Annotated in this window: 42 protein-coding genes, 1 tRNA gene and 1 rRNA gene (1 of these 44 cut by a window edge); 24 read left to right on the forward strand and 20 right to left on the reverse strand. The window is 61.7% G+C overall.

Annotated features, from left to right (window positions below):
• From K6M89_RS12575 to K6M89_RS12595, 5 genes are all read right to left on the reverse strand, one after another.
• A protein-coding gene (locus tag K6M89_RS12575; protein ID WP_222139655.1) for a sn-glycerol-3-phosphate import ATP-binding protein UgpC crosses the window boundary here: on the reverse strand, positions 1-792 show its 5' portion. It extends 318 nt beyond the left edge of the window; 792 of the gene's 1,110 nt are visible here — the first part of the coding sequence; the start codon lies at positions 790-792; its stop codon lies off the left edge, out of view.
• A 12-nt stretch (positions 793-804) separates the two neighbouring features.
• On the reverse strand, positions 805-1,719 hold the full coding sequence (locus tag K6M89_RS12580; RefSeq protein ID WP_222139656.1) for an ABC transporter permease subunit: 915 nt from the start codon (positions 1,717-1,719) through the stop codon (positions 805-807).
• A 10-nt stretch (positions 1,720-1,729) separates the two neighbouring features.
• A complete protein-coding gene (locus K6M89_RS12585) occupies positions 1,730-2,614 on the reverse strand; it encodes a carbohydrate ABC transporter permease (protein ID WP_077994876.1) in 885 nt (294 codons plus the stop codon).
• Positions 2,615-2,742: 128 nt separating this feature from the next.
• Complete coding sequence (locus tag K6M89_RS12590) at positions 2,743-4,098, reverse strand: extracellular solute-binding protein (RefSeq protein ID WP_222139657.1); 1,356 nt, start codon at positions 4,096-4,098, stop codon at positions 2,743-2,745.
• Positions 4,099-4,463: 365 nt separating this feature from the next.
• Positions 4,464-5,669 (reverse strand): ROK family transcriptional regulator, encoded by a 1,206-nt coding sequence (locus tag K6M89_RS12595; RefSeq protein ID WP_222139658.1) that lies wholly within the window; start codon positions 5,667-5,669, stop codon positions 4,464-4,466.
• Positions 5,670-5,897: 228 nt separating this feature from the next.
• On the opposite strand from K6M89_RS12595, the gene K6M89_RS12600 reads away from it, so the two are divergent.
• The 20 genes from K6M89_RS12600 (at position 5,898) to nuoG (ending at position 26,538) form a co-directional block, all read left to right on the forward strand.
• Positions 5,898-7,136 carry an extracellular solute-binding protein gene (locus tag K6M89_RS12600; RefSeq protein WP_222139659.1) on the forward strand — a complete coding sequence of 413 codons (1,239 nt, stop codon included), beginning with the start codon at positions 5,898-5,900 and terminating at the stop codon, positions 7,134-7,136.
• Positions 7,137-7,211: 75 nt separating this feature from the next.
• Positions 7,212-8,096: a carbohydrate ABC transporter permease gene (locus K6M89_RS12605; RefSeq protein ID WP_222139660.1), complete on the forward strand. Its 885-nt coding sequence runs from the start codon at positions 7,212-7,214 to the stop codon at positions 8,094-8,096.
• Positions 8,096-8,941: a carbohydrate ABC transporter permease gene (locus tag K6M89_RS12610; protein WP_097582049.1), complete on the forward strand. Its 846-nt coding sequence runs from the start codon at positions 8,096-8,098 to the stop codon at positions 8,939-8,941. Before K6M89_RS12605 ends, K6M89_RS12610 begins: the two co-directional genes overlap by 1 nt.
• Positions 8,938-9,960, forward strand: coding sequence for an SIS domain-containing protein (locus K6M89_RS12615; protein WP_222139661.1), 1,023 nt, complete (start codon positions 8,938-8,940; stop codon positions 9,958-9,960). The genes K6M89_RS12610 and K6M89_RS12615 overlap by 4 nt, the downstream gene beginning before the upstream one ends.
• Positions 9,961-10,890 carry a PfkB family carbohydrate kinase gene (locus K6M89_RS12620; protein ID WP_222139662.1) on the forward strand — a complete coding sequence of 310 codons (930 nt, stop codon included), beginning with the start codon at positions 9,961-9,963 and terminating at the stop codon, positions 10,888-10,890.
• Complete coding sequence (locus K6M89_RS12625) at positions 10,887-11,963, forward strand: ABC transporter ATP-binding protein (protein ID WP_222139663.1); 1,077 nt, start codon at positions 10,887-10,889, stop codon at positions 11,961-11,963. The genes K6M89_RS12620 and K6M89_RS12625 overlap by 4 nt, the downstream gene beginning before the upstream one ends.
• Before the next feature lie 233 nt (positions 11,964-12,196).
• Positions 12,197-12,697 (forward strand): NADH-quinone oxidoreductase subunit J, encoded by a 501-nt coding sequence (locus tag K6M89_RS12630; protein WP_097582057.1) that lies wholly within the window; start codon positions 12,197-12,199, stop codon positions 12,695-12,697.
• On the forward strand, positions 12,697-12,999 hold the full coding sequence (nuoK, locus tag K6M89_RS12635) for an NADH-quinone oxidoreductase subunit NuoK (RefSeq protein ID WP_222139664.1): 303 nt from the start codon (positions 12,697-12,699) through the stop codon (positions 12,997-12,999). Before K6M89_RS12630 ends, nuoK begins: the two co-directional genes overlap by 1 nt.
• A 4-nt stretch (positions 13,000-13,003) precedes the next feature.
• On the forward strand, positions 13,004-14,467 hold the full coding sequence (locus tag K6M89_RS12640; RefSeq protein ID WP_097582061.1) for a monovalent cation/H+ antiporter subunit D family protein: 1,464 nt from the start codon (positions 13,004-13,006) through the stop codon (positions 14,465-14,467).
• Entirely contained in the window at positions 14,464-14,718 is a 255-nt protein-coding gene (locus tag K6M89_RS12645) for a hypothetical protein (RefSeq protein WP_222139665.1), read from the forward strand. The genes K6M89_RS12640 and K6M89_RS12645 overlap by 4 nt, the downstream gene beginning before the upstream one ends.
• Positions 14,711-16,468: a Na(+)/H(+) antiporter subunit D gene (locus tag K6M89_RS12650; protein ID WP_222139666.1), complete on the forward strand. Its 1,758-nt coding sequence runs from the start codon at positions 14,711-14,713 to the stop codon at positions 16,466-16,468. The genes K6M89_RS12645 and K6M89_RS12650 overlap by 8 nt, the downstream gene beginning before the upstream one ends.
• Positions 16,469-16,476: 8 nt before the next feature.
• Positions 16,477-17,952 (forward strand): NADH-quinone oxidoreductase subunit M, encoded by a 1,476-nt coding sequence (locus K6M89_RS12655; RefSeq protein ID WP_222139667.1) that lies wholly within the window; start codon positions 16,477-16,479, stop codon positions 17,950-17,952.
• Positions 17,949-19,388 carry an NADH-quinone oxidoreductase subunit N gene (locus tag K6M89_RS12660; RefSeq protein ID WP_222139668.1) on the forward strand — a complete coding sequence of 480 codons (1,440 nt, stop codon included), beginning with the start codon at positions 17,949-17,951 and terminating at the stop codon, positions 19,386-19,388. Before K6M89_RS12655 ends, K6M89_RS12660 begins: the two co-directional genes overlap by 4 nt.
• 105 nt (positions 19,389-19,493) lie before the next feature.
• Positions 19,494-19,859 (forward strand): NADH-quinone oxidoreductase subunit A, encoded by a 366-nt coding sequence (locus K6M89_RS12665; protein ID WP_097582071.1) that lies wholly within the window; start codon positions 19,494-19,496, stop codon positions 19,857-19,859.
• Positions 19,847-20,350, forward strand: a complete 504-nt coding sequence (locus K6M89_RS12670) for a NuoB/complex I 20 kDa subunit family protein (RefSeq protein WP_003582024.1) — start codon at positions 19,847-19,849, stop codon at positions 20,348-20,350. Before K6M89_RS12665 ends, K6M89_RS12670 begins: the two co-directional genes overlap by 13 nt.
• Positions 20,347-20,883 carry an NADH-quinone oxidoreductase subunit C gene (locus K6M89_RS12675; RefSeq protein ID WP_222139669.1) on the forward strand — a complete coding sequence of 179 codons (537 nt, stop codon included), beginning with the start codon at positions 20,347-20,349 and terminating at the stop codon, positions 20,881-20,883. Before K6M89_RS12670 ends, K6M89_RS12675 begins: the two co-directional genes overlap by 4 nt.
• Positions 20,884-20,911: 28 nt before the next feature.
• The gene (gene nuoD / locus K6M89_RS12680) at positions 20,912-22,126 is read left to right on the forward strand and encodes an NADH dehydrogenase (quinone) subunit D (protein WP_097582073.1); all 1,215 of its coding nucleotides are present in this window, start codon (positions 20,912-20,914) and stop codon (positions 22,124-22,126) included.
• Positions 22,127-22,143: 17 nt separating this feature from the next.
• Positions 22,144-22,656: an NADH-quinone oxidoreductase subunit NuoE gene (nuoE, locus tag K6M89_RS12685; protein ID WP_222139670.1), complete on the forward strand. Its 513-nt coding sequence runs from the start codon at positions 22,144-22,146 to the stop codon at positions 22,654-22,656.
• Positions 22,657-22,660: 4 nt separating this feature from the next.
• Entirely contained in the window at positions 22,661-23,926 is a 1,266-nt protein-coding gene (nuoF, locus tag K6M89_RS12690; protein ID WP_222139671.1) for an NADH-quinone oxidoreductase subunit NuoF, read from the forward strand.
• A 32-nt stretch (positions 23,927-23,958) separates the two neighbouring features.
• Positions 23,959-26,538 (forward strand): NADH-quinone oxidoreductase subunit NuoG, encoded by a 2,580-nt coding sequence (gene nuoG / locus K6M89_RS12695; protein WP_222139672.1) that lies wholly within the window; start codon positions 23,959-23,961, stop codon positions 26,536-26,538.
• A 72-nt stretch (positions 26,539-26,610) separates the two neighbouring features.
• Here the strand turns inward: nuoG and K6M89_RS12700 are convergent, their stop codons facing one another.
• The 8 genes from K6M89_RS12700 to K6M89_RS12735 all read right to left on the reverse strand — a co-directional run bounded on the left by K6M89_RS12700 (position 26,611) and on the right by K6M89_RS12735 (position 33,669).
• On the reverse strand, positions 26,611-27,051 hold the full coding sequence (locus K6M89_RS12700; protein ID WP_097582079.1) for a CBS domain-containing protein: 441 nt from the start codon (positions 27,049-27,051) through the stop codon (positions 26,611-26,613).
• Between the two features lie 45 nt (positions 27,052-27,096).
• Positions 27,097-27,663, reverse strand: coding sequence for an NADH-quinone oxidoreductase subunit I (locus K6M89_RS12705; protein WP_183920069.1), 567 nt, complete (start codon positions 27,661-27,663; stop codon positions 27,097-27,099).
• A 10-nt stretch (positions 27,664-27,673) separates the two neighbouring features.
• Positions 27,674-28,675 carry an NADH-quinone oxidoreductase subunit NuoH gene (gene nuoH / locus K6M89_RS12710; RefSeq protein ID WP_097582082.1) on the reverse strand — a complete coding sequence of 334 codons (1,002 nt, stop codon included), beginning with the start codon at positions 28,673-28,675 and terminating at the stop codon, positions 27,674-27,676.
• 288 nt (positions 28,676-28,963) lie between these two features.
• A complete protein-coding gene (locus K6M89_RS12715; protein ID WP_222139673.1) occupies positions 28,964-30,022 on the reverse strand; it encodes a maleylacetate reductase in 1,059 nt (352 codons plus the stop codon).
• Between the two features lies 1 nt (position 30,023).
• On the reverse strand, positions 30,024-30,908 hold the full coding sequence (locus tag K6M89_RS12720) for an intradiol ring-cleavage dioxygenase (protein WP_222139674.1): 885 nt from the start codon (positions 30,906-30,908) through the stop codon (positions 30,024-30,026).
• Positions 30,909-30,919: 11 nt separating this feature from the next.
• Positions 30,920-31,894, reverse strand: coding sequence for a gamma-resorcylate decarboxylase (gene tsdA / locus K6M89_RS12725; RefSeq protein WP_222139675.1), 975 nt, complete (start codon positions 31,892-31,894; stop codon positions 30,920-30,922).
• 20 nt (positions 31,895-31,914) lie between these two features.
• Positions 31,915-33,093, reverse strand: a complete 1,179-nt coding sequence (locus K6M89_RS12730; protein WP_222139698.1) for a flavin-dependent monooxygenase — start codon at positions 33,091-33,093, stop codon at positions 31,915-31,917.
• Between the two features lie 72 nt (positions 33,094-33,165).
• Positions 33,166-33,669 (reverse strand): flavin reductase family protein, encoded by a 504-nt coding sequence (locus K6M89_RS12735; protein WP_222139676.1) that lies wholly within the window; start codon positions 33,667-33,669, stop codon positions 33,166-33,168.
• Positions 33,670-33,992: 323 nt separating this feature from the next.
• Here K6M89_RS12735 and K6M89_RS12740 point away from each other — a divergent pair, with 323 nt between their 5' ends.
• Both K6M89_RS12740 and K6M89_RS12745 read left to right on the forward strand, forming a co-directional pair.
• A complete protein-coding gene (locus K6M89_RS12740; protein WP_222139677.1) occupies positions 33,993-35,291 on the forward strand; it encodes an MFS transporter in 1,299 nt (432 codons plus the stop codon).
• 132 nt (positions 35,292-35,423) lie between these two features.
• The gene (locus tag K6M89_RS12745; protein ID WP_097582091.1) at positions 35,424-35,861 is read left to right on the forward strand and encodes a MarR family winged helix-turn-helix transcriptional regulator; all 438 of its coding nucleotides are present in this window, start codon (positions 35,424-35,426) and stop codon (positions 35,859-35,861) included.
• Between the two features lie 21 nt (positions 35,862-35,882).
• Here the strand turns inward: K6M89_RS12745 and K6M89_RS12750 are convergent, their stop codons facing one another.
• The 5 genes from K6M89_RS12750 to K6M89_RS12770 all read right to left on the reverse strand — a co-directional run bounded on the left by K6M89_RS12750 (position 35,883) and on the right by K6M89_RS12770 (position 42,053).
• A complete protein-coding gene (locus K6M89_RS12750; RefSeq protein ID WP_222139678.1) occupies positions 35,883-36,668 on the reverse strand; it encodes a maleylpyruvate isomerase N-terminal domain-containing protein in 786 nt (261 codons plus the stop codon).
• Positions 36,665-37,768 carry a cupin domain-containing protein gene (locus tag K6M89_RS12755; RefSeq protein WP_246642415.1) on the reverse strand — a complete coding sequence of 368 codons (1,104 nt, stop codon included), beginning with the start codon at positions 37,766-37,768 and terminating at the stop codon, positions 36,665-36,667. Before K6M89_RS12755 ends, K6M89_RS12750 begins: the two co-directional genes overlap by 4 nt.
• A gap of 23 nt (positions 37,769-37,791) precedes the next feature.
• Positions 37,792-38,439, reverse strand: a complete 648-nt coding sequence (gene maiA / locus K6M89_RS12760; protein WP_222139679.1) for a maleylacetoacetate isomerase — start codon at positions 38,437-38,439, stop codon at positions 37,792-37,794.
• Between the two features lie 2 nt (positions 38,440-38,441).
• Positions 38,442-39,137 carry a fumarylacetoacetate hydrolase family protein gene (locus K6M89_RS12765; RefSeq protein ID WP_222139680.1) on the reverse strand — a complete coding sequence of 232 codons (696 nt, stop codon included), beginning with the start codon at positions 39,135-39,137 and terminating at the stop codon, positions 38,442-38,444.
• A 162-nt stretch (positions 39,138-39,299) separates the two neighbouring features.
• Positions 39,300-42,053: a benzoate-CoA ligase family protein gene (locus K6M89_RS12770; RefSeq protein ID WP_222139681.1), complete on the reverse strand. Its 2,754-nt coding sequence runs from the start codon at positions 42,051-42,053 to the stop codon at positions 39,300-39,302.
• A gap of 101 nt (positions 42,054-42,154) precedes the next feature.
• On the opposite strand from K6M89_RS12770, the gene K6M89_RS12775 reads away from it, so the two are divergent.
• Complete coding sequence (locus K6M89_RS12775) at positions 42,155-42,550, forward strand: acyl-CoA thioesterase (protein ID WP_239791347.1); 396 nt, start codon at positions 42,155-42,157, stop codon at positions 42,548-42,550.
• Complete coding sequence (locus K6M89_RS12780) at positions 42,543-43,343, forward strand: IclR family transcriptional regulator (protein WP_097582104.1); 801 nt, start codon at positions 42,543-42,545, stop codon at positions 43,341-43,343. The genes K6M89_RS12775 and K6M89_RS12780 overlap by 8 nt, the downstream gene beginning before the upstream one ends.
• A 299-nt stretch (positions 43,344-43,642) precedes the next feature.
• Here K6M89_RS12780 and K6M89_RS12785 read toward each other — a convergent pair.
• Both K6M89_RS12785 and rrf read right to left on the reverse strand, forming a co-directional pair.
• Positions 43,643-43,719: transfer RNA gene (locus tag K6M89_RS12785), tRNA-Met, on the reverse strand.
• A 94-nt stretch (positions 43,720-43,813) separates the two neighbouring features.
• Positions 43,814-43,928 (reverse strand): 5S ribosomal RNA (gene rrf, locus K6M89_RS12790).
• Between the last annotated feature and the right edge of the window lie 177 nt (positions 43,929-44,105).

Consider the following 44,105-nt stretch of genomic DNA (forward strand, 5'->3'; position numbering starts at 1 on the left):
GCGCGGCAGCGCGATCTTGCGGCTCTGATCGTAGATGAATATCCCCTCGTCGTTGATCGTGCCTTCGAGCAGGTTCATCGCCGGCGTGCCGACGAAACCGGCGACGAAGCGTGAGACCGGATGATGATAGACCTCTTCCGGCGTGCCGACCTGCTCAACCCTGCCGCCATTCATCACCACCAGCCGGTCGGCCAGCGTCATCGCCTCCGTCTGGTCATGCGTGACGAAGATCGAGGTGGCGCCGAGGCGGCGGTGCAGGCGGCGGATTTCGGCGCGCATGGCGATGCGCAGCTTGGCGTCGAGGTTCGACAGCGGCTCGTCGAAGAGGAACACTTTCGGCTCGCGGATCATCGCGCGGCCCATGGCGACGCGCTGGCGCTGGCCGCCGGAAAGAGCGGCCGGGCGGCGATCGAGGAAGGGTTCGAGGCTGAGCGCCTTGGCGACTTCGGTAATGCGTCGCTGACGCTCCGCCTTCGCCACGCCAGCCACCTTCAAGGCATAACCGATATTCTCGGCAACGGTCATATGCGGATAGAGCGCATAGTTCTGGAACACCATCGCGCAGCCGCGCTCGCGCGGCTCCAGCTGGTTGACGACGCGGCCGTCAATGGCGATTTCGCCACCGCTGATTTCCTCGAGGCCGGCGATCATGCGTAAGAGCGTGGACTTGCCGCAGCCCGACGGGCCGAGGATGACGACGAATTCACCGGATTTAATCTCCAGATCGACGCCGTGAACCACGGGATGTTTGCCGTAGCTCTTCTTCACATCACGGATTGAGATCGGTGCCACAGGACTGTTCCTTCACTTCTCGGTGGAGATAAGGCCGCGCACGAACCAGCGCTGCATCAGGATGACGAGCACCAGCGGTGGCGACATGATGATCAGAGTACCCGCCATGGCGACGTTCCAGTCAGGCAGGCCGAATTCGGACGGGATCAGTGTTTTGAGCTGCGTCACTGCAATGCCGAAATTCGGATCGGTGGTGATCAGCAGCGGCCAGAGATATTGGTTCCAGGCCCAGACGAACATGATCGTGAACAGTGCGATCATGTTTGGCCGCGACAGCGGAACCAGAATGTCCCAGAAGAACCGGACCGGGCCCGATCCGTCCATCTTCGAGGCCTCGGCTAGTTCGTCCGGAACCGTCAGGTAGAACTGCCGGTAAAGGAAGGTGCCGGTCGCGGTTGCAACCAGCGGCAGAACCAGGCCGGGATAGGAATTCAGCAGACCCCATTCGAGCTTGATCTGGATGCCGGTGATCTGGGCCACGAGCCAGCTGATGCCGGTGACATCGAGGATCGTCTGGAAAGGCTGCAGTGCGTTGGCCGCAATCGAATAGGTCGGAACGATGCGGACTTCGAGCGGCAGCATCAGCGTGATGAAGATGATCCAGAAAATCACATAGCGGCCGCGGAAGCGGAAATAGACGATCGAGAAGCCTGCCATGGCGGACAGGATGACCTTGCCGGCAGCGACCGACGTCGCGAAGATGATGCTGTGCAGCAGCTTGTTGCCGAGATCGGCGCGCACCCAGGCCTCCCGGGCATTTTCCCAGAAATGCGAACCCGGCGTCAGCGGCAGCGGCACACGATTGACCGTCTCCAGATCGAGCGTCGATGCGATGATGACGATGGCGAAAGGCAGGAGCGCGATGACCATGCCGAGCGCCAGAAGCGTATAGCAGATGAAGTTGAATATCGGCGTGCGTTCGATCATGTCCGCGACCTCACTTGTAGTGCACGCGCCGCTCGATGAAGCGGAACTGGAAGATGGTGAGCATGACGACGAGCAGCATCAGGATGATCGATTGCGCCGCAGCGCCCGAATAATCGAGGCCCCGGAAGCCGTCGAAATAGATCTTGTAGACCATGAGCTCCGTCGCCCGGGCCGGGCCGCCCTGCGTCATGACGTCGACGATGCCGAAGGAATCCTGGAAGCTTTCGGTGATGTTGATGACAAGCAGGAAGAACAATGTCGGCGTCAGCAGCGGCAGCTGGAGGTCCCACATGCGGCGCAGCGGTCCTGAGCCATCCATGGCCGCGGCCTCGATCAGCGAGCGGGGAATGCCCTGCAGAGCCGAGAGGAAGAAGATGAAGTTATAGCCGATATATTTCCAGGAGAAGGCGACGATGACGGCGATCATCGCGTCCTTGCCGTCGAGCGCGGGATTCCAGAGGCCGGGCCAGACATGGTTGATGACCGAGAGAAGGCCGGCCTCCGGCGCCAGGATGAAGCGGAAGGCCAGCCCGAGAGCGGGCGCGGCGATCGCGTAGGGCCAGATGAAAACCGACCGGTAGATTTTGTGGCCGCGCAGTTCACGGTCCGTCAAAAGCGCCAGGATGAGCGCCAGCCCCATGGCGATGATCGTCGAGCTGAAGCCGAAAACCATGCTGCGGGTGATCGATTCCCAATAGATCGGATCGCTGAGCAGCAGTTTGAAATTGTCGAAGCCGACCCAGGCATTGCCGCCGCCCCATGGCTGCTCGAGCGTGAAAGCCCAATAAAGCGCCTGCGCGCTTGGCCAATAGAAGAAGACGAAGATCAGCAACAGCATCGGGAATGCGAAGAGGAGGCCGATCGTCGTCGAGGAGAAGGTGACGCGCTTTTCCATGGGTGGTCGTTTTCGCCCTGGTTTGACTTCAGGCGCGGGCGGCAGCGCGCATCCGCGACTGGTTGGGAGAACTTACAAAGACGCACCCGGCACGCGCAAGGCGGGCCGGGTGCGGCTCAATCAGGCGATCAGGGGAGCTGAACGTTCTTGTAGGTCTGCTGGAAGCGGCGCAGGAGCTGGTTGCCGCGATCGGCAGCAGAGTCGAGCGAGGCCTGGACGTCGGCATTGTTGACGAAGATCGCCTGCAGGCCGTTGGCGATCTCGGTGCGGACCTGCAGCAGGCCGCCGAGACGGATGCCCTTCGCGGCTGCGTCGCCAGCCGGGGAAGCGGTCAGGCTCTGAATGGCGAGTTCACGGCCGGCGTAAGGCGCCTTGTCGTAGAAGCCCTGCTTCTTCAGATACTCGAAGCCGGAGTTGCGAACCGGGATGTAGCCGGTAACGGTCGACCAGGTCAGAGCTTCTTCCGGCTTGGCGATGAAGTTGAAGAAGGCAGCGGCAGCCTTGTACTCGGCGTCCGAATGGCCCTTCAGAACCCAGAGCGAAGCGCCGCCGACATAGGAGCTGTGACGGGTTGCATCACCGTAGGTCGGAAGCATGGCAACGCCCCAGTTCATGCCCTGCTTGGCGGTGCGGCCGATATTGCCGTGGTCGCCGACCGAAGTCAGGATGACCTGGCAATCGCCGGCAGCGAAGGCTTCGACGAAGGTCTGGCCGACGGCCTTGTTCTTGATGACGGCGAGCTTGTTGTCGTACCAGGACTTGAGGTCCTTGATGTAGCTGACGAGAAGCGGGTTCTTGTTGAAGACCAGCTCGGCGTCGAGGCCTTCGAAGCCGTTCTTCTTTGTGGCGATCGGCTCACCGTTGACGGCTTCGAACTGTTCGACGTACTGCCAGACTTCGTTGCTGGAGATGTCGAAGGCGAGCGGGCAGGCATAGCCGGCGTCCTTCAGAGCCTTGAAGTCCTCACCGGCTTCCTTCCAGGTCGCCGGAGCGTGATCCTTGCCGATCTTGGCGAAGGCGTCCTTGTTCCAGTAGAGCAGAGCGGTCGAGGAGTTGAAGGGGAAGGAATACATCTCGCCCTTCGACGTGGCGTAGTAGCCGGATATACCCGAGAAGTAATCGTTCCAGTCGACGGTGTAGCCCATGTCGGCCATCAGCTTGTTTGCCGGGTAGTAGGCGCCGGAGAGCATGATGTCGAGCGTGCCGGCGTCGGAAACCTGGGCGATGGTCGGCTGCTTGCCGGCGCGGAAGGCGGCAATAGTGTTCTGCAGGGAAGCGTCGTAGCTGCCCTGGCTGGTGCAGACGACTTCGTAGTCGGCCTGCGACTGGTTGAAGCGATCGCACTGTTCCTGGACACGCTTTGCGATGTCACCGGAATTGCCGAACCAGAAGTCAATCTTGGTCTTTTCGGCGGCGGCTGCGGGGCCAGCAAGAAACGCTGTAGCGAGAAGGGCGCCAACGGCGCCGAGAAGCTTGGCTTGCATGAGAACCTCGAACGTAAAAGGGACGCGCACTTTCAGCGCACGCCCTATTAGCTGGTTCAATTTGCCGCGGCCAATGAATATTACATGACATGAAATAAAGCGAAATCCAGTCGTCACAAAATCGTCACACGGTTGTTGTTCGCCGATGCCGGATAAATATTTAGAGACTATTTAGCGGTATGCTAAATATATTGAGAGTGGTACGCATCTATATTCGAACAAACACAATTCCGCTGGAGACGTAATATTTATCTATACTGTAGTCAGGAGCCCGTAATTCAGCTGCCGCGGCGCGAGGAAACTTATAAAAATGTCCCGCTTTTCCCCATTGCACTGCTGTGCAACGCCCGGTTTCAGCCTCGAAATTAGCGGGAATCCTTCAAAATTGCAGCAAAATGCGGATCGAACGCCCGGCTGATCGGTCCAGCGGCAGCCCCGAGCGCCACAGACCAGGGATCTGCCATGCCGGGCTGCAGGCGCGGCAGGGTGCGGCCGCGTCGTTCGGCGATCGATGGGAGCAACGGGCCGATCGCCACAATCAGCCTGTTCACCAGCCCTTCCGGCGCGCTGCCGCAGAGGATTACCGTCTGCGGATCGAAGATCGTTTCGATCAGATGGATGCTCCAACGCAGATCCGCTGCCGCCGCCTCGATCCAGGCTTCCATGCTCGGGTCGCCCCTCAAGGCGAGGCCGTCGATGCGCGCGTGGAGATCGGGATCGGCGGGGTCGGCCGACAGATGCTGATAGAGCGAGGCGAGAGAGGCGCGGTGTTCGAGCGGCGTCGATTTGCCGTCGGCAAAGAGCAGCGCCATGCCGATCTCGCCGGCATTGCCGTTGCTGCCGCGGTAGAGCTCGCCGTTTAAAATGAGGCCGGCGCCGATGCCGTAACCGACAAAGAGGCAAACGGCATGGTCGAGGCCGTGGGCGGCTCCCACCATGCGCTCGGCAGTCGCAGCCGCGGCCGCATCGTTCTGCAGGCCGACATCGAGCCCGGTGCCTGCGGTCAGAGTTTCCAGCAGCGGAAACTTCTGCCAGGCCCCCATCATCCACGGATCGTCGCCGCTGCCGGCGACACCGAAGGGTCCGGGCATGGCGGCGCCGAGGCCGACCAGCCGCTTTTCCGATTGCTGGACGATCCCGGCAAGTTCTGCACGCACGCCGGCAACGAGATCGAGGATGACCTTCGTCCCTTCCGAAGGGCCTCCGGCCGGGAGGCCGGCTTCATCGCGCACGAGAACGTTGCCGACGAGATCGACGGCAACCGCCCGCGTCACATGCCGGTCGATCTGCAGGCCGATCGCGAAGGCGCCCTCGGGAACAAGCCGATAAGGCGTCGAGGGCTGGCCCCTGCCCTTCCGCACCGCCTCCTGCGAACTGACGAGACCGTCGCGCTCGAGCTCCTCGATGATATTGGACACTGTCTGCTTGGTCAGCCGCGTCGCTCGCGCCAGATCGGCGCGCGAGAGCGCACCGTTGATCCTCAAGGCATCGATCATCACACGCCTGTTATGCGCGCTGGTGCCTTCGTGATTGGTGCCGCTCTTGGCCCGGATCGGCCTGACGTCATTCATGTGCAATTGCCTCTTGACTCCAATAGAATGTTGGCGAAGTAATAAGTCAAGACATTTGACTTAATAAGGGGCCGTAGAGTTCCAGGGAACGCAGGAGCCCGCACAGGGCATCCGACGATGCTCCGAGATAACGGACCGGCACGGTTTTATGTCACGCGTGCCTTCTCGAAACCGATGGCGGAAAAACCGCCCTCGGCCATGCGTAAATGTCAAAAACTGGAGGCTGCAATGCTGAAATCCTTGAACAAGACGCTTTTGGGTGCGGCCTTGATCGGCGCATCCCTTGCCCCGCAGGCTTTCGCCGAAACGACGCTGAACGCGCTATTCATGGCGCAGGCCGCTTACAGCGAGGCCGATGTGCGCGCCATGACCGACGCCTTCGCCAAGGCGAACCCCGACATCAAGGTCAATCTCGAATTCGTTCCCTATGAGGGACTGCACGACAAGACGGTGTTGGCACAGGGTTCCGGTGGCGGTTACGACGTCGTCCTCTTCGACGTCATCTGGCCGGCTGAATACGCCAGCAACAAGGTGCTGGTCGACGTCTCCTCCCGCATCACCGACGAAATGAAGAAGGGCGTGCTGCCAGGCGCCTGGACCACCGTGCAGTATGACGGCAAATATTACGGCATGCCATGGATCCTCGACACCAAATACCTGTTCTACAACAAGGAGATCCTGGAAAAGGCCGGCATCAAGGCGCCGCCGAAGACCTGGGACGAACTGGCCGAGCAGGCAAAGGCGATCAAGGATAAGGGCCTGCTTGCCACCCCAATCGCCTGGAGCTGGTCGCAGGCCGAAGCCGCAATCTGCGATTATACCACGCTGGTCAGCGCCTATGGCGGCGATTTCCTGAAGGACGGCAAACCTGCCTTCCAGAGCGGCGGCGGCCTTGACGCCCTGAAATATATGGTGGCCAGCTATACGTCAGGCCTGACCAATCCGAACTCCAAGGAGTTCCTGGAAGAGGACGTCCGCAAGGTCTTCCAAAACGGCGATGCGGCCTTCGCGCTCAACTGGACTTATATGTACAACATGGCCAACGACCCGAAGGACAGCAAGGTCGCGGGCAAGGTCGGCGTCGTGCCGGCGCCGGGCGTCGCCGGCAAGAGCGAGGCTTCGGCCGTCAACGGCTCGATGGGCCTCGGCATCACCTCCGCCAGCAAACATCCCGACGAAGCCTGGAAATACATCACCTTCATGACCTCGCAGGCGACACAAAACGCCTACGCCAAGCTCAGCCTGCCGATCTGGGCCTCGTCCTATGAGGATGCGGCCGTCACCAAAGGCCAGGAAGAGCTGATTTCCGCTGCAAAAATCGGCCTCGCCGCCATGTATCCGCGCCCGACGACGCCGAAATATCAGGAGCTGTCGACCGCGCTGCAGCAGGCGATCCAGGAGTCGCTGCTCGGCCAAGCCACGCCTGAGGACGCGCTGAAGTCGGCCGCCGAAAACAGCGGCCTTTGAGCCCGGCATAAACCCCCGGGCGGCGCCTGCCGTCGCCCGGCCTCTAAAGCTTAAGAATGAAGAAGGGTCGCCTTGATGTCGGGCACATGGCTGACAACCCGCGCGTGGCTTTTGATGCTGCCGCTTCTCGTGGTCATGATCTCAGTCATCGGCTGGCCGCTGGTCGATACCGTCGGCCTCTCCTTCACCGATGCCAAGCTCGTCGGCACCGGAGGCAATTTCGTCGGCATCGACAATTATGTGAAGATGCTCTCCGGCTCGAATTTCCAGCGCACGCTCGTCACCACAGCCTGGTTCGCGATCGTCTCGGTCTCCGCCGAAATGGTGATCGGCGTGCTTGCAGCACTCCTGCTGAACCAGCAGTTCCGCGGCCGCACCGCGCTGCGCGCCCTGATGATCCTGCCCTGGGCGCTGCCGACCGTGGTCAACGCCACGCTCTGGCGGCTGATCTACAATCCGGAATACGGTGCGCTCAACGCTGCGCTGACGCAGCTCGGCGTGCTCGATGCCTATCGCTCCTGGCTTGGCGAGCCCGGCACGGCGCTCGCCTCCCTCATCGTCGCCGACTGCTGGAAGAATTTTCCGCTGGTGGCGCTGATCGCGCTTGCCGCACTCCAGGCCGTGCCGCGCGATATCACAGCCGCCTCCCTCGTTGACGGCGCCGGCCCCTTCGCCCGCTTCCGCTTCGTCATCCTGCCCTATCTCGCCGGCCCGCTGATGGTGGCGCTCGTGCTGCGCACAATTGAAGCCTTCAAGGTATTCGACATCATCTGGGTCATGACCCGCGGCGGCCCGGCCAACAGCACCCGCACGCTGTCGATCCTCGTCTACCAGGAAGCCTTCTCCTTCCAGCGGGCGGGCTCAGGCGCGTCGCTGGCCTTGATCGTCACACTGCTGGTGACCCTGCTCGCCGTCGGCTACGCCGCCCTGGTGCGCAAGACCGCGGGGAGTGCCGCCTGATGGAACGTCAAAGCCCGCTCTTTTCCGCTTTCATTCATCTTTGCGCGCTGCTGCTTGCCGCCGTCATCCTGGCGCCGATCCTCTGGCTCTTCATCATGAGCATCTCGCCGGCCGCCGACCTCGCGGCAAAGCCGCTGCGCTGGTGGCCGCAGGCGGCGGATTTCTCGCGATACCAGCTCTTGCTGTCGACGCTGGAAAACAGCGCCGGCGCCGCCTTCACCTCTTCGCTGCGCAACAGCATCGAGGTGGCCGGCATGGCGACCATCGCCGCCATCGCGCTTGCCATACCGGCCGGCTGGGCGGTGTCGCGCACGCCTTCGGTCGGCTGGTCGCTGTCGATGGTAATCGCCACCTACATGCTGCCGCCGGTGGCGCTCGCCGTGCCGCTCTATATGGGTCTCTCCCATCTCGGCATGCTGAACAACGTCTTCGGCCTCGCCTTGGTCTATCTGACGATCCTTGCGCCCTTCACCACCTGGCTGATGAAATCGGGCTTCGATTCCATCCCGCGCGAGATCGAATCCGCCGCGATGATCGACGGTGCCGGCCTGTTCCAGACGCTGAGGATCATCACGCTGCCGCTCGCCGCCCCCGTGGTCGCGACATCGAGCCTCTTCGCATTCCTGCTGGCCTGGGATGAATTCTTCTATGCGCTGCTCTTCACCTCGGACCAGCGCGCCAAGACGCTGACCGTCGCGATTGCTGATCTCGCCGGCGGGCGCGTTTCCGATTACGGACTGATCGCCACGGCAGGCGTGCTCGCCGCCCTGCCCCCGGTGCTGATCGGCCTCGTCATGCAACGCGCCCTGATTTCAGGGCTCACCAGCGGCGGCGTCAAGGGATGAACATGACAACAGAAAGAAACCGGCCCGCCGGACTTGCGGCGATCGACCGCGAAATGGCGCGCCAGCACGCCGATGCAATTGCCTCTTATGAAGCCGCCGCACCGATGGCGGCAAGAGCGGCCGCCTCGCTGAAGAAGACCGGCCGGCTGCTTTTGATCGGCATGGGCGGCTCGCATGCGGTCAACCGCGCTGTCGAGCCGCTCTACCGTGCGCTTGGCATCGATGCCGTCGCTTTGCCGCTCTCCGAACAGCTCGGCCAGCCGCTGCCGATCGCCGGCAGGACAATCGTCGTCACCTCGCAATCCGGCGAAAGCGCCGAAGTCTTGCGCTGGTTCGACGAGACCGGCGGCACGGAGGAAACTTTCGGCCTGACGCTCGAAGCCAGCTCCTTCCTTGCCAGAACCGCCCCGTCGCTGGTCGGCAGCGGCGGCACAGAGCTTGCCTTTGCCGCCACCCGCAGTCTGACAGTGACCTTCGCCCTGCATCTCGCGATCTTGGCCGCCCTCGGCGAAGATCCCGCGGCAGCACTTGCCGTCCTTAAAGCGCCCGAAGATCACGACATCTCAGCGGCCCTTTCCGCCCTCCAAAACGTCGTGACCGTCGTTACCTCAGGCCGCCGCCTGCAAGGTGTCGCCGAGGCTTTGGCCCTTGGGCTAACGGAGCTTTCGCGCCGCCCCTGCTTCTCGCTCGAAGGCGGCCAGCTGCGCCATGGCCCAATGGAAATGCTGGGGCCAGAAATCGGCGTCGTGCTGTTCCGCGGCCTCGACGAGACGGCCGGCCTCGTCACCGCCATGGCGGTGTCCGCCGTCGAGACCGGCGCGCCTGTCATCCTGTTCGACGCCTCGAGCGAAGCCCCCGTCAAAGGGGCGGTGACGATCGGTTTTGCGCCGGCGACGGGCCTTGCCGCGATCTTCGCGATGCTGCCGGTCGCCCAGCGGCTGATGATCGCTTTTGCAGAAACCCGCGTGGAGAATGCCGGAACGCCGGTCCGTTCCACCAAGATTACCCGGAGTGAATGAATGCGGCCGCTTGCAGTCATCGGCAACGTCAATGTCGATCTCATCCTCGGACCAGCCGCCCCCTGGCCGAAGGCCGGCACGGAAATCATCGTCGATCACGACGAGCTCCGCGTCGGCGGCTCCGCTGGCAACACCGCACTCGCCTGGCAGGCGCTCGGCATCGAATTCGAGATCGCCGCCAATATCGGCAGCGACCAGTTCGGCCGCTGGCTTGCCGAGGCCTTCGGCCGGCGTTCCGAGAAGTGGCCCGTGCGCCCTGAGAAGACCACGCTCTCCGTCGGCATCACCCATCCGGACGGCGAGCGCACTTTCTTCACGACGACCGGCCACCTGCCGCGCTTCAGCCTCGCCGACGTCTTCGCCGTCATCGACGGCGAAAGGCTGCGCGGCGGTTACGCGCTTCTCTGCGGCGGCTTTCTGACCGACGACCTGGCGAGCGAATATGACGCTTTCTTCGACTGGGCCGACAGCCACGATATCACTGTCGCACTCGATACCGGCTGGCCGCTCGACAGCTGGACCGAAGAAAACTGCGCGGCCGCCCGCGCCTGGCTTTCGCGCAGCGGCATTGCACTGCTGAACGAGGTCGAGACGACGACCCTTGCCGGCATCGCCGATCCGATCGAAGCCGCCCGTGAGATCAGGTCGCATATGCCGGAGGGCGCGATCGTCGTCGTCAAGCGCGGCCCGGACGGCGCCATCGCCATCGGGCCGGACGGCTTGCCGGCGTCGGCGCCTGCACCCGTCGTCAAGGTCATCGATACGATCGGCGCCGGCGATGTCTTCAACGCCGGCTTCCTGGCAGCATTGGCAGATGGCAAGCCGCTGGCTTCCTGCCTGGCGGCGGGGACGCAGATTGCTTCGCGCGCCATTTCCACCCTTCCCCGCAGCTATGGCGAGCCATCGTCTCCTGAGGAGCCCGTGTCATGAGCGCGCTCGACATTGAAAACATCCGCAAGACCTATGGCGAGGTCGAGACGCTGAAAGGCATCGACATCTCGCTGGAAAGCGGCGAGTTCCTCGTGCTCCTCGGCTCCTCTGGCTGCGGCAAGTCCACGCTGCTCAACATCATTGCCGGCCTTGCCGAGGCAACGAGCGGCGACGTCAGGATCGGCGGGCGTTCGGTGCTTGGCGTGCACCCGAAGGACCGCGACATCGCCATGGTCTTTCAATCCTATGCGCTCTATCCCAATCTGACGGTGCACCGGAACATCGGCTTCGGCTTGGAAATGCGCAAGGTCCCGGCCGGCGAGCGCGACAAGGCCGTGCGCGATGCCGCCAAACTCCTGCAGATCGAAAACCTCCTCGACCGCAAGCCGAGCCAGCTCTCCGGCGGCCAGCGTCAGCGTGTGGCGATCGGCCGGGCGCTGGTGCGCAAGCCCGAGGTCTTCCTGTTCGACGAACCGCTCTCCAATCTCGACGCCAAGCTGCGCATGGAGATGCGCACCGAGATCAAGCGGCTGCATCAGATGCTGAAGACCACGGTCGTCTATGTCACCCATGACCAGATCGAGGCGATGACGCTGGCAAGCCGCATTGCCGTCATGCGCGACGGCCGCATCGAACAGCTGGGCACGCCTGAGGAAATCTACAATCATCCGGCAACGCTCTATGTCGCCACCTTCGTCGGCGCGCCGCCGATGAATCTGTTGAAAGCGACGATACGTGATGGCCGCCTGGCGCTTTCAGGTTCCGACATGAGCTTGCCCCTGCCCAGCCGTTTTCGCGATGCGACCGGCGATGGCCGCGACGTCATCCTCGGCATCCGTCCCGAAGCGCTTCGCACGGCCGGCGACGGCCCGTCGATCGAGGCAACCCTGGAGATCGCGGAGCTGACCGGCCCGGAACTCGTTGTCACCGCCCTTGCCGGAAATCAGCGACTGATGGCCTGCCTGCCGCCGCGCACGCCGATCCGTAACAGCGAAACGCTCACCCTTTCCTTAGACGAGGAGGCGATGCATCTCTTCGATCCGCAAACCGGTCTCAGCTGTCTTCGCGGATAAAGGACGACGCGTCCTTCCTCGAGAAGATGAGGTCTGCCAGCGATTTGCTTTGATGTGTTTTGGAATCAAGATGCCCGCACATTGGGCTGGCCTGTTTCGCTCCGCCGATGACAATAAACTTGTGAAAAATCCGATACTAGGGCACAATTTGCGAACGCATCTGAAGTTGCGGCGTAATCTCAAAACCGGCCGTCTCGCGCCGAGTGACAGTTCGCGCCGGAGGGTCGGCGTCGATGGATCAGGGGTTCTTTCTTCTGTTCGCTGCGGTGTCCGTGATCACCGCCCTGACGGTGGTCCTGGCGCGGAATCCGGTTCACAGCGCATTGGCGTTGATGGCGTGTTTCCTCAATATCTCGGCCATCTTCGTCTTGCTCGAGGCGCCGTTCCTCGCGGTCATCCAGATCTTTGTCTATGTCGGCGCGATCATGGTCCTGTTCCTGTTCGTGATCATGATGATCGATGTGCGCGAAGCGGTGTTGCAGCGGTTCTTGCCGGGCGGCAACCTGTCGGCTCTGGTGCTGGTCGTCCTGCTTGGGGTCGAGATGCTCGTGCTGGTGCTCTGGAGTGACCGCTTTTCGGTCATCGAACCTGTCGCCATGCGCGGCGGCGATCAGATCAGGCAGCTCAGCACGACACTTTTCGCCGACTATCTCCTGCCGTTTGAAATCGCCTCAGTGATCCTTTTGGCGGCCCTGGTCGGCGCCATCGTGCTGGCGCGGAAGGAGCAGGAGTGATGGTTCCGCTCTGGTGGTATATTGTGCTTGGAGTGGTCCTGTTCGTGATCGGAGCAGCGGGCGTACTGATCAGGCGCAATATTCTGGTGGTGCTCATGTCGCTGGAGCTTTTGCTCAACTCGGTCAACATCAACTTCATCGCTTTCGGGCATTACTACGACGATTTCCGCGGGCAGATCTTCGCGATCTTCGTCATCGCAATCACTGCGGCGGAGGTTGCCGTCGCCCTCGGTATCCTGGTCGCCCTCGTGAGGAACAAGTCCACCCTCAAGGTCGACGACGTGACCATAATGAAAGGATAGCGGTTTGGACCCGGTGATATCGATCCGGCCGCTGCTTGCCGTTGCCGTCGCAGGTCTGGCGGCTCTTGCGATTCTCCTTCTGAACAACCGCGAGAAACTCCGCGATGTCGTCTCGCCGTTGGCCGCGATCGCCATGTTCGCGATTGTCGCCTCGATGGCACCCACCGTGCTGGCGGGCGGGACGATCGATTTGCGCCTGTTCGAGATCCTGCCGGGGATTGACTTCGCTTTCCGGGTCGATGCGCTCGGCATGGTGTTTGCCACCGTCTCGTCGCTGCTGTGGATCGTGGCTGCGATCTATTCCATCGGCTACATGCGGCACTTGAACGAGCACGCGCAGACCCGGTTCTTCGCCTGCTTCGCCAGTAGTCTGGCCGCCGCCGCCGGGGGTGCCTTCGCCGCCAATCTGTTTACACTGGTGATCTTCTACGAGGTGCTCAGTCTCGTTACCTATCCCCTCGTCTACCACCACGAGGACGAGCAAGGATGGACGGGCAGCCGCAAGTACCTCGTCTATCTGATGGGCGCGTCGAAAAGCGTGCTGCTCGCCGCGCTGGCGCTGACCTACCACATTGCGGGGTCGCTCGACTTTGTAACGGGCGGGCTGCTGGCGGGAGCTGATGCCTCCCCGCTGCTGCTGACGGTCGTTTATTTCTGCTATCTCTTTGGCTTCGCCAAAGCCGCGGTGATGCCGATGCACGCCTGGCTGCCTGCCGCGATGGTGGCTCCGACACCGGTCAGCGCGCTCCTGCATGCGGTGGCCGTGGTCAAGATGGGCGTGTTCTGCGTGCTGCGAGTGGTCTTCCATGTCTTCGGCGTCGAGCTGGTGGGGAAGCTGGGCCTCGGTATCGCCACGGCCTATCTGGTTTCGTTCACGATCCTCATGGCGTCGGTCTACGCCCTCACGCGGGACGACCTGAAGGCGAGGCTCGCCTATTCGACCGTCAGCCAACTCTCCTACATCGTGCTGGGCGCGGTTCTGTTATCGCCGGTCGCGATGGTCGGCGGGATCGTTCACATCGCGGCGCATGCGTTCTCCAAGATCACGCTCTTTTTCTGCGCCGGTTCAATCTATTGCGCATCTGGCAAGCGCAACATCAGCGATATGGCTGGGATCGGCCGCAGGCTGCCCTGGACGATGGGGGCGTTCTTCGTCGGTTCGCTCGGCATGATCGGGGTGCCGCTGACCGCGGGCTTCGTCAGCAAGTGGTATCTGGCACGGGGTTCGGTGGAGGCGGGGGAAATCCCATTCCTGATCGTGCTCCTCATAAGTTCGGTCCTGAACGCCGCCTATTTCCTGCCAATCAGCTATCTCGCCTTTTTCGGGACTGAGGCACAGGAGAGCTCCGCGACGGTTCGGGAAATTCCGATGGTCACGATCCCGCTGGTCGCGACCGCCATCCTGTCGGTGCTGATGGGCATCTTCCCCGGCTATTTCCTCACTTTGGCGAACGGAGTGGTCAGATGATTAAGCGCGTGGTCGATTTCTTTGGTGCCGAACTATATGCGCAGCAGCGGCGCCGGCTGTTCTATCTGGCGCTCGTTCTTATCGTCATCGCCGACTTTGTCGTTCCCCGCGAACACGCCGAATACCTGTGGGACCGCCTGCCGGGCTGGTCGGCCGCCTACGGCTTCGGATCCTGCGTGCTGCTCATCTTCGTTTCCAAGTTTCTCGGCCATCGGGCTGGGCTGATGCGGCGCGAGGACAACTATGACTGACTTCATCCATCCGGCCCTGCTCTTCATTCTCGGCGCTCTGCCGATCCCATTCCTCAGAGGATCGATCCGCAAGGCTTATCTGCTGCTGATCCCGGCATTGGCGATCCTCGCCGTGGTTACGATGCAGCCGGGCAACTACGGCGCGGCGTCGTTCCTCGGGCAGCAAATCCAGATCGCGAAGGTCGACAAACTGAGCAGCGTCTTCGCCACGGTTTTCACCATCATGGCCCTGATCGGAACGGTCTACGCGCTGCACTTGCATCGCCCCGGCCAGCACGTCGCTGCGTTCGTCTACGTCGGGAGCGCGCTCGGCGTGGTATTCGCCGGCGACTACCTGACGCTGTACCTGTTCTGGGAAGGCATGGCGTTTGCCTCTGCCTATCTGGTCTTCGCACAGGGCGGCCGGCAGGCGATCAGCGCCGGGTTCCGATATCTCATGGTCCATATCACTGGCGGCGTCGTGCTGCTTGGCGGCATCATTGTCTACGGGCTTTCAACAGGCTCGCTGCTCTTCGGTCCGATCGGGGGGATGGGCGCCGGCGCCTACCTGATCCTTGCCGGGTTCCTTCTGAACGCCGCGGTACCGCCGCTCAACGCCTGGCTGACCGACGCTTACCCTGAGGCAACCGTCACCGGGGCGGTATTCATGAGCGCCTTCACCACCAAGACCGCCGTTTATGTGCTGGCGCGCGCGTTTCCGGGAACCGAGCTTCTCGTCTGGCTCGGCACCGCGATGGCGCTTTACGGCGTCATCTACGCAGTACTGGAGAACGACTGCCGGCGCCTGTTGGCCTATCACATCGTCAGCCAGGTGGGTTATATGGTGGCAGGCGTCGGTATCGGCACCGAGATGGCTGTCAACGGCGCCACCAGCCATGCCTTCGCGCATATCCTCTACAAGGCGCTCCTGTTCATGGGTGCCGGGGCGGTGATCTACGTCACCGGCCGTCGCAAGCTTACCGAGCTTGGCGGGCTTTACAAGACCATGCCGCTGACAGTGGCGCTTTACATGGTCGGCGCCTTCGCGATCTCGGCATTTCCCTTCTTCTCGGGCTTCGTCAGCAAATCGATGGTGATCGCCGCCGCCGCACAGGATCATCGGGCGCTGGTGATGCTGGCGCTGACAATGGCATCGTCGGGGACCTTCCTGCACACGGGTTTGAAGCTGCCGTATTACATGTTTTTCGGCACCGACCGGAAACTGGAGGCGCGGGAGCCGCCGCGCAACATGCTGGTCGCGATGGGAATGGCGGCGGTGCTTTGCATTGCGATCGGAGTGTTTCCGCAGCCGCTTTATGCGCTTCTGCCCTATCCGGTCGACTTCGAACCTTACACCGGCCTCCATGTCACGGAGAGCCTCGGCGTGCTGATGTTCACTGCCTTCGGGTTCGTGCTGTTCCTGCGGGCGCTCGACCCAGCAAACACCATCAGCATCGACACCGACTGGTTCTATCGCAAGGGCGGGCGGGTCTTCATGTGGCTCGCCGAACGACCGCTGGCGCGCTACGAGAAGGCGGTGAGCGACGTGTCAGAAACCGCGGCGCTGCCCCTGCTGTATGGGGCGGCACGGGCGGGACTGCGGATCGATCTCACCGTGGTAGACGCTGTCGTGAACGGCGTTGCCCGCTCGATCCTGCGCGGCGGCGGGCGGCTCCGGCGACTCCAGACCGGCGTCGTGACCCATTACGTACTGGCGATGATCGTCGGTGTGATCGCGGCCACCGCCATCTTCGCCGTGGCGTGGCGGTAGGGGGTCCCATGGGGTTACCGCTACTCAGCCTCATCGTGTTCACACCCGCCGCCGGGGCAGCGGTTCTGATGTTTCTGCGCAGCGACGCTGCGGTGCGGTGGATGGCGCTGGGTGTCACCGTCCTCGACCTCGCTCTCTGCATCGCTATGTTGGTCGGTTTTGACACCACGACCCACGCGATGCAATTCACCGAGACGCGCCCCTGGGTTCCTGCGCTCGGGATCACCTATGCGCTTGGCATCGACGGAATCAGTGCGCTCTTCGTTTTCTTGACCGCGCTGCTGGGCTCGACCTGCGTGCTCGCCTCGTGGGTCGCGATCGACCGCAAGGTGAAGGAATTCATGGTCAGTCTGCTGGCCATGGAGGCACTGATGCTGGGGGTTTTCTGCGCACTCGACCTGTTCTTGTTTTACGTCTTCTGGGAGGCGATGCTGATCCCGATGTACCTGATCATCGGCGTCTGGGGCGGCGACGGCCGGGTCTATGCGGCTTTCAAGTTCTTCCTTTACACGCTGGCAGGCAGCGTCCTGTTCCTCGTCGGCGTCATCGTGCTCTATTTCAACGGCGGCGAGACCTTCGACATTCTCGCTCTGACAGCACAGGATTTGCCGTTCCGGGTCCAGTCGTGGCTGTTCTTCGCTTTCCTGGTCGCCTTCGCGGTCAAGGTGCCGATGGTCCCGGTCCACACCTGGCTGCCGGACGCCCATGTGCAGGCGCCGACAGCGGGCAGCATCATCCTCGCCGGAGTGCTGCTGAAGATGGGCGCCTACGGCTTCCTGCGATTCTCGCTGCCGATGCTGCCGGAGGCGTCAGTGTATTATTCGACCCTGATGCTTTCGCTTTCGGCACTTGCGATCGTCTATGGCGGGTTGCTTGCGCTGGCGCAGGACGACCTCAAGAAGCTGGTGGCCTATTCCAGCATCAGCCATATGGGCTTCGTGACGATGGGGATTTTCGCGCTGAACCTCCGCGGGCTCGAGGGCGGTATCCTGCAAATGTTCAATCATGGCGTGACGACGGGCGCGTTGTTCCTGTTCGTCGGCCTGATCTACGAGCGGACCCACACCCGCAGCATCGCCGATTATGGCGGGCTGATGAAGACAGCACCCGTTTATACCGCGTTTCTTGCCTTGTTCATCCTGTCGTCGATGGCGCTGCCGGGAACGAATTCGTTCGTGGGCGAGTTGCTCGTGCTGTCCGGCGGGTTTGCAGCCAACCTGGCCGTCGGCGCGGCCGCGGTTCTGGGCGCATTGCTGGGCGCGGCCTATCTGCTTGGCATGTATGGGAAGGTCGCGCTTGGTCCGGTGAGCGCCAGCGCCCGGTTCAAGAGACGTGACGTAAACGCCCGCGAGATCGCTGCGATCCTGCCGCTGACCGTCTTCGTGCTCTGGGTCGGGCTCTATCCAAAACCTTTTCTCAACATCATCGATGCCTCGGCGAAACATCTGCTGGCGCAGGTGCACGGTGAGGAGAGCGGCCAATGACCGCCGCTGCGCTTCTCCAGTCGGTCCTTGCGAGCCTGCCCGAGATCGTGGTGATCACGGGGGCCTGCATCCTGCTGATCCTGGGACAGTTTGTACAAAAGAGACAGGAACATTTCCTTGTCTGGGCTTCCGTTGCCATCGTGCTGATTGCCGCCTTAGCGACACTCATGCTGGCGGGCGAGGTGCGGCCGGCCTACACGGGCATGTTCGTCGCCGACCGCTTCGCGGTCTTCTTCAAGTTCGTGTTCTATTTAGCCACCGTTCTGACATTCCTCCTCTCGCGAAAATATGCCGATATCGAAGGGATCGGCAGCAGCGAATATTATGTCCTGCTGCTCTTTGCGCTTTCGGGAATGATGATCATGGCGTCGGCCACCGATCTCATGTCGATCTATGTGGGCCTCGAACTGATGGTGCTCTGTACCTATGTGCTGACCGGTTTCCTGCGGCGAGAGCGGCGGTCGAACGAAGCGGCGCTGAAATATGTGATCCTTGGCGCGGTCTCGACCGGGATTTTCCTTTACGGCGTTTCGCTGGTCTACGGGCTGACCGGCACCACGCAACTGGACGCGATGGCTGCAGCGGTGACCGGAGATCCGCTCGATCCCGGATTGCTGCTAGCGGTAGTCTTCATTGTCGCGGGGCTGGTCTTCAAGGTCGGCGCGGTGCCGTTCCATATGTGGGTTCCGGACGTCTACGAAGGCGCGCCGACGACGATCACCGCCTTCATGTCGGTCGGCCCCAAGGCGGCAGGGTTCGCGGTCATCCTGCGGGTGTTCCTCAACCCTTTGGTCGCAGCCTCGGACGTCTGGATCATCGTCGCCGTCATTGCGGTGGTGACGATGGCGCTCGGCAGCTTCGTGGCGCTGGTCCAGGATAATTTCAAGCGCCTCCTGGCCTATTCCAGCATCGCCCATGCCGGCTTCGCCATTTTCGGCGTGGCCGCTGGCGGCGCCGATGGGATCGCCAGCGTGATGCTCTATCTGCTGATCTACGCCTTCATGAATCTCGGCATTTTCGGCACCGTCATCATGATGCGGAACGGCGATTTCTCGGGGGAGGTCATCGACGACTATGCGGGTTTCGCCAAGTCACATCCCGGGCTGGCGCTTCTGATGCTGCTCTATCTCTTCTCGCTGGCCGGCATTCCGCCGACGGCCGGGTTCTTCGCCAAGTTTTACGTGCTGGTCGCCCTCGTCGAGCGTGGTTTCGTCATGCTGGCGGTTATCGCAGTACTGCTCAGCGCCGTCGCCGCCTATTTTTACATCCGCATCGTAATGGTGATCTACATGCGCGAGCCGAAGAGGGCGTTCGCCCCGGCGCTGACGCCTCTGGTGGGCGCGACACTCGCCGTCACCGCTGCCGGCACCATCGGCATCGGCCTATTTCCGTCGTGGTTTCTAAAGCTTGCCCAAGATTCGGTCTTTGGCGGGTGAGCGATTGGATTTGCAATGATCACACCGACGGAATAGACTTGAGGGCAGAGGAAGGATTGCCTAAGTCGCGCCGCGGCGTGGTCGATGGGCGACCGGTGCAGTGATATGACTGCAATGGAATTTTTGCCGGTTCTTTTCATGGTCGCCGGAGTCGTTCTGGTGGCGGGGGTGACGTTGTTCGTCTCCTCGCTGCTGCGCCCATCCAATCCTTATCCCGCCAAGAACATGCCCTATGAATGCGGCATGGACGCAGCGGGCGAGGCGGCGGCGGGCCGCTTCAGGGTGCCGTTCTTTATCCTCGCGATCCTGCTGGTCGTTTTCGATGTCGAAGCGATGTTCCTCTTTCCCTGGGCCGTCGTCCTGAAAGAGATCGGGCTGGTCGGCTATATCGAAATGTTCGTCTTCATATTGCTGCTTCTCGTGGGCTTCGCCTACGCCTGGCTGAAAGGAGCGCTGGAATGGGAGGCGTAAACAACGCGATCCGCGACAGCGTGCTGTTCACTACGGCCGACAGCATCATCAGTTGGAGCCGGAGATCGGCGCTGTGGCCGGAGACCTTCGGCATTGCCTGCTGCGCCATCGAGATGATCTCCGCCGGTTGCGCCCGCTACGATCTCGACCGGTTCGGCGTCGTCTTCCGCCCTTCGCCGAGACAATCCGACGTCATGATCATCGCCGGCACCGTGACCCGGAAATTCGCGCCCGTCGTGCGGCGGCTCTATGACCAGATGCCGGAACCGCGCTGGGTGATCGCCATGGGCACCTGCGCTATTTCGGGTGGGGTCTACAACACCTACGCCGTGGTGCAGGGATCGGAAACCTTCGTGCCCGTCGATGTGCATGTGCCTGGCTGTCCGCCCCGGCCTGAGGCGCTGATGCACGGCTTCCTCCTGCTTCAAGAAAAGATCAAGAGGTCGCGGGCACTCGCCGGCACACCTCTGGATAGGGTTATAGCGTCATGAGTGCGGAGCCGTCCCTCAATCGCGCTACGATCATGGAGCGCTTCGGAGAAACAATCGAGGACCTTGGCACTGCGCACGGTATCGACGCCTTTGCCGTTCCGCCCGAGAGGATCATCGAGTTCTGCCGGTTCCTGAAAGAGCATCCGGCGCTGCAATTCAATTTCCTCTCGGACGTTTGCGGAGTCGATCATTATCCCGAAACGCCGCGGTTCGAGGCGGTCTACCATCTCTATTCGCTGCCCAACAGGTGGCGGGTCCGCATCAAATGCCGCCTTGGCGATCCTCCTGAAGTGCCTTCCGTCACGGGAGTCTGGCGCACCGCCAACTGGCATGAGCGTGAGGCCTGGGACATGTATGGCATTCGGTTCACGGGACATCCCGATCTGCGCCGGATCTATATGTGGGAAGGCTTCGAGGGCTTTCCCCAGCGCAAGGATTTCCCCTTAAGGGGCTATAAGGACAAATTGAACCCCTTCGGTGCCGAAGGTCCGCCGCCAACGCAGCCCGACCTTGCCACCAGGAACATTCCGTAAGGAGGCCGTTCTACGCCGGAACGTTGAGATGACTGAAGTCACCGAGCTCAGCAGGCCTGAGGGCGAAGCGCTCAATACCAGGGAAGTGCTTCTCAACCTCGGTCCGCAGCACCCCAGCACCCATGGGGTTCTTCGGCTCGTCCTCGAACTGGACGGCGAGTTCGTCGAGCGCGTCGATCCGCATATCGGCTACCTCCATCGCGGCACCGAAAAACTGGCGGAGAGCTTCACCTATACCCAGATTTTCCCGCTGACGGACCGGCTCGACTATCTCTGCCCGCCCTCGAACAACCTCGCCTTCGCGCTGGCGGTGGAGAAACTCCTCGGCATAGAAGCACCGATTCGGGCGCAATATATCCGCGTGATGATGGCCGAGCTGGCGCGGATCTCCGGTCACCTCCTGATCACGGGCGCGCTGCCGATGGATCTCGGCGCCATGACCGCGCTGCTTTACGTTATGCGCGAACGTGAAATGATCATGGACCTCCTGGAAATGATTACCGGTGCGCGCATGCACACCTCCTTCTGCCGGGTCGGCGGGGTGCGCGAGGACCTGCCTGACGGATTCTTCCCCAAGATCCGGGAGTTCTGCGACATCTTTCCGAACCGGATCCGCGACTATGAGCGACTGCTCGAAGATAACCGGGTTTTTCTCAATCGCACCAAGGGGATCGGCGTGATCTCCGCCGAGGATGGTGTCGATCTCGGCCTCAGCGGCCCGAACCTGCGTGCTTCCGGTGTCGACTGGGACATCCGGCGCGATGAGCCCTACGAGATCTACGACCGGCTCGATTTCAACGTCATCACCCGTGACGAGGGCGATTGCTATGCACGCTGGCGATGCCGTGTCGACGAGATGCGCGAAAGCATGAGGATCATCGAACAATGCATCGACCAGATGCCTGAGGGGCCGTTCCAGATCGATATGCCGACAATCGCCTTCCCGCTGGACAAGGAACGGGTGCACTGCTCGATGGAGGCGCTGATCCAGCATTTCGACCTGTCGGCCTACGGCTTCAAGGTGCCGAAGGGCGAGGTCTATTCGGCGATCGAGGCGCCAAAAGGCGAGCTTGGCTTTTACATCATTAGTGACGGGTCGCCAAAACCGTTCCGCATGAAGGTGCGGGCACCCTCGTTCGTCAATCTTCAGGCCCTCTTCGGGGTCACCAACGCCCGCTATCTGGCGGACATGATCGCCGTGCTCGGCAGCCTCGACCCCGTAATGGCGGAGGTGGACAAGTAGCAGAGGATTTGGACGTGATGACCATGCGCGAAAAGATCGAAGAGGCGGCGGCGCGGTATCCCGACCAGCGCTCGGCGATCATGCCCGCGCTTCGGATCGCGCAGAGGGAGCATGGCCATCTGCCTGGTCCGGTGCTGGAGGAGGTCGCCAATATTCTCGGAGTCGAGCGGATCTGGATCTACGAGCTGGCGACCTTCTACACGCTCTTCCATACCGAACCGGTGGGCATGTTCCACCTGCAGCTTTGCGACAACGTCTCCTGCATGCTGTGCAGATCCGAGGACCTGCTCAGGCATCTGGAGGAGGTCCTCGGGATCAAAAAGGGTGAAACCACCCCGGACCTGCTGTTCACGCTTTCGACCGTCGAATGCCTCGGCGCCTGCGAGATGGCTCCAGTGATGCAGGTCGGCGACGACTATCACGGCGACCTCGACATCGCGCGAATCGACGCGCTTCTCGACAGGTTGCGAACGGAGGCGGGGCAAGCGACTGGTGCCGATCTCGCCTCAGCAGCACCGCCGGGGGAATAGCGTCATGTTCGAACCGATCCTCCTCAAGAATGTCGATGTTCGGGATGGCCATCTGCTCTCCACCTTCGAGGCTGGCGGAGGCTACCAGGCTCTGGCCAAGGTGCTGCGCGAAAACACGCCTGACGAGGTTATCGACCTCGTCAAACGGTCCAACCTGCGCGGTCGCGGCGGTGCCGGATTCCCGACGGGCATGAAATGGGGTTTCGTGCCGAAGCAGACCGGCAAGCCGACATATCTGTGCTGCAACGCCGATGAGGGCGAGCCGGGCACGTTCAAGGACCGGATCATCATGGAGCGCGACCCGCATCAACTGATCGAGGGGTTGGCGGTAAGTGCATACGCGATTGGGGCCGAAACCGCCTATGTCTACATTCGCGGAGAATATGTGACGGCGATCCGTCGTCTGGAGCAGGCGATCGCCGAGGCCCACGCAAAGGGTTATCTCGGAAAGCGGATTCTGGGCTCGGATTTCAATTTCGCCGTACACATCCACTGCGGCGCCGGCGCCTATATCTGCGGCGAAGAGACTGCGATGCTCGAGTCGCTCGAGGGCAAACGGGCGCAGCCGCGATTGAAGCCGCCATTTCCGGCCGTGGCTGGGCTCTACGCCAGCCCGACAGTGATCAACAATGTCGAGACGCTCGCTTGCGTGCCGCATATCGTTATGCGGGGGTCGGACTGGTTTCGGGGCATCGGCCCGGACAAGAGCCCCGGCCCGAAGCTCTACTGCCTCAGCGGGCAGGTGCGCAAACCTGGCCTCTATGAGTTGCCGATGGGCATACCGCTGCGCGAACTGGTCGAGAACCACGCCGGCGGCGTGCTGCCGGGACGCAGAATCAAGGCGGTGATCCCGGGCGGGGTCTCAGCGCCGGTCATACCGGAGCACGGACTGGAGGTCGGGATGGATTTCGACTCGCTGGCTGCCGCCGGCTCGATGCTCGGTTCGGCTGGCGTTATCGTGATCGACGACTCGACCTGCATGGTCAAGGTCGCGACCCGGATCATCGAATTCTTCCATCATGAGTCCTGCGGCAAGTGCACGCCATGCCGGGAAGGATTGAACTGGGTCGTGAAGGTTCTGCGCCGGGTCGAGGCCGGCGAAGGTGCTGCCGGCGATCTGGAGCAGCTGGAGATGCTCTGCAAGGGCATTTTCGGCAATACGTTTTGTGCTTTGGGTGACGGGGCGGCGATGGGGTTGCGGGCGGCACTCGCGCACTTTCGCGCTGAGTTCGTTGCCCATATCGAGGAGCACAGGTGCCCCTTTCACTGAAGGCCTGCACCGCGACAGGACTGCGAGGAAGTATGGTTAGCATTACGATCGATGGACAAACGCTGGAAGTTGAGGCTGGCTCGACAGTGCTGCAGGCCGCCCGGCGTTTGGGCATCGATATCCCAACCTTCTGCTATCTGAAGCGTCTGCCGCCGCTGGCCTCCTGCCGCATGTGCCTGGTGGAGATCGAGGGGCAGCGGCGGCTGCAGCCGTCCTGCGCCACCGCCGTCACCGAGGCTATGGTGGTGCGGGCGAACACAGCTCTGATCGAGGAAACGCGCGCTTCCATGCTCGATATGCTGCTCGCCAACCACCCCCTCGACTGTCCGATCTGCGACAAGGGCGGCGAATGCGAGCTTCAGAACATGGTGATGGCCTACGGGCCTCGCAGAAGCGAGTTTCACGATCCCAAACGTGTATTCCATTCCGAGGACATCCGTCTTAGCCCGGTCATCATCATGAACGTCAACCGCTGCATCCAGTGCCAGCGCTGTGTCCGGATGTGTGAGGAGGTCGTCGGCGCGGTCGCCCTGGGTACCGTCGAAAAAGGCATGGATACCGCCGTCACCGGCTTCGAGGGCAGTCTCGCAAGCTGCGACCAGTGCGGCAATTGCGTCGAGGTCTGCCCGGTCGGCGCTCTGATGAGCTTTCCCTATCGCTACAAGGCGCGGCCCTGGGATCTGGTCGAGACCGATACGGTCTGCCCGCATTGTGGCACCGGTTGTCAGTTGACGGTGGGCACGCGCAAGGGCGAGTTCATGCGGGTACGCTCGAAGTGGGACGAGGGGCTTAACCGCGAAGTGCTCTGCGTACGAGGACGCTTCGGCCTCGATTTCGTCGAGAGCCGGGACCGGATCAAGAGGCCGATGATCCGTCGTGATGGCACCCTGGTTCCCGTTTCCTGGGACGAAGCGGGGGACTATCTGCGCCAGCGGCTGTCGGCCGTCGAGGGCAAGGCTGCCGGCGGGCTCGCCTCGCCTCGCCTGCCCAACGAGATACTCTATCAGTTTCAGAAGCTGATGCGGACGGCATTCCGGACCAACAGCATTGATTGCTCGTCACGCTGGTCCACGCCCTTCGATACGCTCGCCCCGCTAATGGCAGCCTTCAACAGCCGCGCACCGCTGGACGAAGTGATCGGCAACGACTGCGTGCTCGTCGTCGGCGGCAACGTCACCGAGGAGAACCCGGTCACCGAATACCTGCTGCGGGATGGCGTGCGGCGGCGGCAGACCGGATTGCTCATGCTCTCGGCGCGGCCATCCCGTCTGGATGCCGATGCCGGGGTGGTGGTTCGCGTCCGGCCGGGCGGAGAAGCGGCGAGCCTTGCGGCGGTGGTGGCCCGTCTCGTAGCGGCAGTTGGTGAGGCCTTGCCGGGCAACGTTCTTGCGGGCATCGGCGCGACAATCGGCAAGCCAGCGGCGGAAACCGGCATTGACGGGCCGGATCGTCTGGCCGCGGTGCTCAAGGAAGGCCGCAGCGTCACCGTGCTTGTCAGCGTCGACCTCCTGAGATCACCCGAAGCGAGCGCGACGCTGCAGCAGATCAATAACCTGCTGCAGGCTCTGCGCCTGCTCGGCAAGGGCCTGGCGATGCAGTTCCTCTTCGACCGTGCCAATCAGATGGGCGCCTGGGACATGGGAGTTCTGCCGGCGGCTCTACCGGGGCTGCAGGCGGTAACCGACGATGTAGCGCGCACAACTCTTGCGCGGAACTGGGGCGCCGAAATCCCGTCTGAACCCGGCGCGGATCTCGACGCCATTCTGGAGCTCTGCGTCGGCGGGCGGATGGGCGCTCTCTACATCGTCGCAAGCGACCCCCTGATTGCCTATCCCGACAGGGATTTCGTGACGCGGGCGCTTGGCGCCGCCGATCTCCTGATCGTGCAGGACGCCTTCCTCACGGAAACGGCGGGCCTTGCCGAGGTCGTCCTACCCGCGGCAGGTTACGGCGAGGAAACCGGCACGTTCACCAACAACGAGGGCCGGATCCAGAAGGTCCGCAAATTCCGCGACCCCGCCTTCGAGGCGCGGAGCAATCTGGCGATCTTCGACTTCGTCGCGGCGCTTCGCAACCAAGCAGTGCGGCCGTCGACGCAAGGCGAAATTTTCGACGAGATAGCACGGCTTGTTCCCGCCTACCAGAAATTGACGCAGGATGGACTTGGCGCCGACGGCGCATTCACCAAGGCGGTGCCGACGGCACCTGTCGCCAGGTTCTTTGCGCCGCCGCCCGTCCCGCCAGCAGCCGACCGGCTCATGCTGATCACCGGCGACTGCCTGTTCCACAATGGATATCTTTCCGAACGGTCGGACATGCTGAACACGGTCGCCAATGATCCCTATGTCGCGATGAGCGCGCAGGATACCGCACAGCTTGGCCTTTCGGATGGCGATCAGGTCATTGTGCGTTCCGCCCAGGGCGAACTGACGGCGCAGCTTAAGGTCGACGGGCGGTTTCCCAAGGGCCTCGTCTTCGTTCCGGAAAACTATAGAGCCTTGCGTCTCAACGGCTTGATGCGGCGGGGTGAATACCCATGCCCGGTGGAGGTCCAGAAGGTGCATGCCACTCTTGAGGTCGACCGCACGAGCCGGATCTGGCGTGGGGTCTGAAGATTTGGGGCCGGGCCGCCGCGCCTCCCGCAAGCTGCCCTGCCCCAGCGTCCTCACATCAAGCTGGCGACGTCAGTGATACCTGGTCCCGCAGATGTAATCCTGCAGATCCTGCTCTGTGCGCTGCGCTTCGTCGAGCCTATGTTTGACCACGTCGCCGATACTGACCACGCCGACAACGTCGCCTCCATCCAGGACCAGCACATGACGCGTACGCCGCTGGGTCATGATCCCCATCACGGAGGGGAGCAAATCCCCTGTCGAACAGGTCGCCACATTGCGGTTCATGACATCCGCTACCCGCATCATCGCCGCCTCGGCCCCGTATTCCGCCACCGCATTGCAGCAATCCCGCTCCGATAGCGAACCCAGGTATTCGTCGTTCGATTGGCTGACGACGACGAAGCCGATATTGTTGTCGCGAAACAGCCTCAAGACTTCCAACATCGTCTGATCGGGAGCGACCGCGATGACACCGACACCCTTGTTCTTCATGATTTCGCCGACAAGCATCTGAGCCTCCTGTCTGCGCGCTCCGGCTTGACGGATGGCGCGCGTTCACGTTCGCCGGATATTCCGCCACCAGTTGTAGCCCTGCATCTCTTTCGTCTCGACGAGCACGTCCTTCTTGGTATTCAGGCGTGCGGTAACCACGCCGCCGCCGGTTGCCGCCTTGCCCGGCTTGGCGAGCAGGTCATCGCGCCCGATCACCAGGTCACGCGAGGAAAAACTCGAAAATTCGTACTGCTGGCCAAGCGCGATTGCATCCGCTGGGCAGGCGTCCTCGCACAGCCCGCAGAACAGGCAGCGAGCCGTGTCGATCTCGAATTTGGCCGGGTGCCGGTTGCCCTTTTCGTCCTCGTAGGGGACGACTTCGATACAGTCGCAGGGACAGATCCGCGCACAGAGTTCGCAGGCCACGCACTTGATCTCGCCCTCTTCATCGCGCGTCAGGAAGTGATGCCCGCGATAGCGTGAGTACGGGAGCCATTTTTCCTTGTCCGGATATTGCATGGTTACGGTTCTAGAGAACAAGTAGCCGAAGGTCAGAACCAACGCATTCGCCAGATCGGCGAAGAACGCCCAACCAATCCATGTTCCAACTTTGTCCTGCGCGCGCGACATCGCCGCCTCGCTACGGAGCCGCCATGGCCCCTAAAAGTACACCGGTTATAATTATGTTCGCCATCGACAGAGGAAGCAAGACTTTCCATCCGATCGCCATCAGTTGGTCGTAGCGGTAGCGGGGGAAAGTGAAGCGGAACCAGATAAACACATAGACGAAGAATGCGACCTTGAGCACAAACCAGAGCAGTGGTGGCAAGGGGATTAGGATACCGTTCCAGCCGCCGAAAAACAGGATGACCACCAGGACCGACACCAGCAACACGATGGCATATTCGCTGACCATGAAAAACGCAAAGCGGATACCGCTGTATTCTGTATGGAAGCCGGCGCCCAGATCGCCTTCCGCTTCCGAAAGATCGAAAGGAATACGCTGCGCTTCGGCCAATCCGGCGACGAAGAACACGAAGAAGCCGACCGGTTGGTAGACGATGTTCCAGACATCGGTTTGGGCCCGCACGATGTCGAGCAGGCTCATGGATTGCGCCAACATGACCACCCCGATCACCGCGAACCCCATCGGAATCTCGTAGCTGATCATCTGCGCGCAGGTCCTGAGGCTGCCGAGGACCGCGTATTTGCTGTTAGCGGCCCAGCCACCGAAGATGACGCCATAGACCTCGATCCCGATCACCGCAAAGACGAAGAGTAGTGCCACATTCATGTTGGAGACGTAGAGCGTGATCTCGGCACCGAGGACCGAGATGCTTTCGCCGAAGGGGATTGCGACGAACACCACAAAGGGAGGGGCGAGCGCCAGTATTGGCGCCAGTTTGAACAGGAAGCGATCGGCCTCGGCCGGGATGTGGTCCTCTTTGGTTAAGAGCTTGATTCCGTCCGCCACCGGCTGCAGGAGCCCGTGCCACCCCACGCGCATCGGCCCCATCCGCTGCTGCATGTGCCCTGCGATCTTGCGTTCCAGCCAGGTCAGCGGCAAGGGCAGCAGCAGCAAGATCGCAATCAGAAACGCGACCTTGAAAACGATCAGGCCAAGGGCGACGATAAGTTCCATGATCCGCGGCTACTTATTCATCGGGTTGAAACGCGCAACCGGACTTTGGCTCCGGCTATACGCTGAGCACTTGTGCACTTTGTCAGGCTACATAGTATAACGGTGACGCAGCTCTTACAACGCCATTACAGCTATGCCGTCGCTGGCGATGATGTCTCCGAGTTCAGGACGTTCGAGACGCCTGGTTCGATGCGCACGTCTGTGTATTGCGCTACTTCAGGACAAAACGGTGGTTGTTTGTGAACCATCTGAAGCTGGCCATTACTGTGGCGCGCAGATCGAAACAGTTTAGTCGCGCCAACCGCCGTCGAATGCATCCGTCAACAGCGCGCGAATGGCCGGTTCGGTGACAGGCGCCGGATTCCAATAGGGATTGGACACCGCCTGGACGGCGGCTTCGCCTATACGCTCGCCCGGCATGCCGATTGCAGCAAGAGACAGCGGCGCACCGATCTCCCGGGTGAGGTTCCGGAGTCCGGTTGCGGCATTGTCCACACTCAGCGCCCGCGCCACTTTTTCGGCCGCTTCGGGTGCAGCTTTCATGTTGTAACGCATCGCGTAAGGCAGGATCACGCTGTGGGTTTCGGCATGCGGCAGGTCGAACATGCCGCCCAGCGTGTGGCAAAGCTTGTGATGAAGCGCCATTCCGACGCAACCCAGGCAGATGCCGCAGAGCCATGCACCATAGAGAGCATCTGAGCGGGCCTCAACATTCAGGCTATTACGGACAATCTGCGGCAGCGCCCGCGCCAGCGCGCGGATCCCGTCCTCTGCCATCAGATTGGTCACCGGGTTGCGGTCGCGGGCGTAGAGTGCCTCGACCGCATGTGCAATCGCGTTGAGGCCGCTAACCGCTGATAAATGCACCGGAAGTTCCAGTGTGAGCGAGACGTCGTAGATAACCGTTTCCGGCAGTACGCGCATGTCACGGAGCGTGACTTTGCGGCCATCTTCGGTCTGCCCGAGAATGGGCGTCATTTCCGACCCCGCATAAGTCGTCGGCACGATGAGCTGCGGCAGATCCGTACGAAGCGCGATTGCCTTCGAAAGGCCGGTCGTCGAGCCGCCGCCGATTGCGATCAGACCATCGGCACCGGTTTTCTCGACAACCTTCATTGCCTCCTGCGTAACCTCGACAGGCGTATGCATGACCGCGCCCGAAAAGATCACGGCCGCCTCTCTCCCGATCAGGTCCGCTACCCTTTCTGCCTCGCTGTTCTGATGAGGCGTGGAAAGGACAAGCGGCCGGGAAATGCCGAGCCGCTTCACCTCATCGGCAAGCTGTTTGAGCGTGTCGGTACCGAAAATCACGCGCGTTGCCAATCCGTTGTAGACGAAGTCCTTCATCTCAGGTCCCAGCCCTTTTTGTCAGCACGAAGTCCCAGTCGACCTGCCAATAGGGCGCATTAAGGCCCTCGTCCTCACCCACGCCGTCCTCCTGCCGTGTCCGGAAATCGGCAATGAGACTGTCCTTCACCCCGAACACTGCATCCTGATCCAGATATTGGCAATCCGGGGGGAAGATGTGGGTGACAACGGGATCGTAACCCTCGGCGCTGACGATGAAATGGATATGTGCCGCGCGGTTCGGATGCCGGCCGAGGCGCCCCAGCAGCTTACCCACCGGCCCGTCGTCTGGGATCGGATAATTGCGCGGTTTGACGGAACGAAACCGATAGCCGCCCTCCCCGTCCGTAGTGAAGACGCCGCGCAGATTCCAATCCGGCTGCGTGCCTTTCTGCTGGACGTCGTAGAAGCCGTCGTCGTTGGTCTGCCAGACGTCGATCAACGCGCCTTCGATCGGATTTCCATCGGTGTCCCTGACAAAGCCGCCGACCACGAGCGGCTCACCTTTGCCGTCGAGACAGACGTTCGTCCCCCGCGCATAACGCGGTGCCTCCGGCACGTAGAACGGACCGAGAATGGTGTTCTCCGTCGCGCCCGAGGGGCGTCGATGGTTGATCGCATCGACCAGCATGGACACACCGAGCACATCCGAGAGCAGGATGAACTCCTGCCGCCACTCATCGCACATCTGACCGGTCCTGGTGAGGAACTCGATCGCCGCCAGCCATTCCTCATGCGTCGGCTCGATCTCCTTCACGGCGGCATGAAGATGACGCACGATGGACGACATGATCTCACGCAGGCGGGGATCGATATCCCCGCCCATGCGCATATTGACGGCCTCGACCGAATTTTCCTCGGTGAAAAGCGGATAGTTCGCGACCATCTTGCCCTCCCTCATATCCCGAAGAGTAGCTTGGCATTGGTCCGGCCGATTTTCGCCCGATCGGCCTCCGAAATCGTCGTGGTATCGAACCAATCGGCGGCGTGATCGATGTTCTCGAAGGGCCAGTCGGTCGAGAAGAGGATCCGGTCGGCGCCGATTTCCAGCATTGCATCGATGAGCGTCTGGGTACGGAAATTCCCCGATGTCGTGATGTAGAAATTCTCGTTGAAATAATCGGCGATGCGGCGCTTGGCCGGGTATTTCGGCGGCACCTTGACCCAGGCATTGCGGTGGTCGATGCGCCACATCATGTAGGGAAGGCCTTCGCCCATATGGCCGAGGATGATCCTGAGATTGGGATGCTCGTCGAACAGGCCCGATCCCATCAGGCGCAATGCATGGACCGCCGTTTCCTGGGCAAAGGCCCAGGTCGGGCCCATCAGCCAGGGGTGGCCCTCATAGATCCGGCTGTCCTGCGGCAGGGGATTGCGCGGATGCAGGTAGAACGGCACGTTGAGGGCGGCGACCGTCGCCCAGAAGCCGCGATATTGCGGGAGGTCGTAATAGAGAAGCGCATCGGTATCCGCACGCTGGCTGAAGCCGTTGACCAGCGCGCCGACGAAGCCCAGTTCCTTGACGCAGCGCTCCAGTTCCCGGGCGGCCGCCTCGGGGTCCTGTAGCGGCAGGGCAGCAAAGGCACGAAAGCGGTCGGGACGCTTGGCACATTCTTCGGCTAGCGCATCATTTGCGCGGCGGGCGATATCGATGGCGCGTCCTGTCTCGGCGATGGCCTGAACGGCCGGCGCGTTGAGCGACAGGATCATGGTTTCGATCCCATGCGCATCCATCAGTTTCAGCCGCTTGTCCTGAATGTCGAGCAATCGGGACTGAAGCTCGGTCCAGTAATCGCCCGGTACGAACCCGGCCGAATCCATCAGCGTTTCCGGAATGGCGAAATGTTCCTCGAGCGCGATTTTGCCTTGCATGTCTCTCTCCCGTTCTTGTTTCAGTATTGGCCCTTCGGCTCGAGGCCGAGCATATGCTGGCCGACCATTGTGCCGACGGCATCCCAGTTCATGCTGATATGGCGGCCGACGGCATTGGCATCCCGCCAGGCCCGTTGCACCGGATTGTCCATGTTGAGGCCAAGTCCGCCGGTGGACGCGTTAAGCGCCTCCACGGCTCGCAGCGCCAAGTTGACGGCAAAGGATTGGCCGCGGCGGCTCAGCAATCTGTCCTCGATCATGAATTCGCTGCCTGAACTTGCCAGTTCCTCGGCCCGCGCCACGTCACGCAGCAGGATCTCGCGTGCCGCATCGACGCTGGCCGCAGCTTCTGCCACCCGCAGCTGTATCGTCGCAAATTCCGCCATGCGGCTGTTACCGCCGGCGACCGCCCCGCGAGTGACTCGGGTGCCGGTAGACGCGACATAGCTCTCCAGTGCGCCCTTCGCCGCGCCGACAGCGGCGGAGGCGAGGCAGGACGGAATGCCGGTCAGAAGCGGCATGTTGAAAAGACCGGTTTGGGCATAGAACATGGCGCCCGGCGTGCGACCGCTTGTGGCATCCGGAAATGTGAGCACGCGATATTTCGGCACGGTGACATTGCTGAGGATCAGGGTCTTGGACCCCGTTCCCGCCAGCCCCGCCACATCCCAGGTGTCCTCGATTTCATATTGCGTCGCGGGCACGAGCAGGAAGGCGGGAACCGGTTTCCGCTCGCCCTCGGCGGGGAGGATGGCGGCGCAGAGCGACCAGTCGGCATTCTCGCAGCCGCTGGCAAAAGCCCAGCGGCCGTTCAGCCGATAACCGTCTTCGGCGGCCTCAGCCATGGAGGTCGGCGCATAGGAACCGCAGAGAAGCGCATCCGGATTTTCGCCCCAGACATCATCCTGCGCGGCCTTGGGAAACATGGCGAGCAGCCATTGATGTGCCGACAGAAGGCCCGCGACCCACCCAGTCGAAGCGCAGGCCGAGGCAAGTTCGATATTGGCGTCGACAAGCTCTGAAAAGGGCTTCGGCACGCCGCCATAGGCGGCCGGCTTGACCGCATCGAAATAGCCGGCCTGGCGTAGCGCAGCGATATTTTCCGCCGGCACCCGGCGCGCCCTTTCGGTCGCCAATGCCCGGTCCCTAAATGTCGGCAGAAGCGGCAGGACCCGGTCCTTCAGGGAACCGTCGCGCATGATGCGGGCCAGGTTTTCCCCGCCGCTTTCGATGAATTCGAGTTTCATGATCTCCTCCTTCGTCTTCCGCGATCAGGCTGCCGGCTGCGAAACGCAGTAGCGGGCGTCCTCGTAGATCAGCGGTATGGTGCTGGGGGCCACGGTCGCGTGAACGACCTGACCAATGAAAAGCGTGTGGGTGCCATAAGGCACGGCAGCCATGCGGCGGCAGACGACATTGGCGTTCGCATCGTCGAGAAGCTGCATGCCGGCCTCGTGCCGCCGCCAGTTCGCCAGTCCGAAGCGCGCATGCGGCTCGACTTTGCCGGCGAATGCCTCAGACAGCGGCCGCTGAGCGTGACTGAGCACATTCACCGCGAAATCCGGCTGACACAGCAGCATTTCGTGCAGGAGGGTCTTGCTGTTGAGGCAGATCACCAGCGACGGTGGATCCATGGAAACGGAGGTGACCGCCGTGACTGTCATGCCATGGTCGATACCGTCCTTTACCGCCGTGATCACGGTGACTGTCGCTGGAAATTTTCGCATCGCGGCACGAAAATTTGCGCCGACCATTCCATCGGATAAAATCTGCATGATCTCTCTCCCATTCCGATTTTTACCAAATATTTGCGTTTGCAATTATTGTCAATGCAAATATTTTCTTAGCCGTAATGGACGAGACCGCAATCCAACTACCGGTCGACCCATTTGAGGTCCCCGCCGAAGATAATTTTAATCGGTATTAGATTTTCTCTTGCAATATTTGCATTTGCAATCTTTTATTGGTGGGCATCGGGCGGGAGAGGACTGTCGGACAAGCGTGCCTTGCGCGCCGTTCACAAACCCGATGACGGAAGGGGAGTCTTTGATTTTTGGGCTTCGGCCTTTTTTCAAAGCGAAATCACGGAGGAGGAGCCATGTCTTCGCAGGAAATGAGCGCCATGGTGGCGCAAACCAAAAGTACGGCAAGTGTCATTGCCATGTGCGGCTTCATGATAATGTTCGACGGCTATGACTTAGTGGTCTTCGGTGTCATTGCACCCGCGCTGCTCAAGCAGGTGGAATGGGCCCTGGATCCGTCTCTCGTCGGCCGCGCCGCCGCCTTGACCCTGTTCGGCATGCTGCTCGGTGCTGCAATCGCCGGCACCCTCGCCGATCGCATTGGCCGGAAGAAAGTCGTTCTCGGTAGCCTCGCCAGCTTTTCCGTCATGATGATCGCAAGCGGGCTTGCTCCGAACTTCCCGGTCTTCGCAGGCACGCGCTTCCTGAGCGGGCTCGGGCTTGGCGCACTTCTGCCGACGGTGACCGCACTCATTCTCGAATTCTCGCCCACCAAACGAAAGGCGCTGGCCAACTCGCTGTCCTTTATGGGCTATCTGCTGGGCGGCATTCTCTCGGGTATTCTTGGCATGCTGATCCTGCAGCATTACGGCTGGCGTCCCCTGATGATCATCGGCGGCGCGCCTTTGCTGGCACTGCCGTTCCTGATCAAGTCACTGCCTGAGTCGCCCGACTGGCTCGCCGCCAAAGGCCGCCGTGCCGAGGCTGACGCAATCTGCGATACTTTCGGCCTGGAACGGGTTCTGCACCAGCCGACCACTTCTGGAAAGCAGGGTATCCTGACGCTGTTTGCGGAAGGGCGGCTTGCGCTGACGCTGAACGCCTGGGGGATTCATTTCTGCTCCCTGCTGCTGACCTTCGGCATGGTGAACTGGCTGCCAACCATCATGAACAAGATGGGTTACGACATCAGTTCGGCGCTGCTGTTTGCGATCATGCTCAATGTCGGCGCCGCCATCGGTATCGTCATTGCCGGCCGGATTGCCGACAGGGGCCATGTGAAGATGACTGTCGCCGTATTGTTCGCGATCGGCGCCGCAACGATCTACATGCTTACGCTGAAGCAGGGCGTTCTCATGTACGCACTTGTCGCTCTTGCCGGCGCCGGTACGATCGGAACCCAAATCCTCTCGAATGTTCTGGTCGGCCGCTTCTATCCTGTCCAGATCCGCGGAACGGGCCTTGGCTTTTCGCTCGCGGTCGGCCGGCTGGGTGGTATCGCCGGACCACTGATCGGTGGCGCCGTGCTGCAGCGAGGGCTCGCACCGGAGTGGAACTTCTACATCTTCTCGATAACGGCAGTGGTTGGCTGCGTTTTGACGGCCCTCACCTTCCTGCATGCGACGACCGAGAAGGGAAGTGTCATCGCGCACTGAACGGCAGGAATACCCGCCATCATAGCCGGCCTCGATGAGGCCGGCTTTCATTTGCCCGGACGAACGCGACATTTGATTGCACATGCCCTCGGCTACGGCTATTCAGTGCAGATGCAATAATTGCGAGCGAAAATGTCCTATCGATTTACCGGATCCCTTCCCTATCTTCTAAATCGCGTCGGCGTGCGCATGGGCGAGCTTTTTTTGGAACGGCTGCACGATTTTGATGTTACCTTGCCCATGTACCGCGTCCTGGCCATCCTGAAGCAGGAGGGCCCGCAAAGGCTGACAGATCTGAGCCCCATGGTTACGGTCGAAATCTCCACCCTGTCGCGTCTGGTCACAGTGATGAAGAAGAAAGGACTGGTGTCGCGCACCCGGCCCGACGACGGGCGCACGGTCTCGATCATGCTTACGCCCTCGGGCGATGCGCTCGTGCAGAAGTTGATGCCGCTCGCAGCAGAGTTCGAGGCGGTCGGCGTCGAGACATTCAGCGAGGCTGAAGTGGCTTGGCTGAAATCGGCGCTGAAGATCATCCATACCAACCTGGACAAGCTCGAAGCACGCTGATGTGTCGAGGTGGAAACTATCCTAGGCCGGTCCGATGGCGGGAGGCGGCGCGAGGGCAGGCAGGGCACCACCTTCGGCGCTTAGTTTGCCTACGCCCTTTCCGCTGAGCCAACCCACGAGGTCGCGGGCAGTCCCTCTGACGATTATTGCTGGCGCCTGGCCCATGATCAGTGGGGCGGCCCGATCGGTCGCGACGAGCGCGAACCTCCCGGTCGGAAGCCGTCGCGCGGCCTGGTCGAGGATCAGGAAATCGACGAAATCCGCCGGCATATCCGCAAACCGGCCGCCAGAATTCAGATCGATGGCAAGAAGCCAGAGCTTGCGAGCCCGCGTCAGTGGCGTATCGCGCAGATGGGTCTTTCGTCCTGTGGTGTCGGCCACCGAGCGGCCCCAGCCTTCATTGCTCAGATCGCGCCATTCGACATTGAGATGAACCGCAGAATGGTCGAAGAGATGACGCAATGCCCGCGAGGGCTGGGTGATGCCGAATTCGAGATCGTCGGCGGCAACGTCGAGATTGCGCGGAAAAGGTCCGGCCACGCCGACCCTTCCCCAAGCCACGAATTCGCTCAGCAGACGCGCATGGTAACCGGCATAAGCGACAAGCCGCCGCCGGCTGAACCCTTCCACGGCGCTAGGTTCATCAAGAGCGCGATCGGAGAGATCGTTGAGCAAGCGGGCGAAATAGGCCGTGCCGAGTCGAGCCCAGTCCAGCGCTTGCGAGGGCGCGAGCGCTGCGTCATGGCGCGCGCCCCTGCCCTGCCTTTCGCGCAATGCGATTCGGGCCTCCTCCAGCGTCTGGCTCATGTTTCGGCCATTTCGACATGGCTACGCATGAAATTGAGTCGCTCCATGATCGGCGCATCGGAAAAGCGGAACAGGTCGAATTGGGTTTCGGCTTGAAGCGACCAGGGAATCCAGGACGGGATCACGAAAATATCTCCGATATCCAGCTTATGCGTAACTCCGCCAATTACGGCCGCGCCCTTACCGTCGAAGACCTGGAACACGGTCGAGCCCACATCGCGACGCGGCGGAGTGTCGGTGCCCGCCCGCAAGCGGTGGAATTCGCACCGGATGGTCGACATGACATCGCCTCCAGTCGTGGGATTGACGTAGCGGATGGCAGCATGACCTTGCTCGACGGTCGCGGGCTGGCCTTCTTCCTCAAGAAGCAGCTGCTCTGTCAGCGCGCGGTCCGTATGTTCCCAGCGATAGGCGCCAATCGGCGAAGCAACCGTATCCCGCAGGCCCGACAGCGGGCGAAGGCCCGGATGGCACCAGAGCCGCTCTCCCCGCGAGAAGCGCGGGGTCGCATAGTCCGTCACCCGGTCGGAACCGAATTCGAAGAAGCCGACATCGTTCTGTTGCGCAAACGGAATATCGAGCCCGTCGATCCAGGCCATCGGCTTGTCGGTATCGTTGTGATGGCCGTGAAAATGCCAACCGGGCGTCAGAAGCAGGTCGCCCCGGCTCATGCGTACGGGATCGCCGTTCACGACCGTCCACACGCCTTCGCCTTCGACCACGAAGCGGAAGGCGTTTTGCGCATGGCGATGCTCAGGCGCCGTCTCACGCGGGCCGAGATACTGGATCGCGGCCCAGAGCGTGGGGCTGACATAAGCATGTCCACCAAGGCCCGGATTGGCAAGGCCGATGGCCCGCCGTTCGCCGCCACGGCCCACGGGCACCAGGTCCCCCGATGTCTGGGCGAGCGGCAGCAGATCGGCCCATTTCCACACATGCGGGACAGCCTTGGGCTTCGGATGACGCGGCATGAGATCGCCGAGCTGTGTCCAGAGCGGCATCAGATGCATCGCCTCGAAGCCCTCATACAGCGCGCGCAATTCCGGCGTATCATCAGGCTGCATCGCATTGGCCGGCTTGCCGTGGATCTCATCATGCATGGCATATCCTCCGTTTCACGGTCTCAGGCCGCATCCGGTTGCCGGGGCGGCGCGGCGTTGCTGAACGCCGGTATTGTGTCGATGCGCGCGAAAATCCGTTGGATGGTCGGCCAGGCCGACGTGGCGATCCCGAAGCGCTGATTGTTCCAGACCTGCGCATAAAGGCAGATGTCGGCGAGGCCCGGCACGTCGCCGTGGCAGAAGGCGCCGGTGCGCGGATGGCAAGCCAGCATCGTCTCAAGCGCGTCGAACGTCGTCGCCACCCAATGGGTGAACCATTCCTTCTGGCCATCCTCGCTCGCGCCGAAGCGGTCGGCGAGATAGCCGAGCACGCGCAGATTGTTCAGCGGGTGGATTTCGCAGGCGATCATATAGGCAAGCGCACGCACCCGTGCCCGCCCATCCGGATCGGTGGGGAGCAACGCGGGCGTGGGATGCGTCTCCTCCAACCATTCGATGATGGCGAGCGATTGCGTCAGATAGCTTCCGCCTTCCCGCTCCAGAACAGGCACGAGACCCTGGGGGTTCATCGCCAAATATTCGGGCTTTCGCGTATCGCCACGGCGCAGGACATAGGGGACATAATCATAGGCCAACCCCTTGAGATTGAGCGCTGCGCGGAGCCGCGTCGATGTCGAGGAGCGGAAGAAATTGTGGAGCTTGAGGACCATTTTCAGTCCCTCGGCCCGATCGTGGTGGAAATCTCGCCCAGACCCTTGATGCTCACGGTGCAAACATCACCCGGCACCAGCGGACCAACCCCGGCCGGCGTTCCCGTCATGATGAGGTCGCCGGGCGCAAGCGCGATCGAATGCGAGAGATAGGAAATGACTTCCGGAACCGACCATATCAGTTCGGCCAGATCCGCATCCTGCTTGACCACGCCATTGACCGCAAGCCGGATCGACCCCTTCGTGGGATGCCCCGTCTCCGATACCGCATGCACCGGGCCAATAATGGCGGAGCGGTCGAACGCCTTGCCGAAATCCCAGGGCCGGCCCACGTCACGCGCGGCCAATTGTAGGTCGCGCCGCGTCAGATCATTGCCGACAGCATAGCCCCAGATGTGATCGAGCGCGTCCGCCTCCGCTATGGTGCATCCACCCTTGCCGATCGCCACGACCAGCTCGGCCTCGTAGTGGAAATTCTCGGTCTGGGGCGGATAGGCCACGGTTTCACCGGAATCGACCACGGCATCCGCCGGCTTGCTGAAGAAGAATGGCGGCTCCCGGTCAGGGTCCTTGCCCATTTCGCGCGCATGCGCCGCATAATTGCGGCCGACGCAGAATATCCTGCGTACCGGAAATCTGGCATCCGATCCGGCGACGGCGACGGTGGGGGTGGCAGGAGCGGGTAGGACCAGGCTCATCTATCTTTCCTTGTTGGTTGCAGTTCTGGCTCCGCGGTGATCCGCGGAGCGTTTGGGCTTTCGCCTATGTTTGCGGCTTCAATCCCGCCCGGCTTCCATGATCTTCTCGCCCAGCAGCCCGGGCGCCGTTACCCATGGTTTCCCCTCCTCTGGTCATCCGCTTCAAAGTCCGATTGCAGCATCTTGCCGCACCGGCATCGCAGCCAGTGCCTGGCGATCGATCTTCCCCGTTCCGGTCTTCGGCAGGTCGGCGACATAATCCACGATGCGCGGATATTTGTAGGGCTGCAGCCGCGTCTTCACATAGGCGCGCAACGCATCGGACTGCACGTCAGTCGCGGCGCGCCCCTCCCTCAGCCTGATCACGGCCCGCAGCGTCATTCGGCGGTCCTCGAGTTGATGGGCCATGACCGCGCATTCATGGACATCGGGATGCTCGTTGAGACAGCGTTCAACCTCAAGCGGCCAGACCCATTGGCCCGAAACCTTGATAAGCTCGTCGGCGCGGCCTTGGAAATAATAGTAACCGTCCACCTCGATGAAGCGGTCGCCGGTATAGATCCAGTCGCCCCGCATCGTCTCCTTCGTCTTGTCGGACCGATTCCAGTAAGACGGAGCGGAAGAATCGCCTCGCACGAACATGACACCTTCCTCTCCGGGCTCCGGCACCCTGCCATCCGGCGTCTCCAGCCGGATTTCGTAACCCGGCACCCGCGCGCCGGCCGAACCGATGCGGTGATCGGAAAGGCTGTTCGAGAGGTAGATGTGAAGCAGTTCGGTCGACCCCAGTCCCTCGGTCGGACCATGGCCGGTCAGACTTTTCCAGGCGTCGTAAATATCCTGCGACAGGATTTCCGCCGCCGACATCGATTGCCGGAGCGAACTCAGATCGCGCGTCCCGACATTTTCCGTCCGCGCCAGCGCCGTATAAAGCGTCGGCAATCCGAAGAGCACCGTCGGCCGGTATTTTTCGATCATGTCTAGCACTGCGTCGGGCCTCGGCTGGCCCGGCATCAGAAGCGTAGTCGCGCCGATGGAAAACGGGAACGTGAGAGCGTTGCCGAAACCATAGGCAAAGAAGATCTTCGGGACGGAGAAGCAAATGTCATCCTCGGCCAGCTTGAGCGCGTGCTTGCCAAAGGAAGTCTGCGTATAGGCCATGTCATGGTGGAGGTGGACGATCCCCTTGGGCCGCCCCGTCGAACCCGAGGAATACATCCAGAAGGCCATGTCCTCTGGCCCGGTATCGGCGCAATCGAGCGTGTCGGGTTGCCCAGCAAGAAAGTCCGCCGCCGCGATGCGCCCTTCACCATCCGCCGCGCCATTGACGATCACCACCCGCTCGAGCGTCGTGCCGTGTAGCGCCTCGCCCTCAAAGCGCCTCGCAAGCGCTGCTTCGCACAGCGCGATCTTCGCGCCCGTGTCCTGAAGGAAGAAATTCAGCACATCGGCCGTGGTCTGGGTGTTGAGCAGGACCGGCACGAAGCCGGCACGGACTGCTCCGAAGAAGGCAGCCGGATAGACAGGCGTGTCGTCGAGGAAGAACGGAATCCGGTCGCCACGCTTAAGCCCAGCGGCGATGAAGGCATTCCCCCAGCGTGCCGCCTCGGTCACCAACTCGGCATAGGTCAGCGATCCCGCCGGGCCGATCAGCGCAAGCTTGTCCGGATTGCGGAAGAGATTGTCCCAGAGGATTGAAGAACAATTCGGATGGTCCTCCCGCCTGAAGCCGACCTCCGCAGCACCCGCATTATCGTGGCCGACGGGATCGGCGATATTGCCACCGCCCTTCTCCGCATCGTATCTTGCCATGAAGCCGGGAGCCATCCGGCGCAGCCTGTCCGTATCGACACGGCCCGAGCGCATCAGATAGTCGAGCCCGAAATCGACCGGCGACAGATCCATCTTGGCGGCAAAATTCTCATACCATGTGGCGGACGTGTTGGCGGCATCGACGATCTTCCTGGCGATCGGCTGGCGCTCCGCCTGATAGGCAGCCAATGCCTGTTCGACATCGTCGTGAGACGAGAGTGCCCGGACAAGCGCGATGGCATCCTCCATCGCAAGCCGCGTGCCGGAGCCGATGGAGAAGTGGGCGGTATGAGCGGCATCCCCGAGAAGCAGGTGACGGCCGACTACCCAGTTTTCGCACCAGAGACGAGGAAACTGCCGCCACGTGGACTTATTGGTGATCAGCGGCGCGCCATCAAGAAGATCGGCGAAGATCGACTCGCAGGCCCGCGCGCTCTCGGCCTCGTCCATGGCCGCAAAGCCATAGGCCTGGAATGTGGCGTCGTCGCATTCGACGATGAAAGTACTGCGATCGGGCTGATAGCGGTAGTGATGCGCATTGAACGCACCCCTCTGCATTTTCACGAAAGTCTGGGTCAGGGTGTCGAAAGGCCGTTCCGTGCCGAACCAGGCAAAATGATTGCTGAAATGCTCGATCGTCGGCGCAAAGTCCGCCTGGTTGGACCGCCGCACGAGCGAGTTGAGCCCGTCGGCGCCGATGATCAGGTCGGCCTGCACTTCGTCCAGCGATTCGATCAGATGTGAAAAACGGATTTCGACGCCGAGGGCTTCTGCGCGCTTGCGCAGGACCTCGATCAGTTCCAGCCGCCCGATGGCCGAGAAACCGACGCCATCGAGGACGGCCTGCCCACCGGGAAGGTTCAAGGTCATGTTGCGCCAGCGCTCCATGGCGGGCGTGATGAGATCATGCGTTTCCGGATCATCCGCCTTCAGGAAATCCAGCGCCTGATCGGAAAAGACTACACCGAATCCGAAGGTCGCACCTTTGGGATTCTGTTCCGTCACGCGGAGGCGCAGATGCGGCATGGCACGCCGCAAGAGGATTGCGGTGTAGAGCCCCGCAGGGCCTCCCCCCAGTATCTCCACGCTGGACAGTTGCGACATGTTTCCTCCCAAAGTCACTCGACAGTTCCCGATCCTGATGATAAATATTTTTCCACACCGCGCAACTAGTTTCATATTGTGGAAAAATGAGAAACGCACATGTGCTTGAATATTCGGTGAGTTTTGGCGACTGCGATCCGGCGGGGATCGTTTTCTACCCCCGGACCTACGCTTGGTTTGACCGCGCCTTCCACGACTGGTTGCGTAACTTTGGGGGCCATGGAAAAATCTGCCAAACCCTCGGCGCGGTCGGCATCGGCCTCCTGGAAGCAAAGGCACAGTTCCGCAGGCCTATGCGCGACGGCGACCGGCTTCGCATCGCGCTTTCGATCGAGGAGTGGGGCCGCAAAACCCTGCGGCTCGGCTATGAGATCACAGTAGCCGGCGAGGTCGCGGCTGTGGGCGGCGAGCTCCGGGGCCTGTTCAAGCCGGCGGGCGATGCTATTGTCGCCAGCGAAATAGAGGTATTGCGCAAATTGCTGGGTGAAGATGGATAAGGACGACGAAAGCGATCGCCAGTCCGGCGGCATCCAGTCGCTGGACGCGGCGTTGAAGCTCTTGAGCGCGATGGGCGGCTATCTGCGTCCGATGTCGCTGTCGGAACTCGCGCGCGACTGCGGCATGCCACCGAGCAAGGTGCACCGCTATCTGACGTCATTCCTAAACGCGGGCCTGGTCGTTCAGGCTGGCAAGTCCGGCAAATACGACCTCGGTGAAGGCGCGATCGCGCTCGGTCTTGCGGCGCTCGCCCGGCATGACTTCGTCAATCGTGCGTCCGACGCTCTTCCGGAGCTCTGCCTCGAATCCGGCCTAACCGTGCTTCTGTCGGTCTGGGGCACGCATGGTGCGACCGTCGTCCGCTGGGAGCGCGCCGCCACGCCCACGGTCACGTCGATGGGCCTCGGCACCATCCTGCCGCTTCTTAACTCCGCGACCGGACGGGCCTTTCTCACCTGGGCGCCGCCGGCGCCGCTTCAGGCGATCCGCGAAGCGGAACTACGCGCCGCACGCAAGGCATCATCCACCGTAAACAGCCAATTGCGAACGGAGCAGGACATCGAGAGAATGACCGAGACGTTCCGAATGCGTGGATTCTCATCAGTGGAAGGACGCTTCATTCCCGGCCTCGTTGCGATTGCCGCACCCATCCTCGATTGGCAGGGTAGAGCCCAATGCGTGATCACCCTCATAGGCACGGACCCCGCAGTGACGGAGCCGGGTTCCGATGCTGTGCGGAAGCTCATAGGATTCTGCGAGAAGCTATCTTTTTCGCCGATAATCACCGGCTAACGCGCCGCCCCAAAATACGCCTTCCGAGGCCGCGACGGCGTGGTCCGGGCCCCTGGCGCCGGCACACATCGTCGAAAGCGGTCTGCCGACAGAACGACTGCTTGGCTATATCGCAGTCTCCAAATACCCTGGCGGGGCCAGATCGAAGGCGTCAATCAGAGGCGGCATAACCGGCCGGGATAGCCGTGTTTGGAAATCGATCAGGACGCGCAGGAGTTCATTGCCTGTCTGTTCTGTCGCGCAGAAACGCCAAAAGCCCGCACGAAGCGGGCTTTTTGGCTATTGCCTATTGAAGAGTTTGGTTGCGGGGGCAGGATTTGAACCTGCGGCCTTCAGGTTATGAGCCTGACGAGCTACCGGGCTGCTCCACCCCGCGTGATATAGTAACACGAAAGGCCGCTTGATGGGCGGCCTTTTGACGGCGATTGCCGTAGAGTTTGTTCAGAGAAGATTTTAGTTGCGCTTTGCAGACCTGGCAGCGACCTACTCTCCCGCGTCTTAAGACGAAGTACCATGGGCGCAGGGGCGTTTCACGGCCGTGTTCGGAAAGGGAACGGGTGCAGCCACCCCGCCATAACCACCAGGTCGGCAAAGCGCAACTTTTTGATTTGAGAAGCTGGATTTGGTTTTGAGCGATAGGGAGTAGCGAATAGCGAATAGGGCTATTTGGTTCTCTTTCGCTGGTTTTGAACACGTCTTTGGAGCGATTTGGGAGCAACTATTCGCTACTCCCTATTCGCTATTCGCATCATCGATCCGGAC

Origin of the sequence: Rhizobium croatiense (genome assembly GCF_019793465.1) — a bacterium.
Classification (GTDB): Bacteria; Pseudomonadota; Alphaproteobacteria; order Rhizobiales; family Rhizobiaceae; genus Rhizobium; species Rhizobium croatiense.

Coding starts and splice junctions, on each gene's coding strand:
- K6M89_RS12580 (WP_222139656.1), bottom strand. CDS start 1,719: ATGATCGAACGCACGCCGATATTCAACTTCATCTGCTATACGCTTCTG.
- K6M89_RS12585 (WP_077994876.1), bottom strand. CDS start 2,614: ATGGAAAAGCGCGTCACCTTCTCCTCGACGACGATCGGCCTCCTCTTC.
- K6M89_RS12590 (WP_222139657.1), bottom strand. CDS start 4,098: ATGCAAGCCAAGCTTCTCGGCGCCGTTGGCGCCCTTCTCGCTACAGCG.
- K6M89_RS12595 (WP_222139658.1), bottom strand. CDS start 5,669: ATGAATGACGTCAGGCCGATCCGGGCCAAGAGCGGCACCAATCACGAA.
- K6M89_RS12600 (WP_222139659.1), top strand. CDS start 5,898: ATGCTGAAATCCTTGAACAAGACGCTTTTGGGTGCGGCCTTGATCGGC.
- K6M89_RS12605 (WP_222139660.1), top strand. CDS start 7,212: ATGTCGGGCACATGGCTGACAACCCGCGCGTGGCTTTTGATGCTGCCG.
- K6M89_RS12610 (WP_097582049.1), top strand. CDS start 8,096: ATGGAACGTCAAAGCCCGCTCTTTTCCGCTTTCATTCATCTTTGCGCG.
- K6M89_RS12615 (WP_222139661.1), top strand. CDS start 8,938: ATGAACATGACAACAGAAAGAAACCGGCCCGCCGGACTTGCGGCGATC.
- K6M89_RS12620 (WP_222139662.1), top strand. CDS start 9,961: ATGCGGCCGCTTGCAGTCATCGGCAACGTCAATGTCGATCTCATCCTC.
- K6M89_RS12625 (WP_222139663.1), top strand. CDS start 10,887: ATGAGCGCGCTCGACATTGAAAACATCCGCAAGACCTATGGCGAGGTC.
- K6M89_RS12630 (WP_097582057.1), top strand. CDS start 12,197: ATGGATCAGGGGTTCTTTCTTCTGTTCGCTGCGGTGTCCGTGATCACC.
- nuoK (WP_222139664.1), top strand. CDS start 12,697: ATGGTTCCGCTCTGGTGGTATATTGTGCTTGGAGTGGTCCTGTTCGTG.
- K6M89_RS12645 (WP_222139665.1), top strand. CDS start 14,464: ATGATTAAGCGCGTGGTCGATTTCTTTGGTGCCGAACTATATGCGCAG.
- K6M89_RS12650 (WP_222139666.1), top strand. CDS start 14,711: ATGACTGACTTCATCCATCCGGCCCTGCTCTTCATTCTCGGCGCTCTG.
- K6M89_RS12655 (WP_222139667.1), top strand. CDS start 16,477: ATGGGGTTACCGCTACTCAGCCTCATCGTGTTCACACCCGCCGCCGGG.
- K6M89_RS12660 (WP_222139668.1), top strand. CDS start 17,949: ATGACCGCCGCTGCGCTTCTCCAGTCGGTCCTTGCGAGCCTGCCCGAG.
- K6M89_RS12665 (WP_097582071.1), top strand. CDS start 19,494: ATGACTGCAATGGAATTTTTGCCGGTTCTTTTCATGGTCGCCGGAGTC.
- K6M89_RS12670 (WP_003582024.1), top strand. CDS start 19,847: ATGGGAGGCGTAAACAACGCGATCCGCGACAGCGTGCTGTTCACTACG.
- K6M89_RS12675 (WP_222139669.1), top strand. CDS start 20,347: ATGAGTGCGGAGCCGTCCCTCAATCGCGCTACGATCATGGAGCGCTTC.
- nuoD (WP_097582073.1), top strand. CDS start 20,912: ATGACTGAAGTCACCGAGCTCAGCAGGCCTGAGGGCGAAGCGCTCAAT.
- nuoE (WP_222139670.1), top strand. CDS start 22,144: ATGACCATGCGCGAAAAGATCGAAGAGGCGGCGGCGCGGTATCCCGAC.
- nuoF (WP_222139671.1), top strand. CDS start 22,661: ATGTTCGAACCGATCCTCCTCAAGAATGTCGATGTTCGGGATGGCCAT.
- nuoG (WP_222139672.1), top strand. CDS start 23,959: ATGGTTAGCATTACGATCGATGGACAAACGCTGGAAGTTGAGGCTGGC.
- K6M89_RS12700 (WP_097582079.1), bottom strand. CDS start 27,051: ATGCTTGTCGGCGAAATCATGAAGAACAAGGGTGTCGGTGTCATCGCG.
- K6M89_RS12705 (WP_183920069.1), bottom strand. CDS start 27,663: ATGTCGCGCGCGCAGGACAAAGTTGGAACATGGATTGGTTGGGCGTTC.
- nuoH (WP_097582082.1), bottom strand. CDS start 28,675: ATGGAACTTATCGTCGCCCTTGGCCTGATCGTTTTCAAGGTCGCGTTT.
- K6M89_RS12715 (WP_222139673.1), bottom strand. CDS start 30,022: ATGAAGGACTTCGTCTACAACGGATTGGCAACGCGCGTGATTTTCGGT.
- K6M89_RS12720 (WP_222139674.1), bottom strand. CDS start 30,908: ATGGTCGCGAACTATCCGCTTTTCACCGAGGAAAATTCGGTCGAGGCC.
- tsdA (WP_222139675.1), bottom strand. CDS start 31,894: ATGCAAGGCAAAATCGCGCTCGAGGAACATTTCGCCATTCCGGAAACG.
- K6M89_RS12730 (WP_222139698.1), bottom strand. CDS start 33,093: ATGCGCGACGGTTCCCTGAAGGACCGGGTCCTGCCGCTTCTGCCGACA.
- K6M89_RS12735 (WP_222139676.1), bottom strand. CDS start 33,669: ATGCAGATTTTATCCGATGGAATGGTCGGCGCAAATTTTCGTGCCGCG.
- K6M89_RS12740 (WP_222139677.1), top strand. CDS start 33,993: ATGTCTTCGCAGGAAATGAGCGCCATGGTGGCGCAAACCAAAAGTACG.
- K6M89_RS12745 (WP_097582091.1), top strand. CDS start 35,424: ATGTCCTATCGATTTACCGGATCCCTTCCCTATCTTCTAAATCGCGTC.
- K6M89_RS12750 (WP_222139678.1), bottom strand. CDS start 36,668: ATGAGCCAGACGCTGGAGGAGGCCCGAATCGCATTGCGCGAAAGGCAG.
- K6M89_RS12755 (WP_246642415.1), bottom strand. CDS start 37,768: ATGCATGATGAGATCCACGGCAAGCCGGCCAATGCGATGCAGCCTGAT.
- maiA (WP_222139679.1), bottom strand. CDS start 38,439: ATGGTCCTCAAGCTCCACAATTTCTTCCGCTCCTCGACATCGACGCGG.
- K6M89_RS12765 (WP_222139680.1), bottom strand. CDS start 39,137: ATGAGCCTGGTCCTACCCGCTCCTGCCACCCCCACCGTCGCCGTCGCC.
- K6M89_RS12770 (WP_222139681.1), bottom strand. CDS start 42,053: ATGTCGCAACTGTCCAGCGTGGAGATACTGGGGGGAGGCCCTGCGGGG.
- K6M89_RS12780 (WP_097582104.1), top strand. CDS start 42,543: ATGGATAAGGACGACGAAAGCGATCGCCAGTCCGGCGGCATCCAGTCG.